This is a genomic window from Flavobacterium succinicans (genome assembly GCF_001662485.1).
GTDB classification, from domain to species: domain Bacteria; phylum Bacteroidota; class Bacteroidia; order Flavobacteriales; family Flavobacteriaceae; genus Flavobacterium; species Flavobacterium succinicans_A.
In genome coordinates this window covers 115344-173014 of record NZ_JMTM01000017.1, presented here as the reverse complement: position 1 = coordinate 173014, position 57671 = coordinate 115344, and the positions used below count along the sequence as shown (strand labels likewise).

Annotated in this window: 61 protein-coding genes and 1 tRNA gene (2 of these 62 cut by a window edge); 18 read left to right on the top strand and 44 right to left on the bottom strand. The window is 33.7% G+C overall.

Annotation, left to right across the window (positions count from 1 at the left end; genetic code table 11):
* The 12 genes from FLB_RS02955 to FLB_RS02900 all read right to left on the bottom strand — a co-directional run.
* A protein-coding gene (locus FLB_RS02955; protein WP_064714470.1) for an NAD-dependent succinate-semialdehyde dehydrogenase crosses the window boundary here: on the bottom strand, positions 1-1120 show its 5' portion. It extends 233 nt beyond the left edge of the window; 1120 of the gene's 1353 nt are visible here — the first part of the coding sequence; it begins with the start codon at positions 1118-1120; the stop codon falls past the left edge of the window.
* A gap of 60 nt (positions 1121-1180) precedes the next feature.
* Positions 1181-1522 (bottom strand): aldehyde dehydrogenase family protein, encoded by a 342-nt coding sequence (locus FLB_RS14320; RefSeq protein ID WP_064714469.1) that lies wholly within the window; start codon positions 1520-1522, stop codon positions 1181-1183.
* Positions 1486-1788: an aldehyde dehydrogenase family protein gene (locus tag FLB_RS14535; protein ID WP_197488927.1), complete on the bottom strand. Its 303-nt coding sequence runs from the start codon at positions 1786-1788 to the stop codon at positions 1486-1488. The genes FLB_RS14320 and FLB_RS14535 overlap by 37 nt, the downstream gene beginning before the upstream one ends.
* Positions 1789-2143: 355 nt before the next feature.
* On the bottom strand, positions 2144-2794 hold the full coding sequence (locus FLB_RS02940) for a GNAT family N-acetyltransferase (protein ID WP_064714467.1): 651 nt from the start codon (positions 2792-2794) through the stop codon (positions 2144-2146).
* 80 nt (positions 2795-2874) lie between these two features.
* On the bottom strand, positions 2875-4293 hold the full coding sequence (locus FLB_RS02935) for an aldehyde dehydrogenase family protein (protein ID WP_064714466.1): 1419 nt from the start codon (positions 4291-4293) through the stop codon (positions 2875-2877).
* 9 nt (positions 4294-4302) lie between these two features.
* The gene (locus tag FLB_RS02930; RefSeq protein ID WP_064714465.1) at positions 4303-4734 is read right to left on the bottom strand and encodes a GNAT family N-acetyltransferase; all 432 of its coding nucleotides are present in this window, start codon (positions 4732-4734) and stop codon (positions 4303-4305) included.
* Positions 4731-6032 carry an aspartate aminotransferase family protein gene (locus FLB_RS02925; protein ID WP_064714464.1) on the bottom strand — a complete coding sequence of 434 codons (1302 nt, stop codon included), beginning with the start codon at positions 6030-6032 and terminating at the stop codon, positions 4731-4733. The genes FLB_RS02930 and FLB_RS02925 overlap by 4 nt, the downstream gene beginning before the upstream one ends.
* The gene (locus FLB_RS02920; protein ID WP_064714862.1) at positions 6025-6510 is read right to left on the bottom strand and encodes an Lrp/AsnC family transcriptional regulator; all 486 of its coding nucleotides are present in this window, start codon (positions 6508-6510) and stop codon (positions 6025-6027) included. The genes FLB_RS02925 and FLB_RS02920 overlap by 8 nt, the downstream gene beginning before the upstream one ends.
* Positions 6511-6607: 97 nt before the next feature.
* Complete coding sequence (locus tag FLB_RS02915) at positions 6608-8242, bottom strand: amidohydrolase (RefSeq protein ID WP_064714463.1); 1635 nt, start codon at positions 8240-8242, stop codon at positions 6608-6610.
* A 346-nt stretch (positions 8243-8588) separates the two neighbouring features.
* Positions 8589-9932 (bottom strand): aspartate aminotransferase family protein, encoded by a 1344-nt coding sequence (locus FLB_RS02910; protein ID WP_064714462.1) that lies wholly within the window; start codon positions 9930-9932, stop codon positions 8589-8591.
* Positions 9933-9980: 48 nt separating this feature from the next.
* Positions 9981-10628 carry a GNAT family N-acetyltransferase gene (locus FLB_RS02905; protein ID WP_064714461.1) on the bottom strand — a complete coding sequence of 216 codons (648 nt, stop codon included), beginning with the start codon at positions 10626-10628 and terminating at the stop codon, positions 9981-9983.
* Positions 10629-10638: 10 nt separating this feature from the next.
* A complete protein-coding gene (locus FLB_RS02900; protein WP_064714460.1) occupies positions 10639-12165 on the bottom strand; it encodes a Na+/H+ antiporter NhaC family protein in 1527 nt (508 codons plus the stop codon).
* A gap of 236 nt (positions 12166-12401) precedes the next feature.
* Here FLB_RS02900 and mmsA point away from each other — a divergent pair, with 236 nt between their 5' ends.
* Together mmsA and FLB_RS02890 are read left to right on the top strand one after the other, a co-directional pair.
* Positions 12402-13859, top strand: a complete 1458-nt coding sequence (mmsA, locus tag FLB_RS02895; RefSeq protein WP_064714459.1) for a CoA-acylating methylmalonate-semialdehyde dehydrogenase — start codon at positions 12402-12404, stop codon at positions 13857-13859.
* Positions 13860-14058: 199 nt separating this feature from the next.
* Positions 14059-15396, top strand: coding sequence for an aminotransferase class III-fold pyridoxal phosphate-dependent enzyme (locus tag FLB_RS02890; protein ID WP_064714458.1), 1338 nt, complete (start codon positions 14059-14061; stop codon positions 15394-15396).
* Positions 15397-15610: 214 nt separating this feature from the next.
* Here FLB_RS02890 and FLB_RS02885 read toward each other — a convergent pair whose 3' ends face one another.
* From FLB_RS02885 to FLB_RS02865, 5 genes are all read right to left on the bottom strand, one after another.
* Positions 15611-17137, bottom strand: a complete 1527-nt coding sequence (locus FLB_RS02885; protein WP_064714457.1) for a PAS domain-containing sensor histidine kinase — start codon at positions 17135-17137, stop codon at positions 15611-15613.
* Between the two features lie 81 nt (positions 17138-17218).
* Positions 17219-18130, bottom strand: coding sequence for a site-specific tyrosine recombinase (locus tag FLB_RS02880; protein WP_064714456.1), 912 nt, complete (start codon positions 18128-18130; stop codon positions 17219-17221).
* A gap of 74 nt (positions 18131-18204) precedes the next feature.
* A complete protein-coding gene (locus tag FLB_RS02875) occupies positions 18205-18699 on the bottom strand; it encodes a hypothetical protein (RefSeq protein WP_064714455.1) in 495 nt (164 codons plus the stop codon).
* A 324-nt stretch (positions 18700-19023) separates the two neighbouring features.
* Positions 19024-19596 (bottom strand): outer membrane beta-barrel protein, encoded by a 573-nt coding sequence (locus tag FLB_RS02870; RefSeq protein ID WP_064714454.1) that lies wholly within the window; start codon positions 19594-19596, stop codon positions 19024-19026.
* A gap of 335 nt (positions 19597-19931) precedes the next feature.
* Positions 19932-20540 (bottom strand): outer membrane beta-barrel protein, encoded by a 609-nt coding sequence (locus tag FLB_RS02865; protein ID WP_064714453.1) that lies wholly within the window; start codon positions 20538-20540, stop codon positions 19932-19934.
* A gap of 315 nt (positions 20541-20855) precedes the next feature.
* On the opposite strand from FLB_RS02865, the gene FLB_RS02860 reads away from it, so the two are divergent.
* From FLB_RS02860 to FLB_RS02850, 3 genes are all read left to right on the top strand, one after another.
* On the top strand, positions 20856-21419 hold the full coding sequence (locus FLB_RS02860; protein WP_064714452.1) for a porin family protein: 564 nt from the start codon (positions 20856-20858) through the stop codon (positions 21417-21419).
* 74 nt (positions 21420-21493) lie between these two features.
* Positions 21494-21907: a type II 3-dehydroquinate dehydratase gene (gene aroQ, locus FLB_RS02855; RefSeq protein ID WP_064714451.1), complete on the top strand. Its 414-nt coding sequence runs from the start codon at positions 21494-21496 to the stop codon at positions 21905-21907.
* 82 nt (positions 21908-21989) lie between these two features.
* Positions 21990-24479, top strand: a complete 2490-nt coding sequence (locus tag FLB_RS02850) for a DUF5686 and carboxypeptidase regulatory-like domain-containing protein (protein ID WP_064714450.1) — start codon at positions 21990-21992, stop codon at positions 24477-24479.
* A 181-nt stretch (positions 24480-24660) separates the two neighbouring features.
* Here the strand turns inward: FLB_RS02850 and FLB_RS02845 are convergent, their stop codons facing one another.
* The 4 genes from FLB_RS02845 to FLB_RS02830 form a co-directional block, all read right to left on the bottom strand.
* Positions 24661-25527 (bottom strand): cation diffusion facilitator family transporter, encoded by an 867-nt coding sequence (locus FLB_RS02845; protein WP_064714449.1) that lies wholly within the window; start codon positions 25525-25527, stop codon positions 24661-24663.
* A gap of 87 nt (positions 25528-25614) precedes the next feature.
* Complete coding sequence (gene murA / locus FLB_RS02840; RefSeq protein WP_064714448.1) at positions 25615-26925, bottom strand: UDP-N-acetylglucosamine 1-carboxyvinyltransferase; 1311 nt, start codon at positions 26923-26925, stop codon at positions 25615-25617.
* 44 nt (positions 26926-26969) lie between these two features.
* Entirely contained in the window at positions 26970-27689 is a 720-nt protein-coding gene (locus tag FLB_RS02835; RefSeq protein ID WP_064714447.1) for a DUF4290 domain-containing protein, read from the bottom strand.
* Between the two features lie 2 nt (positions 27690-27691).
* Positions 27692-27988 (bottom strand): DUF493 family protein, encoded by a 297-nt coding sequence (locus FLB_RS02830; RefSeq protein WP_064714446.1) that lies wholly within the window; start codon positions 27986-27988, stop codon positions 27692-27694.
* 299 nt (positions 27989-28287) lie between these two features.
* Here FLB_RS02830 and FLB_RS02825 point away from each other — a divergent pair, with 299 nt between their 5' ends.
* The 5 genes from FLB_RS02825 to FLB_RS02805 all read left to right on the top strand — a co-directional run bounded on the left by FLB_RS02825 (position 28288) and on the right by FLB_RS02805 (position 32846).
* Positions 28288-28830, top strand: coding sequence for an AAA family ATPase (locus FLB_RS02825; protein WP_064714861.1), 543 nt, complete (start codon positions 28288-28290; stop codon positions 28828-28830).
* 46 nt (positions 28831-28876) lie between these two features.
* Positions 28877-30769, top strand: coding sequence for an ATP-dependent DNA helicase RecQ (locus FLB_RS02820; protein ID WP_064714445.1), 1893 nt, complete (start codon positions 28877-28879; stop codon positions 30767-30769).
* A 1-nt stretch (position 30770) separates the two neighbouring features.
* Complete coding sequence (gene fmt / locus FLB_RS02815; RefSeq protein WP_064714444.1) at positions 30771-31718, top strand: methionyl-tRNA formyltransferase; 948 nt, start codon at positions 30771-30773, stop codon at positions 31716-31718.
* 175 nt (positions 31719-31893) lie between these two features.
* Positions 31894-32166, top strand: a complete 273-nt coding sequence (locus FLB_RS02810) for an HU family DNA-binding protein (protein ID WP_064714443.1) — start codon at positions 31894-31896, stop codon at positions 32164-32166.
* A gap of 119 nt (positions 32167-32285) precedes the next feature.
* Positions 32286-32846 (top strand): YqgE/AlgH family protein, encoded by a 561-nt coding sequence (locus tag FLB_RS02805; RefSeq protein WP_064714442.1) that lies wholly within the window; start codon positions 32286-32288, stop codon positions 32844-32846.
* On the opposite strand, the gene FLB_RS02800 is transcribed toward FLB_RS02805, so the two are convergent.
* A complete protein-coding gene (locus FLB_RS02800) occupies positions 32843-33682 on the bottom strand; it encodes an aminotransferase class IV (RefSeq protein ID WP_064714441.1) in 840 nt (279 codons plus the stop codon). The genes FLB_RS02805 and FLB_RS02800 overlap by 4 nt on opposite strands.
* Before the next feature lie 55 nt (positions 33683-33737).
* Positions 33738-34130 (bottom strand): START-like domain-containing protein, encoded by a 393-nt coding sequence (locus tag FLB_RS02795; RefSeq protein WP_064714440.1) that lies wholly within the window; start codon positions 34128-34130, stop codon positions 33738-33740.
* Positions 34131-34280: 150 nt separating this feature from the next.
* Between FLB_RS02795 and FLB_RS02790 the strand changes: the two genes are divergently transcribed.
* A tRNA-Met gene (locus FLB_RS02790) sits at positions 34281-34354 on the top strand.
* A gap of 65 nt (positions 34355-34419) precedes the next feature.
* Positions 34420-35643: a tyrosine-type recombinase/integrase gene (locus FLB_RS02785; RefSeq protein ID WP_064714439.1), complete on the top strand. Its 1224-nt coding sequence runs from the start codon at positions 34420-34422 to the stop codon at positions 35641-35643.
* Positions 35644-35654: 11 nt separating this feature from the next.
* Here the strand turns inward: FLB_RS02785 and FLB_RS02780 are convergent, their stop codons facing one another.
* The 19 genes from FLB_RS02780 to FLB_RS02690 form a co-directional block, all read right to left on the bottom strand.
* Positions 35655-36314, bottom strand: coding sequence for a DUF6734 family protein (locus FLB_RS02780; RefSeq protein WP_064714438.1), 660 nt, complete (start codon positions 36312-36314; stop codon positions 35655-35657).
* Positions 36315-36323: 9 nt separating this feature from the next.
* Complete coding sequence (locus FLB_RS02775; protein ID WP_064714437.1) at positions 36324-37370, bottom strand: collagen-like protein; 1047 nt, start codon at positions 37368-37370, stop codon at positions 36324-36326.
* 9 nt (positions 37371-37379) lie between these two features.
* The gene (locus FLB_RS14310; RefSeq protein ID WP_064714436.1) at positions 37380-37793 is read right to left on the bottom strand and encodes a hypothetical protein; all 414 of its coding nucleotides are present in this window, start codon (positions 37791-37793) and stop codon (positions 37380-37382) included.
* A 13-nt stretch (positions 37794-37806) separates the two neighbouring features.
* Positions 37807-40368: a zincin-like metallopeptidase domain-containing protein gene (locus tag FLB_RS02765; protein WP_064714435.1), complete on the bottom strand. Its 2562-nt coding sequence runs from the start codon at positions 40366-40368 to the stop codon at positions 37807-37809.
* Between the two features lies 1 nt (position 40369).
* Positions 40370-40852 carry a hypothetical protein gene (locus FLB_RS02760; protein ID WP_064714434.1) on the bottom strand — a complete coding sequence of 161 codons (483 nt, stop codon included), beginning with the start codon at positions 40850-40852 and terminating at the stop codon, positions 40370-40372.
* 19 nt (positions 40853-40871) lie between these two features.
* On the bottom strand, positions 40872-41426 hold the full coding sequence (locus FLB_RS02755; RefSeq protein WP_064714433.1) for a hypothetical protein: 555 nt from the start codon (positions 41424-41426) through the stop codon (positions 40872-40874).
* Between the two features lie 2 nt (positions 41427-41428).
* A complete protein-coding gene (locus FLB_RS02750; RefSeq protein ID WP_064714432.1) occupies positions 41429-41767 on the bottom strand; it encodes a hypothetical protein in 339 nt (112 codons plus the stop codon).
* Positions 41764-42393, bottom strand: coding sequence for a glycoside hydrolase family 108 protein (locus FLB_RS02745; RefSeq protein WP_064714431.1), 630 nt, complete (start codon positions 42391-42393; stop codon positions 41764-41766). The genes FLB_RS02750 and FLB_RS02745 overlap by 4 nt, the downstream gene beginning before the upstream one ends.
* A 102-nt stretch (positions 42394-42495) precedes the next feature.
* Positions 42496-43122, bottom strand: a complete 627-nt coding sequence (locus FLB_RS02740) for a peptidoglycan-binding domain-containing protein (protein ID WP_064714430.1) — start codon at positions 43120-43122, stop codon at positions 42496-42498.
* An 8-nt stretch (positions 43123-43130) separates the two neighbouring features.
* On the bottom strand, positions 43131-43553 hold the full coding sequence (locus tag FLB_RS02735; protein ID WP_064714429.1) for a hypothetical protein: 423 nt from the start codon (positions 43551-43553) through the stop codon (positions 43131-43133).
* Positions 43553-43948 (bottom strand): hypothetical protein, encoded by a 396-nt coding sequence (locus tag FLB_RS02730; protein WP_064714428.1) that lies wholly within the window; start codon positions 43946-43948, stop codon positions 43553-43555. Before FLB_RS02730 ends, FLB_RS02735 begins: the two co-directional genes overlap by 1 nt.
* Before the next feature lie 12 nt (positions 43949-43960).
* Positions 43961-44164: a hypothetical protein gene (locus FLB_RS02725; protein ID WP_064714427.1), complete on the bottom strand. Its 204-nt coding sequence runs from the start codon at positions 44162-44164 to the stop codon at positions 43961-43963.
* Positions 44152-44919, bottom strand: coding sequence for a hypothetical protein (locus FLB_RS02720; protein ID WP_064714426.1), 768 nt, complete (start codon positions 44917-44919; stop codon positions 44152-44154). The genes FLB_RS02725 and FLB_RS02720 overlap by 13 nt, the downstream gene beginning before the upstream one ends.
* Positions 44907-45224 carry a hypothetical protein gene (locus FLB_RS02715; protein WP_064714425.1) on the bottom strand — a complete coding sequence of 106 codons (318 nt, stop codon included), beginning with the start codon at positions 45222-45224 and terminating at the stop codon, positions 44907-44909. Before FLB_RS02715 ends, FLB_RS02720 begins: the two co-directional genes overlap by 13 nt.
* Before the next feature lie 11 nt (positions 45225-45235).
* A complete protein-coding gene (locus FLB_RS02710; RefSeq protein ID WP_064714424.1) occupies positions 45236-45598 on the bottom strand; it encodes a hypothetical protein in 363 nt (120 codons plus the stop codon).
* A 67-nt stretch (positions 45599-45665) separates the two neighbouring features.
* Positions 45666-46238, bottom strand: a complete 573-nt coding sequence (locus tag FLB_RS02705; protein WP_064714423.1) for a hypothetical protein — start codon at positions 46236-46238, stop codon at positions 45666-45668.
* 93 nt (positions 46239-46331) lie between these two features.
* Positions 46332-46904 carry a hypothetical protein gene (locus tag FLB_RS02700; protein ID WP_064714422.1) on the bottom strand — a complete coding sequence of 191 codons (573 nt, stop codon included), beginning with the start codon at positions 46902-46904 and terminating at the stop codon, positions 46332-46334.
* A gap of 26 nt (positions 46905-46930) precedes the next feature.
* The gene (locus FLB_RS02695) at positions 46931-47476 is read right to left on the bottom strand and encodes a hypothetical protein (RefSeq protein WP_064714421.1); all 546 of its coding nucleotides are present in this window, start codon (positions 47474-47476) and stop codon (positions 46931-46933) included.
* A 10-nt stretch (positions 47477-47486) separates the two neighbouring features.
* Entirely contained in the window at positions 47487-48194 is a 708-nt protein-coding gene (locus FLB_RS02690) for a hypothetical protein (RefSeq protein ID WP_157490519.1), read from the bottom strand.
* A 516-nt stretch (positions 48195-48710) separates the two neighbouring features.
* On the opposite strand from FLB_RS02690, the gene FLB_RS02685 reads away from it, so the two are divergent.
* The 6 genes from FLB_RS02685 (at position 48711) to FLB_RS02660 (ending at position 57055) form a co-directional block, all read left to right on the top strand.
* Positions 48711-50162: a TolC family protein gene (locus FLB_RS02685; RefSeq protein WP_064714419.1), complete on the top strand. Its 1452-nt coding sequence runs from the start codon at positions 48711-48713 to the stop codon at positions 50160-50162.
* A 62-nt stretch (positions 50163-50224) separates the two neighbouring features.
* Positions 50225-50962 (top strand): C39 family peptidase, encoded by a 738-nt coding sequence (locus tag FLB_RS02680; protein WP_197488926.1) that lies wholly within the window; start codon positions 50225-50227, stop codon positions 50960-50962.
* The gene (locus FLB_RS02675; protein WP_064714417.1) at positions 50959-52128 is read left to right on the top strand and encodes a hypothetical protein; all 1170 of its coding nucleotides are present in this window, start codon (positions 50959-50961) and stop codon (positions 52126-52128) included. The genes FLB_RS02680 and FLB_RS02675 overlap by 4 nt, the downstream gene beginning before the upstream one ends.
* Positions 52128-53576 (top strand): nucleotidyltransferase domain-containing protein, encoded by a 1449-nt coding sequence (locus tag FLB_RS02670; RefSeq protein ID WP_064714416.1) that lies wholly within the window; start codon positions 52128-52130, stop codon positions 53574-53576. Before FLB_RS02675 ends, FLB_RS02670 begins: the two co-directional genes overlap by 1 nt.
* Positions 53554-55749, top strand: coding sequence for a peptidase domain-containing ABC transporter (locus FLB_RS02665; protein WP_064714415.1), 2196 nt, complete (start codon positions 53554-53556; stop codon positions 55747-55749). Before FLB_RS02670 ends, FLB_RS02665 begins: the two co-directional genes overlap by 23 nt.
* A complete protein-coding gene (locus FLB_RS02660) occupies positions 55742-57055 on the top strand; it encodes an HlyD family efflux transporter periplasmic adaptor subunit (protein ID WP_064714414.1) in 1314 nt (437 codons plus the stop codon). Before FLB_RS02665 ends, FLB_RS02660 begins: the two co-directional genes overlap by 8 nt.
* A 4-nt stretch (positions 57056-57059) precedes the next feature.
* Here FLB_RS02660 and FLB_RS02655 read toward each other — a convergent pair whose 3' ends face one another.
* Positions 57060-57368 carry a hypothetical protein gene (locus FLB_RS02655; RefSeq protein WP_064714413.1) on the bottom strand — a complete coding sequence of 103 codons (309 nt, stop codon included), beginning with the start codon at positions 57366-57368 and terminating at the stop codon, positions 57060-57062.
* An 11-nt stretch (positions 57369-57379) separates the two neighbouring features.
* On the bottom strand, positions 57380-57671 hold the 3' portion of the coding sequence (locus FLB_RS02650) for a hypothetical protein (protein ID WP_064714412.1). Its footprint extends 62 nt past the window's final position; the window shows 292 of its 354 coding nt (coding positions 63-354); its start codon lies off the right edge, out of view; it ends in the stop codon at positions 57380-57382.

Sequence of the window (57671 nt, the reverse complement as noted above, 5' to 3'; positions counted from 1 at the left end):
CAATTGCATCATTTTCGTCTTTAGCCCTAATAATTGTAGCCAATGGTCCAAAAGTTTCTTCCTGAAAAGCAATATTATTTGCATCCACAAAATCAATTAGTGTGGGCTGAAAATTGCAATGCTCTCGTTCTCCTCCCACCACTATTTTGGCACCTTGCTTTAGAGAATGTTCCAATTGGTAACTCAATTTTTCAGCCAAATCAATTCTAGCTAAAGGTCCCATGTGAATGCCACTTTCTAATGGATTTCCTTGTTGTAGCGCACTTACTTTTTGAGCAAACAAAGCAGCAAATTCATCTGCAACTTTTTCAGTAACAATAAACCGTTTGGCGCAAATACAAGCCTGACCAGCATTTAACATTCTTGATTGAGTGGCTACCGTTGTGGCTTTTTCCAAATCGGCGTCATTCAAAACGATAAAAGCGTCTGATCCTCCTAATTCTAATACCGATTTTTTGATATGTTTTCCAGCTAATGCCGCTACTGAAGAACCTGCCATTTCACTACCTGTTAACGTAACTCCAGACACAATATCAGAAGCAATAACCCTTTCAACTTGTGGAATATCAATGTTTATTTGTTGAAATACGCCTTCTGGAAAACCAGCTTCCAAAAATGCTTTTTCGATGGCTTTGGCACAACCAATTACATTTGGAGCATGTTTCAATAAGGTGACATTCCCAGCCATAATTGCTGGAGCAGCATAACGCAATACTTGCCAGAAAGGGTAGTTCCAAGGCATAATCGCAAAAACAGCCCCAGAAGGATCATAAACGGACATGCTCTTGAAAGGCGTGTCATACCGCTCATCTCTCAACATTCTTTCAGCATTCTCGGCATAAAAATCACAATTCCCTGCAGATTTTTCTACCTCAGCGATTCCTTCGGCTAAAATTTTACCCATTTCATTGGTAATTAGCAAGCCCAATTCGTCTTTTTTGCTCCTTAATATATTGGCCAGCTTTTTCATTTTATCGGCTCTTTCTTGAAAAGACGTAGTCCGCCAGTGCTTGAAAGCCGATTCCGATAACTGCAGTTTTTGAGTCAATTGTGCATCAGTTACAACTTCATGCTCCGCAATAACTGCTTGTGTAAACGGATTTATAGATTTGAATATCATTTTATTTTTTTGTTTAAAGTTTAAAAGTTTAAAGTTGTCGAACTGAACACTAAAAACCGGCTACTGCCTATTTTCTAATACCATCCCACTAGATCCGTATCTAGGATATTGACTTGTTTTACATCGAGATAAAAATTGATACCATCCTAGTTCTCTATCTGTTCCTGATTTTTTATAGATGCCCCAAGGCATTTCGTTGAAGGTAGGATGATAAAAATTGACCCAGCCAATTCCAGCTCTAATTTTTGGCATTACCCGATGCACCCTTGTTACATCTTGCGTGAATAAGTCATACCCCAAACCATATTCTGTATCATTGGCTATTGCAATAGCCTCTTCTTCGGTAGAAAACTTTAATAATGCTACTACAGGGCCAAATATTTCTTCACTGGCGATTCGCATATTTGGAGTGACATCAGTAAAAATAGTTGGTTCAATAAAAAAAACCCTTTGCTATCATCTGTATTGCCTCCAAAGACTAATTTTACTTCCTCTTTTCCTATTTCGATGTAGGTTCTAATTTTGTAAAAATGAGCTTGAGAAACAACCGGTCCCATTGTGTTCTCGGCATCACTCCCGTCACCCACTTTTATTTTTTTGGCTCTAATTACAACACCACAATTATACCCTTCGCAATCCAAAATATTCAAAGCAACGCCATTTATCATCTTAAAAAAAATACTTAAAACCCAGAACCCGCATAAGATTTTGTAACGAAACTGCATTATTCTATAAATGCAAAAGCTCGCAGGCTATTTTTGAAGAAGAAATATTTTTGAATATAAAAACTGGAGTAAGTTCTTGCCTTTGAAGAAGAACAAGTATTTAGTTGTAATAGATTTCTAATGCAGAATCTGAGTTAAACAGCATTTCTTTGGATTTTTTACCACAGTTTGAAAATATACCGATTAGTATGATTAATGATACTATTATTTTTTTCATAGGGGTTGGTTTTTTGGTTAGTATATAATTTAAGCGTTTACAATTTGAACTAGACATAAAAAAAAGGCAAGTGATAATCTATTAATGATACTCACTCAATTTTGTTCTTGGATCTAATGGCCAATACATCAAAACTGAACAGTTACCACTCCTTGGATCGTCTAAATAATCAAATAACGGTTCTACCAAAATAAATCCGCATTTGGTTTGCGCTGTAACAGTTGGATCAATGATTTCTCCTTTTATGAGTTTGTCACAATATTCAGCGATGGTCATTTGGTCTTTCACTTTATCAAAACCAATTGGCATTCCAGCAGTCATTTGCCCCAAGCAACCCAATTCTTTTGCTACCTCTTGACGTGCATTATAGATTTGCTTCCCAATTCCTTTTCCTTGATAATCGGGGTGTACTGAAACGTCCAATCCATATAACCAATCTGCTTTTGGATCATGTGTTCCCAACCATAAATTATCCGATATTTCAAGAAAGGTATGATGTCCTTTGTGATAATTTTGCTGTAAAGTTGTAGTGGCAGCAATTACTCTATCACCATCTAAAACAATCATTTGACCTTCGGGAAAAATTTCCATGTGTCGCAAGTATTGTTCTTCTGTCATCAATTCTTCAGCTGACAATGTTGGAAAAACAATTTTTTGAAGTTCAGCTTCTTGTTTTGCGTATTCTGGTGTAGCTGTTTGTAAAATGTATTTACCTAAAATTTCTTTTTTCATAGCCCTCTAGCCCCAAAAGGGTGTTAAGATTAATACTAATTCTATTTTTTGTCTTTATGCACCGCCTAGAGGGCTAAAGACTACATATTCCCGTAACTTATCAATTTCATTTCCAAATATTCTTTCAATCCTTCAGCTCCTGATTCGTGACCAATGCCACTGCTTTTTATTCCAACAAAAGGCAATTCAGTGCCATGTGCCGCCCATTCGTTGATTCCAACCATTCCAAATTCTAGATTTTCGGCATAAAAATTTGCATTTTTAAGATGATTGGTAAAGACATAAGAGGCCAAACCATACTCTGTATCATTTGCCCATTCGATTACTTCTTCTTGGGTTTCAAAAGGAATTACAATCATTAAGGGACCAAACACTTCTGTTTTGATAAATGTTTGCGTTTGTTTTGCTTCGATTAAGGCCGGATGCACAAAAAAACCTTTCGCTGCTTTTTCTCCACCAATATGAATAATTGCTCCCTCACATTTTGCTCTTTCTAGCATCGCCAAAGAATGGTTTTGTTGGGTTTTATTAATCAGTGGCCCAACAAAATCAATTTCGCCACCATTGATTCCGGTTTGTAGTTTCGAAATATCTTCTTTTACAATGGCAACAAACTGATCGAAAATACTAGAATGCACATAAAAACGTTGTGGCGAAACACAAACTTGCCCACAATTTCTTAATTTGGCAACCAAAGCCTGATGCGCAATTACTTCTACATCAACATCTTTATCAATGATAACAGGGGCATTTCCTCCCAATTCCAGCGACAATTTGGTAGCTGTTTTTGAAGCACCGTCCATTAATATTTTTCCAACACGAGTGCTCCCAGTGAAACTTATTTTTTTCAACAAAGGGTTTTCAATCATTTCCGCACCCGAAGTGACAGGTTCGGTATTAATTAAATTAAACACTCCCTTTGGGATTCCTGCTTCATGCAAAGCTTTTGCAATATTAAAACTCGACAATGGAGTAAATTCGGAACCGCGCATTACAACGGTACAACCTGCTGCCAATGCTGCTGCTACAGCTCTTGCCGGATTATACGCAGGAAAATTCCAAGCCGTAATGACTCCAACAACACCCATCGGCTGATAGATTACCATCGAACGTTTGTCTATTCTACTCGAAGGAATAACCCTTCCGTAACTGCGTTTTCCTTCTTCTGCGTACCATTCAAAAAGGTTGGCTGAAACTTGCCATTCTCCCCTTGCCTCGAGCATGGGTTTTCCTGTTTCTAAAGCAGTTTCTTGGGCAAAAGCTTCAACATTTTCCCTCATATAATTGGCCGCTTTTTTTAGAAACTCGGCTCTATAATAAGGCGTTGTATTTTTCCATGTCTTGAAAGCACTATTGGCAGCAGCTATGGCCAAACGACAATCGGATGCATTACCAAAAGGAACCTTATCCAGAATTTCTTCAGTCGATGGACTTTGTAACTCCCATTTTGCGCCGTCTATTGCGTCGCACCAATCTCCATTTATATATTGTTTTCTCATCTCTATTTATTATAATTCTTTTACATTTCGTCCAAAATGCAATGAGGCGACTTCAAATCCAGCATTTAGATACAACCGATAAGCCTCTTTTCTTTGAAAACCTGAATCTAGGGACAAATGTTCATAATTATTTTCCTTAACAAATTGTTTAATAAAATCTAAAAGTTGACTTCCAAAGCCTTGATTTCTATAACTTGAATGAGTTACTAAATCATCAATATAAAGCGTTTTTCCGCTATGCAAAAAATTTAGCGTTCTAACTCCAGCAACTGCAAAAGCCATAGTGCTGTTGCCAATATAATACACCTGATACTCACCTGAACTGAGTTGAATTTTCAATAAATTGTGTAACTCAGCTTCAGTCCTATTCGTTCTTAATTCTAATAATGCTGGAATTAAAATAGCTATGTCAGAAAGCGAAGCCTGTTTAACGCCGCTCATGATATTATTTCTTTTATAGTTTGTTCTAAAATTTCTAATCCTCTTTGCAACACATCATCTTCAATAAACAAAGGGCTCAAAATTCTAATACAATTCCCGTAGGTTCCAGATGTAATGACAATTAATCCATTGGCCAAACATCTATCAACAATTGCTTTTGTGGCCACACCATCTGGAACTCCAGTTTTTGGATTGGTAAATTCTATAGCCAACATGGCTCCTAATCCACGAACATCAGTTATCGTTTCTGGATATAACGATTGTAAATATTTGAATTTATTATGCACGATTTCGCCAACTTTTTTACCTGCGGCATTGATATCGTTTTTTTGCATATAATTGATACTTGCCAAAGAAGCCACACAGCTTAGGGGACCTCCCAAATAGGTTCCTCCAATAAGTCCAGGTTTTATGGCATCCATAATTTCCTGTTTACCGATTACAGCACCAATCGGCATTCCGCCACCCATTGATTTTGCCCAAGTAGACAAATCTGGTGTTACCTCATAATGTTCATAAGCCGCCCATTTTCCGGTGCGCCCAAAACCTGATTGTACCTCATCAAAAATCAAGACAATATTATTTTCGGTACAAAACTTACGTAAATACTGCACGTATTTTTTGGAAGCCACCGTGAACCCACCTTCTCCTTGCACCAATTCTAAAATAATTGCTGCCGTTTGACTGATAGAAACTGTTGATGAAAAAGTTTTATGCAACTTCATAATCATCAAATCATCAAACTCATCTTGAGTCATTCTATTCTTCATGCTCGGTTTGTAGTAAGGGTATTCCAATCGATATACCTCGGGGGCATAAGGTCCTGCTCCTTCTTTGTATTTCACATTGGATGTCAACGTCATTGCCATCATGGTGCGTCCATGAAAAGATCCATCATAACAAATAACTCCTGATTTTCCGGTTACCGCTCGCGCAATTTTGATAGCATTCTCTACTGATTCCGCTCCAGATAATGTAAGCATTGCTTTGGTAGCTTCTCCGTGAGGAAGTAGTTCACATAATTTTTCAGTCAAATCCAAATATTGCTCGTAAACCGAAACATTAAAGGAAGCATGAATAAATTTTTCGGCTTGTTTTTGAATGGCTTCAATAATTTCTGGAACGCCATGTCCTACATTATTCACACCGATTCCTCCTGCAAAATCAATCAATTCTCTACCGTCTGCATCAATAATTATGGCACCTTTGGCCGACTGAATACTCGATGGATTAAAAATACCCAAAGCGTTTGGTACACTTTTCTTTCTTCTTTCGTATAATTTATCTGTATTATTCATTTTGTTTGCTTGATAATTTTGCTAATTCTAAATCAGGTTGTGCAAATTTGTATATTTTCATATACATGTTGGTTTTGGTATCAAAAACACCTTCCAAAACATGAATTTTATCACCAATTAATTCATTCAAATGTTCCATACCTCGGCACATTACATTCGCTTCAATATCGAAATCACCAGAAACAGAGGCTAAAAAACTAATCTCAGGTAATTTAGCTAATTGTTCAAAAATAGAATTCATAAAGGTTTTGGGTTTGACAGAAATCAAAATACTCGCATAGGCATTAAATCCAATTTTGTTGGGATCAATTCTACCAATAATTTTTAATGTCCCATCTTCTACCAAATTGATATAACGGTGTCTTATGGTACTTACTGCAACATTAATTTCCTTTGAAATTTCAGTAAATGACATTCGGCCATCTTTTTGTAATAATGTCAAAATCTGAAAATCCAATTCGTCGTCTAATACACTCATTTTAAAGTAATTTTTGTAAATTTTTAATAATAACCCAAAAGTAATTAATTTATTTACAATAAAAATCAATTTTTTGGTTTTATTTTCAAAAACAAAATTATTTTTTGTGTATCAATTTCCCAGAAACCCATGTCTCTAGTGTTTCAACATCAGAAACATCTTCTAACTCGAAAGGGTTTTTATTTAAAATAATAAAATCAGCAAATTTGCCCACCGTTAAGCTTCCTTTTACATTCTCCAAATTATCTGCAACAGCACTCCCTTGCGTATAGGCATATAATGCTTGTTGCAAAGTAATTTTCTGGTTTTTGCCAATGACTGAACCATCCGCTGCTTTTCGGGTAATCGCTGTTTCAATATTTACCCAAGGATTTATTTGCTTTACCACTGGCCCATCGGTAGATAATGCCAAATTTATTCCGTTATCCAAAACGGTTTTGCATGGATACACCACCTCTAATAATTCATCGGTCAACGTATTTTTGAAATTATTGGCCAACTCATAAATAAATATGGGTTGCATGGCAGCGGTCATATTCATTCGTTTGAAATCATTTATATTATCTTGGGATAAAAAACCAACATGTTCAATTCTGTGTCTTAAAGTAGGATCAATTTCGAACAAATCACTGTACACTTTCAATGTCAAATCTATTGCTTGATGACCGATGGCATGCGTTGCGACAGAGAAACCCTTATCGACCGCTTCTTTGGCCGTATCATAAAACTTATCATAATCCAATCGCAATACACCTTTGTAACCATCCGTATTTTTATAAGGAACATTCAGAGCAGCCGTAGCCGAACTCAAGCCGCCATCCGAAAAGAACTTTACGGTTTTTATTTGTAAAAATTCTGATTCATATCGTTCAGGTAACACTTGAATTTCATCACTTCCATCTGGAATTCGAAGCGGAAACACATTCATTCTCACTTTCAGCAAACCTGCTGCATCCAATTGTATATAGGCTGCAAGTAGTTCTTCGTTGGCCGCAGGATCTGTAGCACTTGTAATTCCAAGACTTAACAAATAATCATGCGCTTCGAGAATCATATTTTTATACTCCTCGAAAGTAAAAGGCGGAATATGATTCATAATTAACCCCAACGCTCTTTCGGTGAAAATTCCCTGTAAACTGCCGTCTTGATTTTTGCGAATTTCACCTCCAAAAGGAACTTCGGTAGCTTCACTCACTCCCGAAATTTCTATTGCTTTGGAATTGGCAATCCCAATATGAGCACAGGTTCTTATTACAAAAACGGGTCTATCTGTAATTACTTCATCCAAATCTTCCTTAGTTGGCAATCTTTTTTCTTCGAGTACCATTTCATTAATACCACGAGCCATAATCCATTCTGAATTTGGATTTTTAGCAGCAAAATCTTTTAGTTTTTGTTTGAATTCTACTATAGATTTTATGCCTCGAACATCCAACATATAGGTACGAAGATGTCCAATTTTCCAAACATGAATATGGGCGTCGTTGAGTCCTGGAATAATTACTTTTCCTTGAAAATCAATTTCTTCTTTAAAGGAACCAAATTGATTTCTAAGTTCGGTTGCTGTACCAATGGCTTCAATTTTTCCCAAATCATTTATTACCATAGCATCTGCCTTAGCCAAAGCATCATCCATAGTAATAATTACGGCGTTATGTATAATCCTCACCCCCGACCCCTCTCCAAAGAAGAGGGGAGCAGAAAAGTCAGTATTTTTATTTAAATTTTTCACGAGTTAAAAAAATTGGTTCTACCCTGAATGGTGTGGGTTTTACTATTTTAAATTGTTTTATTCTAACACAAGCAACTTCTATTTTTGAACCATTTAAGGCATTTAAGGTCATTTAAGTTTGATAAACATACCCATCTTATTTCTTACACAACTCTTACTATCCCTACTACAACGAATTAATAGACCTACATTTAATATAGGTAATGATACATTTTTTGTAATCATATATGAACTTACACACCTTATATGGTTCTTTTTTTTCTTGTGTATTTACCCACACAGTTGAGGGTAGAACCAAAAAAAATTAATTCAATATTGCTAGTTCCCCCTTCGGGGGTTAGGGGGCTTATCTTTCGTTCAACACCTCCTGAATTGCTTCTTCGATTACATCAAGACCTTCATGCAATTGTTCATCTGTAATTACAATTGGAGGTAAGAAACGAATACAGTTGGTATACAATCCTGCTCTAATTAAAATCAAACCATTGGATACGGACTTTTTGATAACCGCCATTGCAAAATCCATATCGGGTTCTTTGGTTGTTCTGTCTTTTACAAATTCTACTACAAGCATAGCTCCAAGTCCACGAACTTCGCCAACCACACTAAATTTTTCCTTCATGGCGTTGATTCTATCGGTAATAATTTTACCCACATGTGTCGCACGATCCAAAAATTCTGGCTTGATAATTTCTTTTACTGTTGCTAATGCTCCAACAACAGCAATTGGACTTCCGCTGTACGTTCCACCAATTCCTCCTAAGTGTGGGGCGTCCATAATTTCGGCTTTTCCAGTAATGGCAGATATTGGCAATCCTGAACCTATTGATTTTGCCATAGTAACAATATCTGGAATTACTCCAGAATGCTCAATAGAAAGGAATTTTCCTGTTCTACCTGCTCCAGCTTGAACTTCATCAGCAATAAAAACAATTCCGTGGTCATCACACACTTTTCTGATTTTTTCTAAGAAACGTTTTGGTACAGGAATAAATCCGCCTTCCCCTTGAACAGGTTCAATGATGATAGCTGCAACAGCAGACGGATCAACATGAGAAATTAAATTTTGATCAAAACGTTCGATACAAAAATCAATATACTCCTCTTCTGTCATGCTATTCGGTCTTCTATACACATTTGGAGAGTGAAAACGATAAATATCTTGAGCATAGCTTCCAAAACCTTTTTTGAATAAACCATATTTACTCGTCAAGCTTAACGTTAACATTGTACGACCGTGATAAGCTCCTTCGAAACAAATTACTGCTGGTCTTTTGGTATAATATCTTGCAATTGCTACAGCGTTTTCTACCGCCTCAGAACCTGAATTTGCCAACAAAGTCTTTTTTGGAAAATCACCTGGCGTTATTTTATTCAACAATTCGGCAAATTCCAAATAAGGTTCAAAAGTTGTAACAAGAGCACCTGGATGAATGTATTTATCGAGTTGATCTTTCACCGCATCAATTACCACTTGCGGTCTGTGACCTAAATTTACCATTCCGATTCCTCCTGCAAAATCAATCAATTGATTCCCATCAACATCCCATACTAAAGCTCCTTCAGCCTTTTCAACTACCACTTCGGTAGATTTGCCTAGACCAGCTGGTAAAGCTGCGGCTCTTCTTGCTAATATTACTTTGCTTTTTGGACCAGGGATTTCTGATACTTTTTTAATTTGAGTTCTCATTGTATTGTATTGTATTTTATTTTTTCTTTTTTTTTTATTCTTTTATTTCTACAGATAAAAATTTTCATCAACTGGTTTATACATCAAAATACTGCCAAAACCCGATTCAGCATCATTAATGTAATTGTATAAAGGCCGAATCCACCGGAAACCTGCACTACGTTGTGGCGTAATGGTAGGATCTATTATTTCGTCGTTCATCACTCTTTTACAATATTCTTCAATAGTCATTTGGTCTTTTACTTTGCCATAACCAATTGTCATTCCAGCAATTATTTGTCCTTTCAAACCTAAGGCTGCACATATTTCATTTCTAGCTTTGTACATCTCTTTTGAAAGACCTAACCCTCTATATTCTGGCAAAACTCCCATATCTATTCCGTACATCCATTCTCCATCAGGAATTTGTACATTCGTAATCCATAAATTATCGGTCTCTTCTAAAAAAGTACTATCGTGTTCTGGAAAATTACATCGAAATGAACTTGCAGAAGCCACAATGATTCCGTCCTTTTCTACTACGATTTGGCCCTCTGGAAAGACCTTAATATGATTTGCAAAATGATTTCTAACTAATATTTCAGATTCATGCAAAGTAGGATAGCATTTTGATTGCACATATTCCATTTGAATAGCATCTTCTGGAGTTGCATTTCGAGTCACAAATTCATTATGTAAAACATTTTTCAAAACCATACTACTTCATTTATAAAACAAATCCTGCGATAAGATACAACACCGCCGAAGTTCCAAATATTATCAATTGATAGGGAAATTGAGAGATACCGTGTTGCATCATGTTTACTTTACAAGATTGTGCTGTTAATACTCTATTATCTGAGAAGAAACATGCAGCAGCTCCCCAAACTGTTCCAGAGGCCAATGCACCTTGAACCAACCAAAAATTAGCGCCTAAAGTATGCGATAACAAAGCTGTTGTTGGAACCAAAATTGCATAAATACCCCAGTTAGATCCAGTTGCCCAACAAATCCAAGCGACTAAAGTAAAGACAATAACAGGCAATGTGGGGCCATTCAACCATACAATTCCTTGCAATTTTTCGACAACAAATTCATTGAAACCTAATGCATTTTGTACATCTTTCAATAAATAAGTAAAACCTAAAACAGTCAATACAAAAGTGATTGTCTCTAAACCCAAAACAAAATGTTTAGATATTTTATTGAATTTAATGACTTTGAAAAGTAAAAAATATAAATAGGTAAAAACAACAGCTGTAACAATACCACGCAAAGCATCTATACTTCCGAAAATGTATTCTGTTGAAAATTCAAAACTTCCCCAATAATCCATATCAAATGGATAAGGAAATACCGTACACCAGATTAAAACAAAAATGGGTAATATAAAATAGATTAATCTACCTTGTTTTGCATTTGGCTTTGTAACTTTAATGGTTTCAGAACCAATTGGTTTAACATTTGCTTCAGCTTCTCTAATTCCTTTAGAATCTGGTATTAATTGAAAAACAATCAAGGCACCAACCATCAATGAAATCCAAGCTGAAAAATTATAAGGAATTGTCCCCATAAATGCTTGAATAGGATTAGTTATAGCTACTCCTGCCCCATCTAAGACGCCGCCATCAATAGCGACAATTTGTGTACCGTAAAAAATTGTCCATGTCGAAATAGGAAAAATAATAGTAAAAGGTACGCAAACCATGGTCAATACCAAAGCTAATTTTTCTCTAGAAACCCCAAATTTATCGGTAATAGGTCTCATCGTATTTCCAACAGACAGTGCGCTTAAATAATCATCAAGAAAAAAGAAAAAACTCAAAAAATAAGTCATTATTAAAGATTGCTTTTTGTTTTTTACGTGATTCTCAGAATACCTACCAACAGCTTTGATTCCTCCCGAAGCACTTAGCAATTGAACAAATGCACCATATAAAATACAGACTAATATCACCCATATTAGTCCCTGATCATGTGCGTCTCTAGCAATTGATGTAAACATGCCATCAAACATATTCAATGGAAAAATCATTCCTTTTCCTTCTGGAAAATAGGTCTCTGATCCTCCATGTTGAGCTAATAATGCAAATCCGATAGCGCACCCTATAATTAAAGGCTCTAATGCTTTACGAGTGATCATAGCTACACCTAGTACTGTAAATGCTGGAACAAGAGCATGCCAATGAATAAAATAAAAAAGAATAGCCAGTAATAACAAGGCTACACCAATAATAACGGATATTGATTTCATAAACTTAATGGATTTAGTTTGGTTTTTGGATTTAGTTAATTCATCAATTTAAAGTGGTTATTCTTTAAATCAACAACCTATATATAGTGGCTTATTTCTAACCAATCATTAGTTGTAAATAATTCAATATGTATACGATTATTTTGTAAATCTAACAATATTTTAATTACTCACAAAAATATTTATTGTTTTTTTACAGAATATTGTATATTTGAAAAAATTTAAAAGTCAAAATTATGTCATTTAACGAAGTAAAAAACTTTATAAACGGGGAGTTTACCCCAGGTAGTTCTACAAAAAAACATGCTGTTATTTCCCCTTTGGACGGTAAGGAATTAACTACTTTCAATGAGTCTACTATGGAGGATTTAAATAAAATTATCATAGCAGCTCAAATTGCACAAAAAGAATGGCAAAAAGTCACTTTAAAAGAAAGAGCTCAAATTTTCTATAAATACAAACAATTATTAGAAAAGAACAGTGAAGAATTAACAGAAATTATATACAGAGAAAACGGAAAAATACATAGTGAAGCCAAAGCAGAAATAGATAAAGCAATCGAGTTAACAGAATTTGCTTGCTCATTACCACAGTTCGTAAATGGTGAAAACATGGAGGTAAGCAAAGGCGTATTTTGTTCTTCAACAAAAGTACCATTAGGAATTGTTGCTTCTATTGTTCCTTTTAATTTTCCAACTATGGTACCTCATTGGACTATTGTAAATGCTATTGTTCTTGGTAATGCTTTCATTTTAAAACCTTCTGAAGCTGTGCCTATAAGTAGTCAATATACGGCCAAATTATTAAAAGAAGCTGGACTTCCCGATGGTTTATTCAATATCATCAATGGAACTCAAGCTACTGTTGAAAACATTTGTGATCACCCAGGAATTCAAGCAGTTACTTTTGTTGGCTCTACAAAAGTAGCCAAGATTGTCTATCAAAGAGCAAGCCATAATTTGAAACAAGTATTAGCGCTTGGTGGAGCAAAAAACCACATCCTTTTGTTACCAGATGCACATCCAGAAATGGCTTCGTCTAATATCGTGGCCTCTATGAGTGGCTGTGCAGGACAAAGATGTATGGCTGCCGCGACTTTACTTGCAGTTGGAAATTGCGATGCTGTCCTTGATAAATTAATTGATGATGCACAAAAAATTCAATGTGGTACAACTTTAGGAGCAGTTATTTCTAAAGAAGCCAAAGACAGAATTGAAGCCTATATCACTGAAGCGGAACAACAAGGTGCCAAAATCATTTTAGACGGACGCAATACTATTGTTCCTGGAAAAGAAAATGGATTTTATGTCGGTCCTACAATAATAGATCATGCCTCAGCCTATATGAAAATTGCAAGAGAAGAAATTTTTGGACCTGTACTAGCTATCGTTCGTGTAGACACCATTGACGAAGCATTAGCAATCGAGAATGCAAATCCTTATGGTAATGCTTGTTCTGTATTTACACAAAGCGGAGGTTTAGCCAATTATGTAACTGAGAATGCTTCAGCTGGAATGTGTGGAGTAAATATTGGAGTCCCTGTTCCAAGAGAGCCTTTTGGTTTTGGAGGATGGAATGAATCTCGATTTGGTTCTGGCGATATCACTGGAAAAAGTGCGATTGGCTTTTTTACAAAAGAGAAAAAAACTACCACCAAATGGAATCCTGAAGCCGGAATTAACTGGATGAGCTAAGATGGATTCACCTAACCCTAAATTTGCCCTAGATTTCAATTAAGTAAGAGTAATAAAAATGCTACTAATGATTCATTTAGAACAGTTACTCCTTTTATTTTTATTCACTGTAACCAAAAATAATCCAAACAATTAGTCGATTTACATCAGATTTTCGACACTAAATTTTAACCACTATTAATACAAACCAATTTTAAAGATGCTTACTAAAGAACAAATCATAAATGACAGTAAACAATATAGTTTATTTTCATGGTCAGCGCAAAGCAACCTCAACCCACTAGCCATAGAAAAAGCAAATGGTGTTTACTTATACGATTACGATGGAAACAAAATAATTGATTTTTCATCAGGCTTAATGTCAGTAAATATAGGTCATGGAGACCAAAGAATTACTGAGGCAGTCGTTGAACAAATGCAAAAAGTAAGTTTTGTAACACCAAGTTGTACAACCGAAGTGAGAGCTAAACTAGCCAAAAAATTAGCAAGTATTTGTCCAGGAAATCTCAACAAAGCATTTTTTACTTTATGCGGGACTTCCTCTGTAGACAATGCCATTAAGCTCGCTCGATTATATACTGGTCGACATAAAATTATTGGAAGGTATCGCGCTTTTCACGGCGGATCAATTGGTGGCATGTCTGTAGGTGGCGACCCACGAAAACTGGCAAATGATACGCAGCAAATGCCAAACACTGTATTACTAGATGACCCCTATTACTTCTTCGGAATGAAAGAGTTAGATGAAGCCACAAAACTACAACTTAGCTTAGAATATGTTGAACGTATCATCCATTTTGAAGGAAAAACCAACATTGCAGCCTTTATTTTTGAAGGAGAAAGTGGATCATCAGGATGCTTACATTATCCAAAAGGATACTTAAAGGGCATCAAATCGTTATGTGAAAAATATGGTATTTTATTCATTGCAGACGAAGTAATGTCAGGTTTTGGAAGAACAGGAAAATGGTTCGGATTTGAAAATCATGATATAATTCCAGACATGGTATGTATGGCAAAAGGACTGACTTCATCTTATCTTCCTTTAGGTTGTCTGATGGTTTCGGACACCATTGCAGAAAAATTCGATGCTACCCCAATGATGATTGGCTTAACGTATAATGCTCATCCTGTAGCATTAGCGGCTGCCTTAGCTGTTATCAATATTTATGAAGAAGATAAACTTATTGAAAATACCATAAAAAAAGGTGCTTATTTAGAACAAAAAATAAACGAACTCAGAGCCAAACATCCTAGCATGGGCAATTTTAGAAACACAGGATTACTGGGGTGCTTGGATATTTTAAAAAATAAAAAAACTGGGGAATTAATTGCGCCCTATAATGCCAGCGGCGAAGATCTGAAAGTAACCAATTTAATTGCAGGAAAATTAAGAGCATTAGGCTTATATACTTTTGTTCGTTGGGGTTATATTTTCATCGCACCACCATTATGTATTACGGAAGAAGAAATAGATGAAGGATTAGCGATAATTTCTGAGGCCTTATCCATTGCAGATACGCATTTAGAAGCATAAACGGAAGCATCATGAAGATAAAACTATACTTATTTATAAGGGTAGTGTTTAATTTCACCAACACAAATTGTGCGCTTTTTTTTGCAAAAAGTACAATTTGTGTTTTCTTTTTTAAGGCCAAAATTAAAGATTTTTTTTACTTCATTCTAAGTAAATAAACTCAAGCAAAATAAATAACAAAATTGGCCTGATATTTTCCACAACCAATTCTATATTAATCAATTACAACTTCTTGTATTGAGTTTTTCTTAAAATAAATCTTAAAGGTCGATCCCACATGCAATGTACTCTCTACTTCAATTTTACCACCCATATTTTCGATTTGATTTTTGGTTAAATACAATCCTACTCCACGTGCATCAGTATTTTTATGAAAAGTTTTATACAAGCCAAAAATAGAATCTTTATATTTATCCAAATCAATACCTAAACCATTATCTTTTATACTTAAAATAATAAAATCGTCATTTTCATCTGAAGTGAAAATAATTTTAGGCACTTTTTTTTGGTCGGAATATTTAATAGCATTAGTAACAATATTCAATAAAATACTTTCTAAATAAGCAGGCAAACAATTTATAGTTATACTACAATGAATATAATTTAGTACAACAATGTCCTTTTGTTTTATAGAATCATGTAAAACATCTAAAACTTTATTGATGTATAGATTTAGATTCAATTGCTCAATCTCTTTGTCTTTTACAGTGTGAATATTGACCAACTCATTCAAATTCTCTATAGTTGAAAATAATTCATCTGACACGATTTGAATATTATTCAAGGTATCGGAATCTGAAAGCAATTCTTCATTATGCAAATCCAATAAAGATTTTATATTTCCGCTATGGGTACGTAAATTATGAGATACAATATGTGCAAAATTGAGTAACTTATTGTTTTGAGTGTTTAAAATTTCAAGCATTTTAGCCAATTCCAACTCTTTCTCCTTTTGATCTGAGATATCAGTATGCGTACCTACGATTCGTAACGGTTTTCCATCGGTATCTCTCTCTATAACTTTACCTCGGTCCAAAATCCATTTATAACGTCCATTACACAAAACCCTGTGACACGTTTCGTAGAAAGGAATTTTATTTTCAAAATGAAGGTTTATATTACCATAATATTCCCCGCGATCATCAGGATGAACACGTTCGTCCCATTCTTCAGGAGTGGCCACTAAATCAGATTCTGTCAGTTCTAAAATTTTCATGGATTCTGAGGAATAATATACTTTTCCCGTAACTAAGTCCCAATCCCACACGCCTCTATCCGATGCTTGTACAGCAAAATGATAACGCTCATCCGCAAGACGCATTCTAATCTCTTGCTCTTTCATATCAGTAATATCAGAGATTAAACCATAAAAAACAATCTCGCCCATGTCATTTTTCTTTGGCGTAGCATCAATCCGAATCCATTTATATCCACTATCAGGTAATAACAATCTAAACTCTATATCCCAAACTTCTACATTGGTTATCGCCTGCTCATAAGACGAGATAAACCCCTTTAAATCTGGTTCATAGATAGTATAATTAGACAATCTATAGGAATCTTCTATAAACTCATTTAATGAAAATTCATTAAAAAAATCAATCGGTTTACTAAGAAAATCGAATGCAATCTGTCGTTCAGCATTGACTCGAATTTGAAAAATAATATTAGGAAGTTGTTTGATTAAACTTTCGTATAGTTTATTTAAATCTTCTGGGCTTCGACTTTTTGCAAATATCATTGGTTATGCTTCTTTCATTGGGATAAAAATACTAAAAGTTTTAACAAAACTTATATTTAGCAATAATATAGTTAAAAAAACTCACCCTCTACGTTCTTCATTTCGTGGGTGGTAAGAGTGCATCACATGCTTCAAGAAGGAGCGATCCAAGTGCACATAAATCTCAGTAGTTGTAATGGATTCGTGTCCTAACATTAATTGTATAGAACGGAGATCAGCTCCATTCTCAAGCAGATGAGTAGCAAATGAATGCCTAAAGGTGTGCGGACTAATTTTTTTATTGAGCTCAATTAAGTCAGCCAGCCTATTAATAATGGTAAAAATCATCGCTCTGGTTAATTGTCTGCCGCGTCTATTTAAAAACAAAGTGTCTTCAAATCCCTTTTGGATAGGCAAATGAATTCGAATAGTTTCCTTATAAATAGTGATATATTTTTGTGCTATTTTGCCAATGGGTACAAAACGATCTTTATTGCCTTTGCCATGAATTTTAATAAAACCTTCTTCAAAAAAAAGATCAGAAATTTTCAATCCAACCAATTCAGAGACACGAAGACCACAACCGTATAAAGTTTCGAGCATGGCACGATTGCGTTCACCTTCGTTCGAACTTAAATCAATAGCTAAAATTAAGTCATCAATTTCATCAACCGATAAAGTATCAGGTAATTTTCTTCCCAATCTAGGAGATTCTATCAACTCCATTGGATTGTCTACTCGGTAGTCTTCAAAAATCAAATATGAAAAAAAACTTTTCAACCCCGAAATTATTCTGGCTTGTGAGCGCGGATTTACTTCTTTGGATACAGCGTAGATAAAAAATTGAACCGTTTCATCGGTGACAGTAATGGGAGATTCTGGAATTCTTTGTTCTGCCAAAAACAAACAAAGCCGTTCAATATCCAAAGTATAATTCGCAATCGTATTGGCTGACAAACCTCTTTCGATTCTTAAATAAGATTGAAACTGCTTGATGTAATTACTCCAACTCATACTACAAAGAAAGGCAATTTTAGGGCATAAAAAACCTCCTTTTTAGGGGAGGTTAATATAGTAAAACAAAAGAATTACAATTTAAACGCAACGCCAAGATTTAAAGATGATAATGTACCATTATTAGAAATTCCTTTGTATCCTAAAAACAATTCTGTTTTACCAAAAGAATAACCAACTTTAGGTTGATACAAGAATCCACCTTCACTACCACTAGGTGCAACACCAATTGCATATCCTAAATCTAATCCTAAGAAAAATTTATCCGATAGCGAATATTGAGCTGTTCCATAAACTGGAATAAATCCTGCATCTTCAATATCAAAATTAGCTATGCCTAAATCTATTGATTTCCCCAAATAGTGAGCATAACCAGCCCCAAAACCAGCTTCAAACTTTTCAGAAACTTTCCATGTGTAAGCTACGTCAACGCCTAAATTTAAAGAATATGAATCTTTAATATCACCTAATGGTAATCCTAAATTAGCTCCAACTTTAAAACCTCCATCTTGTGCATTAGCAAATGCAAAACCAAATACTGCTATAGCAGTTAACATAATTTTTTTCATATTTGTTTAGTTTTATAAATTTGAAGCGAAACTAATGATTCTAAAGAAGATAAAAAAAGTCATAGTAAGTCAAAGCTTAATAAAAAAATATTTAGAAATAAATAAAATAAAACCAACATAACCTATAAAAAACTTATTATTAACTAATTACAAAAAACATTACTCACTAAAAACTGGTATTTTTTATAAAACATAAAAAAAAATAATCTTAACAAGATAAATAGTAATAATTTGCTTTAAATAATTCTAAAAATGATAATGAATCCTAAATAATTACGCATAAAAAAACCTCCAAAATGGAGGTTTTAATATAATAATTACTTACTATTTACTCCATTTTCCTCCACCAAGGTAGAAGCCTAAATGAATACCAACATAAGAATTTTTTGCAGTTACATCAGAATTATTGATTTTGCTTTTAGGTACGATGTTATACTCAACACCCATTCTAAATTTGCCTAACTCAAAACCAGCTCTAACTAATCCACCAAATTTTGATTTTGAATCAAGATCTGCACTTCCAGTCATTCCATCAACATCAAATTCAGCATTTGAAAGAGAATAGATTCCCGCTCCAGCACCTACATAAGGAACAAAACTAGAACCAGTAAAGTAATAATCGTAAGTACCTACATACGATGCACTAGTTCCAATTTTTGCTTCAAGTGACTCGCCATCACCGCTAAATTCTTTAGCCATAGCAGCACCAGCTATACGCAAACCAACATTCATATTATCTGCAATGTTATATTTAGGCTCGATAGCAAATAATACTCCTCCACCACCAGATGGAATTGCATAACCTAAATCTAATCCTACTCTAAATTTTCCTTTTTCTTGCGCATTAGCAAATGTGAAAGCAAATACTGCTAAACCAGTTAAAATAATTTTTTTCATTTTTGTTTGTTTTTAATAATATTTTGACCGAAATTACTTATTCAAAATGAAATAAAAAAAATGTTAAGAAAAACAAAAACTCAATAAACCCAATTAAAAGTTGTTTTTTAAAAACAAACAAACAAAATAGCAAGGTTGTAATTAGATGATTACAAAAAAATTACTCACTAAAAACTGGTATTTTTTATAAAACATAAATAAAAATTATTTTAATAAGATAAATAATACTAATTTATTTTAAAAAAGGCTAAAATTTATAATGAATCTTAAATAATTACACATAAAAAAACCTTCCGTAAACGGAAGGTTTAAAAAATTGAATCTAAAATTCTAAATTAGAATTTATAATTAAGACCTAAAGTAACTACTGTCCACTCACCGCCTATTAATCCAAAAGTATTAGTTTTCGGAGCTCCTTTTCCTCCATTATCATTTGATTTGTAAGAAAGTGCACCTACACCACATTCTAGAGCAAAGTTAGGAGACAGAAAAACGTTAAATCCGGCCCCTAGAGTGGCTTCAAATTGTTTTGCTTTCGTATCATTTAATTTATTTTTCACTCCAGAAAAATCAACGCCTAAATTAGCAAATAAAGAGAATTTAGAAGCTGGTGTGAAATAGTATCTTCCGAAAACACCCCCTGTAAAAACAGAATTATCTAAAGTTTTAGTTTTAACAGAGCCGATTTTAGTTTCTTTTTTTTCAGAACCAAATTCAATTTTTGCTCCAACTGCAATATTATCAGTTACAAAAAAAGCAAGTTTTGGAGCGAATGCAAACTTACTATCTTTAAGATCTCCAGTTTTAGCAGAAGACAATCCAATAGAACCCGTTGCAAATACATCCCCTTTAGAAAACCCAGCGATAGAATTTTCATTTTTTTCTTGAGCATTAGCAAATGTGAAAGCAAATACTGCCAAAGCAGTTACAATAATTTTTTTCATTTTTTTGTTTGTTTTTATTAAGTTATTTGGCAAAACTAATAAAAAAAAAGAGTTAAAAAAAACCAAAAAACCTCTTAAAAAACTTATTACCAAACGTTTACATAAACCTAACTAATTAAAATAAGGTATTAATTACAAAACAATTAAAAGAATCCTATTTTAACAAGTTAAATCAACATTTTGACTTTGGAAAGCATTTAAAAATGTTGTTATTTCGCAGCACAAAACAATCTTGTTATTCGCTTTGTTTTATAAAATACAATATTTAAAAATGAAAAGAGTTTAACATTATAATCAATCACTAAAAAAAAGAAAATGAAAAAAATCATTCTTATTGCCGCTTTTGCTTTATTTGGAACACTAACAACTCAAGCTCAATTATTACATTTAGGAGCTAAAGTAGGGATCAATTATGCAAATCTTACTGGTTCTGACATTACAGTTAACACAGAAAATTACAAATCTGATGCTATTACTGGATATCATATTGGTGTATTAGCCGAAGTAAAATTGACCGAAAAATTTAGTGTTCAACCTGAATTATTGTATTCTACGCAAGGAGCTAGTTACAAAAATGCAATTAAAGAAATCAAAAATGAATTAGGTTATTTATCAATTCCTGTAATGGCAAAAATCTATTTAAACAATACGTTTAGTTTAGAATTAGGCCCACAAGCTTCTTTCCTTTTAAGCGAGAAAGACAATGTAAACCTAAAAGATTCCAAAACTTTTGACTTTGCCGTTGCTGGAGGTTTAGGAGTTAAAATCACCAAAAGTCTCTTTATTCAAGGGCGTTATGGTTTGGGATTAACCGAGGTTTCTACCAGCGCAAAAGCAAAAAATTCTGTGGTACAAGTTTCTGCAGGATTTATGTTTTAATAAATAATAAAAACAACTTCAAAACCGTACTATTATTTAGTGCGGTTTTTTTATTTTTACCAAAAACAACTATCATGCAAATTGCTATAATTAACGGGCCAAATCTTAACCTACTAGGAAAACGCGAGCCTGAAGTGTACGGAAGTGAAACTTTCGAAGATTATTTTGAAAGTTTAAAAGCTAAATTTCCACACATTCAGTTTTCTTATTTTCAAAGCAATATCGAAGGCGAGTTGATCGATAAAATTCAAGAATTTGGATTTACCTATAACGGAATCATTCTTAACGCTGGTGCTTATACCCATACCTCGATTGGCATTGGCGACGCTGTAAAAGCTGTTACTTCACCAGTCATAGAAGTACATATTTCCAATACTTTTTCAAGAGAAAGTTTTAGACATCAATCCTATATTTCAGGAAATGCTAAAGGAGTCATTCTAGGATTCGGGTTAAAAAGTTACGAACTCGCCATTCAGTCTTTAATATAATCTTATGAAATTTAACATAATAAATTAACAAGTTTTTATGATGTAAGTTTTTTCATCTGTTTAATTTTACCAAAAAAAGCAGATGAAAAAATTTTACGTTTTTATTTTATTTTTAACTTCTTCGCCTTTTATTGCACAAATAAAAGGAACTATAACTGACGAAAAAGGAACTCCTTTACCTTTTGTTTCCGTTATTATTCAAAATTCCTATTCAGGAACCACCACCAACGACAAAGGAAAATACGAACTTAATCTGAAAAAAGAAGGCGAGTACACCTTACTATTTCAGTTCCTTGGCTTTAAAACCGTAAAGAAAACGATTCATTACGAAAAAAAACCAATTACAATTGACATTCAGTTATCGGAAGAGAATTACAACCTCAACGAAGTAGTCATCAATCCCAAGAACAATCCCGCTAACGCCATTATCAAAAGTGCGATTGCAGCACGTAAAGAAAACGCTGAAAAAACAGCTCGATTCACCGCCGATTTCTATTCGCGTGGATTGTTCAAAATCAAAAATCTGCCTAAAAAGATTTTAGGAATGAAAATAGAAATGCCAGACGAAATGACCACTGGCTTAGATTCAACTGGAAGCGGTATTTTGTACTTATCTGAAACCGTATCAAAACTCACCTTCGAAAAACCAAACAACTATAAAGAAAGAATTATTGCCTCTAAAATATCAGGAAATGACAAAGGCTTTAGTTACAATACCGCTCGTTCTTCATTTTATGATTTTTATGACAATACGATCGATTTTGATGTAAAAATGATTTCGCCCATAGCCAGCAATGCCTTTCAATATTACAAATACAAACTCGAAAGCACGTTTTTTGACGAAAGCAATCATCAAATCAATAAAATTAAAGTCATTCCAAGACGCGACAAAGAGCCCGTTTTTGAAGGTTACATTTATATTGTAGAAGACAGTTGGGCGATTTATGCCGTTGATTTCGATATCAAAGGCTATCGTATGCGCAATGAATTCACCGAAGTAATGACCTTAAAACAAAACTTCAATTACAATTCCAAAACTAAAATTTGGAGCAAAAATGCCCAAAGTTTAGCTTTTACCGCTGGTGCATTCGGGATCGGATTCTCAGGCACTTTCAACTATGTGTACAGCAATTATGAATTCTTTGACGCTTTTGATAAAAAGACCTTTGGCAATGAAATTGTAAGTTTTGAAAACAATGCCAACAAAAAAGAAGACACTTTCTGGGAAAGCACAAGACCCATTCCACTCACCGAAGAAGAAAGCAAAGATTATATAAAAAAAGACAGCATTCAAACCATCCGTTCGTCCAAAACCTATTTGGATTCTATCGACCAAAAACGAAATAAATTCAAACTATTAGCCCCTATTACTGGCTATAATTATCGAAATACTTTCAAAAAATGGTCGTTCGATTATGCTGGATTACTAGATGTAAGCTCACTAACTTTCAATACGGTTCAAGGTTTCAATCTTGACTCTGGGTTTACGTATCGTAAATGGGATGATGAATCTGGCAAAAGCACAGCCCTTGCAACGACTTTCAATTATGGTTTTTCAGATGAGCGTCTTCGGGTGGTCGGGAATTTTAGCCATCGTTTTAACAATCAAAATTATGCGACAATTTGGGTTGCTGGAGGAACGGCTGTTAAACAATTCAACGAAAGCAATCCTATCTCGCCTTTTATCAATTCGATAAGTACACTCTTCTTCAAAAACAATTTTATAAAATTGTACAACAAAGAGTTTTTCAATATAGCATATTCTCAAAACATCGCCAACGGCATCAACTTTACTGGAAAACTAGAATACAGCCAACGCAAACCTTTATTTAATACTACTAACTATACCTTTATCAAAAATGACGACTTTTATTCTTCGAATAACCCTTTGGATCCTAATGATGATTCAACAGCTGGTTTCACAACTCATCAGTTACTAAAAGCCAATTTGAACTGGCGCATTAACTTTGGCAACCAATACATTTCGCGCCCTGACGGAAAATTTAATCTCCGAAACGACAAGTATCCAACCGTACTTTTAGGCTACGAAAAAGCCTTTGCTGCTAGCAAAAAAAACTACGCGTACGATTTAATTAGTGCACGTATTCTGTATGACCTTCCGTTGGCCAACAAAGGCGATTTGGGTGTAAATCTAAGAGCGGGCAAATTCTTCAATGCCGAAAATATTGCCTTTATGGATTACAAACATTTCAATGGCAATCAAACACGAATTGGCCAAACCGAACGCTATTTAAACGTTTTCAACCTGTTACCTTATTACAGCAATAGCACAAACGATGCGTATTTTGAATTCCATTCAGAGTACAGCGACAATGGTTTTATCATGAACAAAATACCAGGACTCAACCTTTTAAAAAGCAGTTTAATGCTCGGTTTTCACAATTTAGCCGTTCCAAATCGCAAACCTTATCAAGAAGTCAGCATAGGTCTTGACAACTTAGGGATTGGAAAATTCAAACAGTTTAGAGTAGATTATGTGCGTTCTTACCAAAATGGTTTTCAAGGCGATGGCGTAATTTTTGGACTAAAGCTTTTGAATATTTTAGATTAGGAGCGGAAAGAATAGGCTTTCTTGTCGGCAAAGTCCCGTCATCCGCTATATCTTTTTTTAATAACCCAAACAAAACCCTTCTAGAATTCAAAACTCCAGAAGGGTTATTAAAAAAAGGATGCCGCTACTACCGGGGCTAAAAGGAAGCATTCTACCTTTTTGCTTTCGTAGTGACTTAAAATTAATTCGGTTCTACATGAATCAAAACATGTCCCAAAGAAGGGATTTGCGCTCGAAGGGTATCTTTTAAATCATGTGCAATATTATGTCCTTCTCTAACTGTAATGGTACCTTCTACCCTTGCGTGCAAATCTACATGATACTGCATTCCAGCTTTTCTAATAAAACATTTCTCAGTATCTATAACTCCTGGAACCGTTAAGGAAACGACTCTAATTTCCTCCACCAATTCATCATATAGATGTTCATCCATGATCTCGCTCAAAGCCGGTCTAAAAATTTTATAGCTATTGTACAAAATAAAACCAGAAGCAAAAAGAGCCGCCCAATCATCGGCAGATTCATACCCTTTACCGAAATAAAGCGCAATAGAAATACCTAAAAAAGCCGCTACCGAAGTAATGGCGTCGCTCCTATGATGCCAAGCATCGGCTTTCAAAGAAGAACTATTGGTTTCTTTACTCCTTTTCATCACTAACTGAAACGAATATTCCTTCCAAATAATGATGGCTCCCAAAATATAAAGTGTCCAAGATTTGGGTAATTCATGAGGAGTCCCTATGTTTTGAATGCTCTCATAGGCAATAATCGTAGCCGAAGTAATCAAAAAACCAACTACCAAAAACGTAATCAAAGGTTCAGCACGACCGTGTCCATACGGATGATTATCATCCGCAGGTTTATTAGAATATTTGATTCCAAAAAGCACCAAAAAAGACGCAAAAATATCAGTCGTAGATTCAATCGCATCGGCAATTAGCGCATAAGAATTACCAAAAAAACCAGCCAATCCTTTTACAATAGCCAAAGAAGTATTACCAATAATACTAAAATAAGTTGCCTTTATAGCTGTTTGTTCGTTTGTCATTGTTTTGTCAATTAAAAAATCGTTTAAACTAGCTTTGACAAAAAAAACAAAACTAATTTAAACGATTCATTGAAATTATTATTCTTTTTAAGCTCTTACAATATTGGCTCCGATAGCTCTTAAACGCTCATCAATGCGTTCGTATCCTCTATCAATTTGTTCAATATTTTGAATAGTGCTCGTTCCTTTTGCTGACAAAGCAGCAATCAATAACGAAATACCCGCACGAATGTCTGGTGAAGACATTGTAGTTGCTTTTAATTGCGATTTGAAATCATGACCAATAACAACCGCTCTATGGGGATCACACAAAATGATTTTTGCTCCCATATCTATTAATTTATCAACGAAAAACAAACGGCTTTCGAACATTTTTTGGTGAATCAACACATCTCCTTTTGCTTGAGTCGCTACTACCAAAATAATACTCAATAAATCTGGAGTAAAACCAGGCCAAGGCGCATCTGCTATGGTTAAAATAGAACCATCAATATCTGTTTTAACTTCGTAACCATTTACGTGTGCTGGAATAAAAATATCATCTCCTTTTTTCTCTAGTGTAATCCCTAGTTTACGGAATACATTAGGAATAACGCCAAGATTTTCCCAACTTACATTTTTTATCGTAATCTCAGATTTGGTCATTGCTGCTAATCCTATCCAAGAACCAATCTCAATCATATCCGGAAGAATACGGTGTTCGCAACCACCTAATGCCTCTACTCCTTCGATAGTCAACAAATTAGACCCAACACCAGAAATTTTAGCACCCATGGCGTTCAGCATTTTGCATAATTGTTGCAAATAAGGCTCACAAGCAGCGTTGTAAACTGTAGTTGTACCTTTCGCCAAAACAGCAGCCATTACGATATTAGCTGTTCCTGTTACTGAGGCTTCGTCCAATAACATATCTGTACCTGTAAGTCCATCTGGAGCTTCTACTCCATAGAAATGATCTTCTCTATTGTATCTAAACTTAGCGCCTAAATTGATAAATCCTTCAAAATGGGTATCCAATCTTCTTCTTCCAATTTTATCTCCCCCTGGTTTAGGAATATAGCCTTTACCAAAACGAGCTAATAATGGTCCAACAATCATAATCGAACCACGTAAAGAACCGCCTTCTTTTTTAAAAGCTTCAGTTTCTAAATACCCCATATTTACTTCATCGGCTTGAAAAGTAATCGAACTATTTCCGTTTTTTTGAATTTTAACTCCTAAATTACCCAACAAAGTAATTAACTTGTTGATGTCAATAATATCCGGAATATTATTGATAGTTACTTTTTCTGGAGTAAGCAATACGGCACATAAAATTTGTAACGCTTCATTTTTTGCTCCTTGTGGGGTGATTTCTCCTTTTAATTGAATTCCACCTTCGATCTTGAAAATTCCCATTTGTTATACCAATTTATATTAATCAATAATTACCCAAAATATAATTACTGTTGTTTTCTGTTTTGATTTTTATGTATCGGTGTTTTGCCCGATTTGTTTTTATTATTCTGATTTTTTTGTTGATTGGAAGGCGTAATTTTATTCGACATTCTTTTGTTGGTTCGAAGTAAATCCGTAGTTCCCAAAAGCTCTTCTTTGCTTTGCAACAAATTCAATTTCCCGCCAGATAGCTCATACAAGTGCTCAAAAATAACATCGTCTTTTACAGTGTCTTTATTCCAACTCAAATACGATTTCTTCATGTGATTGGCAATTACCTTTACCAAAGCACTTTTCATTTCGCCCTCTTCCCACTTATTGGCCACATCTATCATGTACTTAATATTATTTCCATAATATCTGTACTTAGGATAGTTCTGAGGATATTGCAAAATCTCAGGTTTCAGTTGCAAAACTTCACGCGACGGAATAGGATACGGAGAATCTACCGCCAAACGAAAGTCGGACATAATAAACAACTGATCCCATAACTTATGCTGAAAATCTGGAACATCGCGCAAATGTGGATTCAAACTTCCCATCACTTGAATGATGTATCTAGCGGCTTTATTACGCTCTTCATCGTCTTTAATATCAGTAGCTTGCTCGATCAATTTTTGCAAATGACGACCATACTCAGGAATGATTAAATGTTTTCTTTCAGAATTATATTCTAAATGATACACTACATCATTGGCGTTCTCTTTTTTATATTTTTCGATCATATTTATAGGGAAACAATACCTTCAATTGTAGATAATTCTTGGTATTTTTCGATAATTTCTTGTGAGCTTTTCATGGTTACATCAACAGAAACACTGGTAAATTTACCCGTTTTTGATTTTGTAGTTTTAATTACCGCTCCCATGCAATTAAATGCCTCCTCTACTTTTTTAACATTTCCTTCTACTGAAGGAACGATAAACTTAAACAAGTATTCTGCAGGCCAAGTATTACTATTATCTAATTCTACTTGTAATCTTTCATAAAAAGCAGCGGTCTCTTTTTCTTTGTCTTTATCCATTACTAATTTAAAATAAACGCAAATATACATTTTTGAGGGCAGATTTAAGAATTTACAACTAGGTTTTAGTTTTTTTTTTAGAATATTCCATTATGACAATGCATCACTATCCCAAAAAATATTTAGTGCTACTAGAAAAAATTTATCAAAAATAAAACACTCACTACCAATACATTTACATCTAACCTATTTTCAAAACCTCAATCAAAGCCAACAGACATTTATATCATAAATAATCCTCATAAAAATGTTTTGAAAACCAATAAGTTTAGGTAAATTTGCGCCCTTATTTACAAAACGTGCAAAAAGAAATCATCGTTATTATTGGAGGTCCTGGAACGGGAAAATCAACTATCATCAATCAGCTTACAGCTTTGGGACATTGCTGCTATCCAGAAATTTCCAGACAAGTAACTGCCGAAGCCAAAAAACTAGGAATTGACCAATTATTTCTGGAAGACCCAATATTGTTTAGTCAAAAACTTCTCGAGGGAAGAGTTAAACAATTTAACGACGCACAAAACGAATCACATACTGTGGTTTTTATCGACAGAGGCGTACCTGATGTAGTTGCTTACATGAATTTTATTGGTGATTCGTATCCACCCCATTTTGAAGAAGCTTGCAAAACTTGTGCTTATTCAAAAATATTCATGCTCCCGCCATGGGAAGAAATATACGAAAGTGATGGCGAACGCTACGAAAATTATGAACAAGCCCAACAAATATATTTACACCTGAAAGAAACCTATCAAAACTATGGCTACGAATTAATCGAAGTTCCAAAAGATACGGTTGATAACAGAATTCTTTTTATCTTAGACCGAATTTCCAGCAAATAATCAAGAAATCGGAAACAGATTTCTAGTTCGAACGAAACTGAAATCCATGCAAGAAGCCTTACAAATTCTAAATAAATATTGGAAACACAATAGCTTCCGTTCGCTTCAACAGGACATTATTGAATCGGTTCATAACGGCAAAGATACCATGGCCATTCTTCCAACAGGAGGCGGAAAATCAATATGTTTTCAAGTCCCCGCTTTAATGAAAGAAGGCATATGTCTTGTCATTTCACCTCTTGTCGCTTTGATGAAAGACCAAGTAGCCAACCTCCAGAAGCGAGATATCAAAGCCATTGCCCTCACTGGCGGAATAGCAACGGAAGAAATTATTGATTTACTAGACAATTGTCAATATGGCAATTACAAATTTCTATACCTCTCACCTGAGCGTCTTCAAGGAGACTGGATTTTAGACAGAATCAAAAATCTCCCTATCAACTTAATCGCTATTGACGAAGCGCATTGTGTATCGCAATGGGGTCATGATTTTAGACCTGCATATTTAAAAATTAGCCATCTTAAAGAACATTTTCCAAAAATCCCTTTTTTGGCATTGACAGCTACAGCTACACCAAAAGTCAAAGAAGATATCATAAAAGATCTCAATTTAAAACAACCCGCTGTATTTCAAAAATCATTTGCTAGAGAAAATTTAGCCTATATGGTTTTTGAAGTCGAAGACAAATTATATCGCATACAACAAATATTGATTAAAAACCCAGCCCCCTCTATTATATATGTAAGAAACAGAAAATCATGTTTAGACATGGCTGCTCAACTTAATACTTTAGGATTTAGAGCTACTTATTATCATGGTGGTTTATCATATAAAGAGAAAGAAAAAAACATGCAACGATGGATGAATGAAGAGGTTCAAGTTATTGTAGCTACCAATGCCTTTGGAATGGGAATCGATAAATCAAATGTAAAAACGGTTATTCATATTCAATTACCAGAAAATCTAGAGAATTATTACCAAGAGGCGGGAAGAGCGGGAAGAGACGGAAACAAAGCGTTTGCCATTTTATTGAATAGCCCATCGGATAGCATCCAGGCAGCATCACAATTCATCCATAATTTACCGGATCGTTCCTTTTTGAATTTGGCTTTTGTGAAGCTTTGCAATTATTTCCAAATCGCTTATGGTGAAGGCATAAATGAGCAATTCACCTTTAACTTAAACCATTTTTGTTCAAAATATAGTTTTCCCATTCTAAAAACATATCAAGCGTTGCAATTTCTGGACCAACAAGGTATAATTAATTTATCACAAGAATTTTCAGAAAAAATAACCTTGCAATTTCTAATTCCGTCTAAAGAAGTCATTCGATACATTAGTCTTAATCCAAATGACGAAGAAATCATTCTGGCTATCCTAAGAACCTATCCAGGAATATACGAAATGCAAACTCCTTTCAACCTTTCGTTAATCGCCAAAAAAGCAGGCGTTAAGGATGATGCCGTTCATTTGGTTTTGAAAAAATTAGCTGAAAAAGAAATCATTGAGTATCACGCAAAAAACAATGATGCTACAATTGTTTTCAATGAAGTTAGAGAAGATGAACGAACGATCAATCGGGTAATCAAACATTTGGACCAGCAAAATCAATTAAAAAAAGAACATCTTGCTAGTGTTATCGAATATATCCAAAATAAAAATCATTGCAAAAATCAGCTACTTCTTGATTACTTTGGAGAAAAATCAAACCAAGAATGCGGTATTTGCTCTTTTTGCATATCGAATGCAAAACCAACAAATATTGATCAAGAGTTATCAAACACTATCCTTTTACTTTTACAAAAAGAGGATTCAAACTCAAGAGAACTCGAAAAAAAGACTCAAAAAAGTGCGGATGCTATTATCTTTGCACTACAAACCTTGCTAGAGCAAAACAAGATTAAAATTCTACCCAACAATAAATATACTTTACAATAAAATGGAAAAATTACGAATCGTTTTTATGGGAACTCCCGAGTTTGCCGTAGGAATTCTAGATACAATAGTCAAAAATAATTTCGAAGTTGTTGGGGTAATTACCGCGACAGATAAACCAGCAGGACGCGGACAAAAAATCAAATATTCTGCAGTAAAAGAATATGCACTAGAAAAAGATTTAAAGATCCTGCAACCTAGTAATCTAAAAGACGAAAGCTTTTTGGCGGAGTTAAAAGCATTAAATGCCAATTTACAAATTGTTGTGGCGTTCCGAATGCTTCCAAAAGTAGTTTGGGAGATGCCAGCATTAGGAACCTTTAATCTTCACGCTTCCTTATTACCCAATTATCGAGGAGCTGCACCAATCAATTGGGCCATCATCAATGGAGAAACCAAAACTGGAGTTACTACTTTCTTTATTGATGACAAGATTGATACTGGCGCTATGATTCTTAGCAAAGAAACAATGATTGAAAAAGAAGAAAATGCTGGAATGTTGCACGATCGACTGATGCATATTGGAAGCGAAACAGTTATAGATACCTTAAGGCTTATCGAATCCAAGAAGGCTACTACTACCATTCAGGAAGATAATGAAGAAATTAAAACCGCCTATAAACTTAATAAAGAAAATTGCAAAATAGATTGGAATCAATCTGCAGAAAGCATACACAATTTGATTCGTGGTTTAAGTCCTTATCCCGCCGCTTGGTGCTATTTTAATGACCACAATACTGAATACAATGTAAAGATTTATGAGTCAAAAATAGAAACAGTATCTCATTCCAGCCCTATTGGGAGCGTCATTTGCACTAAAAAAGAATTAAAAGTAGCCGTACAAAATGGTTATATAGAAATTTTAAGTTTACAATTCCCAGGAAAAAAAAGAATGAAGACGGTAGAACTATTAAATGGAATTAATTTTTCCGAAAATTGCATAGTGTCTTAAACTCAGTAAAAACAGGCATTCGCAAAGTTCATTACTTTACAACAAGTCATTTATGAACAAAAAAAATAAGTTATTAACAAATTTAACTAAAAATCACAAAAACACTTGTGTGGAACGTAAATCCTACTAAATTTGTTCTAATAACATTTTAACCAACAATTAATAACTATTTATTATGAACAAATCAGAATTAATCGACGCTATTGCTGCTGATGCAGGAATTACAAAAGCAGCTGCGAAATTAGCATTAGAATCATTTTTAGGAAATGTAAGTGGTACCTTGAAAAAAGGAGGAAAAGTATCTTTAGTAGGTTTTGGATCATGGTCAGTTTCTTCAAGAGCGGCTAGAGATGGTAGAAACCCACAAACTGGAAAAACTATTCAAATTGCAGCAAAAAATGTTGTAAAATTCAAAGCTGGAGCAGATTTAGAAGGTGCAGTAAACTAATCCATTCTAACTATAATACATTAAAACCTTCCCTATGGAAGGTTTTTTTTTGCATTTGAACGATTATTTTTGGCTAACTAAATTAATTTTAGCTAAATTTAATAAAAAATCAAATTTCCATGATAACAGATAAATTAAAAAAAGGACATTTGCTCATAGCAGAACCTTCGCTAATTGGCGATTTATCATTTAATAGGTCTGTAATATTATTAGCAGATCATAATAAAGAAGGATCTATAGGTTTTATCATAAACAAGCCTCTTAAATATACTATCAACGATTTGATTCCGGAAATTGAAGCCCGATTCAAAATATACAATGGTGGTCCTGTAGAACAAGACAACTTGTATTTTATTCATAACATTCCAGACCTTATTCCAAATAGCGTTGAAATATCCAATGGAATTTATTGGGGAGGTGATTTCGAATCGACAAAAGAGTTAATCAATACTGGTTTAATTGGAAAAAACAACATCCGTTTTTTCTTAGGCTATACTGGCTGGGAAGAAAAACAATTAGAAAATGAAATGGAAGACAATTCATGGATAATTACAAAAAACTCTTATGAAAATAAAATAATAGGAAAATCACCAACTCATTTTTGGAAAGAACAATTAATGGAATTAGGTGGCGACTATTTGATCTGGTCTAATGCTCCAGAAAATCCATATTCAAACTAATTCTTCTCTAAATGTTGTAAGAGTATTTCATTCAATACTTTGGCAGTGCCTATTACAAACTCTTTTTTTCTATATTTTGTTACGGGCTGTATTCCCCTAATCACATTAGTTATAAATAATTCATCTGCTTTTTGAAGATCAAAGGGCGAGATAACTTGTTCAACAACTTCTAAATCAGTTTCTTTTTTCGCTAAACTCAAAATTTGTTTTCTCATAATACCATTCAAGCACCCTTCACTAACTGGTGGCGTAATTAACCTATTACCCATTTTCATAAACAAATTACCTTGTAAAGCTTCCACCACATTTTTATCATCATTTAGAAGTATACAATTATCTAAGTCATTCTCATTAGCATAAATACTACCTGTGATATGAATCATTTTATTGGTAGTTTTTAAGGTAGATAGCAATTGTTTTGAGATATAGAAATCTTTATACAAATCTACTTCATAGGGCTTTTCATCAATGCTATAAATAGACTGAATTAATGCTGTAGCTTGGATAAGAAATGAAACTGAATTATTCGTAGGCAAATAAAATCCCCCATCGTTTCTGTAAACTGTAATTCTAACACGAGCGGATTGCTCACATTTATTACTTTTGGCTAAAGTTAGTATTTGTTCTTCAATATATTCTAAGGTAAAAGTCATTGGGATTTCCATACGAACAATTCGCATCGCAGCCATTAATCTAAAATAATGATCTTCAAAGAATAAAATCTTACCATCTATAACTTTCATTGTTTCAAATACACCATCACCATACAAAAAACCTCGATTTTGTTCTAACAAATTTGTATTTGAATCCAGTAGTGTTCCGTTAAAATTAATCATAAAAAAAGCCCTAAAATTAGTTTAGGGCAAAGATATAGTTAAAAATAGACTTTTACTACACGGAACCGATGAGATGTTTTAAATCAGAAATTTGATTTTCCCACAATTGAGAAGCTTCAGCTACTTCATTCTTTTCAGCAAAATCGACAACTAACAAGGAAACATCCTTAGTCAATTCATCTTCAAGAATATGCAATTCAAAAAAATATTCCGTATCCTTATTTTTATCATCTACCCATCTAAACTTAACTTTCTCTCCTGACTTTTTTGAAGCTAATCTTGCTTTTTCTTGTGTGTCATCCCAAATGAAAGTAAAAAATTCTCCTCTTGAATTCACGTCATCAGCAAACCATTCTGCCAACCCTGAAGGTGTAGATATATATTGATATAATAATTGTGGTGAAGAGTTTATAGGGAATTCAATCTCATATCTTACTTTTTGATCCATACTTACTTTTTTTTTTGGAAATATAAGAATATAAAGCCAAAATAAAACGATTTTAAAAAAAAATATTTTTTACACAAATATGCTTGTCAACTCTAATTTTATTTTTATATTTGCACCCGCATTCAGGGGTTATTCAATTAACCAGAATATGGCGAGATAGCTCAGTTGGTTAGAGCGCAGGATTCATAACCCTGAGGTCCCGAGTTCAAATCTCGGTCTCGCTACTAGGTTGAAAAATCAAAAAACACAGATTTTATGCGGTTTTAAAGCAATTTAAAACCGTTTTTTTATGCCTAAAATTATCGACCTCTTATCAAATGAATACGCTAACGCATACGATTTGGAATACAAAAGTCAATATTCAGCACCTAAAATATACGATGCAAACGGTGATTTATCGAAGCGTTGGTATGTGTATTATTCCTACAGAAACCCTGCAACTGACAAGCTAGAAAGACAGACTCCGATCTATGCTGGAGTAAACAAATTCAAAAATCTTAAGGAACGCAAAAACGCTATAAAAATTTTAGCTAAAGCGGTTGAGAATATTTTAGAAAATGGCTTCAATCCATACGATGAAGATTATGTTCCTGTTGATGATGCAAAAAACTATTCAATTGCAGATGCTGTTACCTTCTCTTTAGAACTAAAGAAAAACACATTAAAGGAGAATAGTTTTAGAGATTTCAGAATTCGAATTAAATCATTTGAAAAATGGCTTTTGTCCAATGGTTTCGAAAACCGTTACATTACAGCAGTTAACAAAAAAACAATTGTGACGTTTTTGAATAGCGTTTTATCGACAACTAGTGCCAAAAATCGTAATAATACACGAGCCATTTTATCTATGTTTTTTCAATCATTGGAGGATAACGATATTATTCCTGACAATTTTGTCAAAAAAATCAATGTCTTAAAATCCAATCCTGAGAGAAATAAAACCTATAGTAGTGAACAAGAAGTTGATATTTTCAACTATCTAAAAAGTAATGATGAATTGTTGTTGCTGTTCATCCAGTTCATTTCCTATAATCATTTACGCCCCGTTGAAGTGGTTCGTCTGCAAATTAAAGATGTAAACGTAAAAGATAGAAGGATTTATGTCAGAGCGAAAAACAAAGCGGTAAAAGTGAAAATCATTCCCGAGATATTACTTTCTACTTTACCTGACTTAGAGAAATTCAATCCTGAGAGCTACTTGTTTACTCCCAATGGAATTGGGCAAGACTGGGCAACAAATGAAACGGACAAAAGAGATTATTTCAGTAAACGATTCAAAAAAGTAAAAGATAGTTTAGGCTTAGGCAAAGATTATGGATTGTATAGTTTTCGACACACTTTTATTACTAAGCTTTACCATGAATTTGTAAAAAACTCTACACCATTTGAAGCTAAAAGTAAATTGATGTTAATTACAGGTCACGAAACTATGGTTGCTTTGGATAAATATTTACGTGATATTGATGCGGTACTTCCTGAGGATTATTCACAACATATTAATAATGCTCAATAAATAGTTTTCTTCTATTTTTTGAGCATTTTATTATACGTTTCAAGATCCCACTTTTGGTTTTTTAAGTGAACATAATTAGGGTTGTCAATTAGTTTGGGTTCTAAGTTGAATTCTTTCAAGGTTTCAGCCAACATTAATTGTTCGAAATAAATGGGCATGAAACGAAGGATTCCTTTTTTAGCAAACTTTTCATAATTATCAGCAATAAATTGATGCGCTTTTTTACAAAATTCAGTATTGAAGCTCAAATCTTTACAACCGTAAACTCCCATGTTATAGGCATGAGTATGGTGTTTTTCGGCTTGTCTGTAGCTTTCTTTAAAAAAAGCACCACTGTCAATACTTTCCACCAAAACCGAATCAAACTCGGGTTGGTGTCCTAAAATCACATCTAAATCAAGGAATAAAAAAGGGGTGTTTTGTGCTTCATAGGCAAAAATTTTAGGCATTGCCCAAAGTTCTTTATCAAAGGCCTTAGGTTCTTGAATAACAATATTTATCCCTTGAATATCTTTGATTTGCTTTGCGAATTCATCGTTGGTATAAAAATAGACCTCTGAATAAAACCGCAAAGCATCATTGATAGATTTTCGAAGAAACCATTGTTGAAAATCAGGTTTTACCCATTCTCTACTTAAGATCATGGGATGATAAGTATAAATTACTCTCATAGAAAAATGCTACCAAACGGGTTGAATTTGCACTTCTGAATATTTCAAATGACTGACCAAAAAATTAATCTTCACATTGGAATAGGCTTGTGTTACAATAATATTAGCATTTCGCCAATACTCAACATTAGTAAATCGGAACGGTATGTTATTCCCTGCTCCATCGCGAATACTTAGCACATCAATTATCTCACCTTTAGCTGTATCGGGTAAAGTAATATAATTGATACCATTTACCAAATTTACATACTTATAAGCAAATTCTATTACACGTTCAGAAGTAGACAATTGCATCAACGCTTTGTATACCCCATCAGTATCAACAATTCCTAAAACTCCAGAAGCCGCTCCTTGTTCTTTAAAAAGGGTAACAAACTTTTGTCTCTCGCCATTCCCTGTAACATAATCCATTAATGAATACCCATCATTGTTTGGACTATACCCCGAATTAGGCTCAAATCGATTAGGAATTCGTAGAGAAGTCAATGTTCCTGGTACTCCTTGCTCTCCCTTTTCTCCTTGGATGCCTTGAATACCCTGATCGCCTTTGTCACCTTTATCCCCTTTTACGCCTTGAAGTCCTTGTTCTCCTTTGTCTCCTTTTATACCTTGAATGCCCTGTTCTCCTTGGACGCCCTGAAAACCACGTTCTCCTTGAACACCTTGAATTCCTTGTTCACCTTTTTCTCCTTGAATTCCCTGAATACCTTGTTCCCCTTGGATTCCTTGCTCTCCCTGAATACCTTGTTCTCCAGTTCCACCATCACAACAATTGTCGATGAAAAAGAATTTTTCAGCCAATTCAATCAAAAAGGTATTGAAGCTTTGAGCCATAATCATTGGTTCACACAATTCAGTAGCTACCTGCAAATAATCCATTACAAAAGGATTGTTACCAAAAGAAGCTTCGGATTGGATTTTAAACATAGAAGCCGAAGAAGGAACGCCAACCACATTTTGTGCCGGACTAAAAGAGGTAATTAGGAAATTGTCTTGTGTGCGAAACAACAAGACATTTCCGTTTTTATCTTTTACAAATTTTACAATTTTGCTCATATTCACAAATTAAGCCGCTCTTCTAACTTTTCTTTTTCGAACTACTCTCCTTTTTGGTGTTTTTGCTTTTGCAGCTCTTTTTACCACACGCTTTTTTACTGGCTTTTTTGGTTGTGCCACTTTGACGACTTTACCGCCTTTGATGTATTTGTAGCCTTTTTTTAGTGTACCATCTACTTTCAAGCCTGTGGCTTTTACTACTCTAGTACACACGGTTTTTAAACCTCTCACACTTGGTTTTTTTAATCCTTTACTTCTCATGTTTTTACTGTTTAAATCATCCATTTCTAACTTGTTTTGCAAATCGTGAATTTGTTTTCTGATACTTACAATTTCACTTTTTGTTGAATTCCAACTTTGTGTTTTCAAAAATCGGATTGTGGCTAAAATTTTTTTTCTTTCTGATACAGTTAATCTTTTCATACTTGCAGTTGTATTAATTCACACTAAATGATAATCTTCTTTTACTAGTGGTTACAGTTGGTGTTTCCGTTCCACTTCGCATTAATCGCTTATTAAAAATATTGAACTTCAAACTATCCAAAGGTTTGTCATGATAGCGGTTTTTGTCGGCATAGACATAATTCTCTCGGTAATCAGACTTTTTTTCAGTAAACAAAACAATATCTGCATCAAACTGACTTTTGCTTCCGCCACGCATTTTACCATCAGTGGTTTGTTGGAAAATCACAAGGAATAATTTACCATCGTATTTTTTTCGCAAGTCTTTATCTACCTCAAATCCTTTGTGCATTTCCTGCATTTTGGTAAAACTATCAATGACAATCACATCGTTTTTGGCAATAAGCTGTTCTAATTCCTGCACCGATTTTACTTCGGGAGCTTCGATATGATTCAAAGCTTTGGCATTTAAATATTGCTCGGCTTTATCAAAATATAAATTACTCTCGGGATGCTCTTCTATACTGGCGTGACCCACTTTATAATTTTGCGCCATGGCATTCATAAACTGAAAAGCCATTCTGGTCTTCATCGAACCTTGTCCACCTGTTAACGAAATCACGACACTTTCTTTATTCTTGCGCTCAATTTGACCTAAAAACTGCGCCATTTCTGTGTTGTCAATCTTGAAATAATTGACGTTTTTAGACTTGTTTGCCATTTTATAAGCCAAAGTATTTCGGTTGGTTTTGTTCCCTTTTACAGCTCCAAACAAAGCATATTGACCTCCTTCAATTTTTGGTTCTTCCACCGTTTCCGTTTTGTCAACTATTTGTTTTGGTTGGACAACTTTCTTTGACGTTTTGGGCTTCAACGACATATCAATGATTTTCTTCGGCTTTCGATTATTGCCTTTGACAAGTTCCTTCAAAGCCATTACAAATTGCTTAGTTTCTAAATACACCCAGATTTGGTCTTCCTTTTTACCTGCTTGCATTTCTGCTACTTCAAAAATTTTGGTTTTGGTGTTGTAGTTGATGAGCAATCCATCCACATTGATTTTTCCAAAACTTCTAGGCTCAAAAACCACTTCGTTACTTTCTTTGTACTCTGTGACTTTAAGCTCAATTTTATGCATCATTAAAAAACCGTTTCCAATATCTCTCAAAGAAGCGATTGCATTGGTGTCAATTTTTGGTGTTGGTTTTTTGGTTGGCTTTTTAACTGGCGTTTTTACTTTTGATTGCGTTGGTTTTTTGACTGGAGTAGCTTTTGCTTTTTGAGGCGTAGTTGTTTTTGAAACACGCTTGGCTGTCGGCTTATTCTCTTTTCCTTCTGACTTCAAAAGCTCTTTTACAAATAAGAAATCACCGTTGGCATCGGGTTGCAAAATATAATCTGCTGCTTTTTGGGCTTGGCTACTGGCTTTCATCAAGAAACGATTGTCGTTTTCTAAATTAGGCAACAACACATCATTCCATCCTTTTAAATAACCTGCGTGGTTTTTATTGGTGTAAAACATAATTCCTGCTTGTGCCGATAAAAACACGGCTCCAAACTCTGCAATCAATTCTTCAAAAGCATATTCAGCCGACCCAAAATCATTGGCCAATTCTCGTTTCAATCGGCTAACATGACCTGTACTGTGACTTAATTCGTGAAAATAGGTTCTGTAAAAATCCTCCGAAGTTTTGAACTTTGACAATTCAGGCATACTCAACAAATCCTTAGCAGGCACATAAAAAGCTTTATTTCCTGTAAAAAGAATTTCAGGTTGTGGCTTTGGATAGTTTTTTACAATAGCCTCGGCTACGTCAATCTTTTGGTTATCCCCTGTTTCTATTTCATTGTTCACTACTTTGCCTAACAACGGAAAATTTTCTAAATCAAAATCGATTCCTTCTATATCTTGTCCGTTGAAGACATTGTAGTATTTCAAGAAATAGACTGTCTTTTTATCGCCTTTTTCTAATTTGTTATCTTCAATTACCGAATTCAATCTTTCAATTTCAGCATCGGAATATTCTTTGTCGTAGGTGGAATAATAAATCACACGATAGCCATGACTTCCTTTTTTGATTTTTCCGCCTTTCTCTTGAATTTGCTTGAACGTCAAAAAATAAGGATTGTCCAGCATCCCAAAAAGCGGAGACAACATCACCACATTTACCCCTCGATAAGCTTTTTTGGAAATGAAATTATACGGAACCAAATAGCCTTCTTCTTTCCATGCTCGTTTGTAATCACCTTTGTTGGCATCTTTGATTAAATCAATCATACGCTTGGTCACCATGTCATAGATTTCATCGGGAGAAACGGGTTTTCCCAATCCAATATCTTCGGATTCAGGAATAAAATCCAAACCATTCAACAAGCCTGTATGTCCTTGAACATCCACACCATTTAACCCAAAAGCGGATTCGGTATGTTGCAATTCAATTAAAAAAGTATCGGATATATAGGCTTGCAACACTTTTCTAATTCGATTGGAAATAGTGGAATTTTGCTCTTTTTCGGCTTTGACTAATAGACTTTCAAGTGTTTCTCTAGTAATCACTTTCCCGTTTAAGTTGTTGAATTCTTCTGCTAAAGTCATATTATGAAAGTGTATAATCGATTCCTAAAATGCTTACTACGGCTTCTGTTCTAATCTCGTTTATTTTGAAACCATCATTTCGTAAAATGGTGATTGCTGTTGTAATAGCGGTTTGTAAATCTAGTTTTACAGGGATTTCTTTGAGTATGATATTGGAATTGGCTGGAATATTGATCGAGTTAATATTCACTTCGGAACTCCCAAAAAGCATATTTCTTTTGTCATAAAACAAAATGCGTTTTAAGGTCACGGCAACAATATTGGCATCAAAATTCACTTGGGTTGGATTAACCATTTTCAAATCCAAAAGAAACGTCACAAAGGGAACACCATCATTCCATTTGACATCAAACTTTTTGAAAGCCACTGGATACACTTTCACGAATTGAAACTGCTCAATGATTTTCTTGATTTTATTGCCCAATAAAAAATAGCCAACTACTGCTACTATGCCCACACCGATGATAATTTTTCGTACACTCATTTTGTGATTATTAAAACAATTACACCCACACTTTAGCTACTCGCCACACCAAAACCCCAAGAGTTACTCCTCCCAAAACCGCCAAAATCTTAACCCAAATGGGAATGTATTTCACAGGTACTTGAACTTTTTCTTTTTCAATGGCTATGGCGTTTGTGGTTTTGTTACTCGCTGACTTTTCGCTTTGGGTTTGCGCCATTTTCTGCCAACCCACGATCATTTTTTTTATGGTATCGTAATAAATACCCATTGCATTATCTCCTGATTTCTTTTTGCTATTGAGCTGTATCAAAAGTTGGTCAATGGTCATTTGCGTGATACTATCACATTCGGGTTTTACCGTTTTCACTTTGGAAACCTGAATAAATAAACTATCCAAAACGGCTTGGTTTACAACCGTTACTTTCAAACTATCCGCTTTGTAGGTTACTACTCGTTCGATGGTATGTGTTTTTTCTAAAGGTTTTGAAGCGCACCCATTCATTAAAAGGGTAAGCATGAAAACCAAGGCTAAAACCAATAGCGTTTGCAAAAAGGTTTTTAATGGATTCTCTGATTGATAATTTGGATTCATGGTTATCTAAATTTTGTTTTTATGACACTTTTTAGCACATCAAAAAAGCTACTAATTAAGTCTTCAACCTCACTATGAATTAAGGTGGAAAAGGAACCTCCCCAAGCACAAATGACATAGGTTAGAATTTTATTCAAATTCAAATACTGGTCGCATACGGCATAGACCGAGAAAGCCACAAAAAAACTCATAATGCCTTCGGCAAGAAACCAACTCAATCTTGGCTTTTTTCCTTTGGATATGGCATTATAAACTTTGGTAAAAACGCCAGCCAAAACCACAATGAGAAAAAGAAAATAATCCTGATATTCTTTGATACTATTTAAGAAGGTACTTTTCATTTTTGGAAGGCTTTTTTATTAGTAAATACGAGCCAATCCCAAGCGTAGCTATAACTAGGCTTGGCAAAAGCAATTGTGTGATTATTCGGTTTGGGCTTTTTTTTTTCGAAAACAAAACGAGACAAACGATTGAGCCATCCTCTTAAATTCACACCGCCCAAGCTTCGGTAATACTTCTCTCGGGATTTTTTTAATTCGAAATGCAAAAACTCTGGATTCGATGCGTTGATGAGCGCAATGGTATCTCTTGAAATCTTGCTGTCTACTTTTATTTTGGCTCCAAATCGGTCTTTCAATACTTGTTTGACAAACATTCGTTTTCCCGAATTGAAATAATGATCTACAATAAGATTCGCTACCGATTGATTTTCAATTTCATCGGCATTGCAAGCATCCCAATAGTATTTTTTGGCAATCAAAACCGCTGTAGATAAAGGCAAATTTTTCATGTCACTTACCGTTGGTGGGCGTTTGATATATGCTTCGTAAACGGGTGCTGATATTCCGTACTTGGTTCCCACCATTTGCCCTAAGGAATTGGTATTGCCTTTACGGTCGGAAATTTTGTTTTGGTAGCCACCTTCTGCTTTTAGTAATTCGGGTAGAAATAAATTGAAATTTGCCATTACAATACTACTTTTTGTGGTTCACTGTTTTTATTTCCCATGAGCAACAACAATCCGATAACGGCTACTGCTCCTAGTACAACTTTGGTTTCTGAGTTCATCTTAATACGGTTTTACGGCATTGCCATTCACAAAATAATACACCCCATTACGGTTGATTAAATATTGACCGCCCACTTTTGAAGCAACAAACACTCCGATATGTTCTCCATAATCAAAGCTTCCTCCGATAAAAGGCTTGGTTCCTGTATTGAAATAGGTTCCTTCGGCTGTTTTTTGCGCATTGAAAACGCTCACATCATTTTGAATCGCCATTACTTTTTGTCCTTTTTTGGGCAAAACAAAAGCAGTAGGTTGTGCTTTACTGGCTACTTTCTTTTTAGCATACCCATTGAGACTGATTTTGGTCACTCCCTTTTTGGCCAATAGTGCTGCTTTGGTCATGTTGCCAAAATCGCCATCAATTTTAACGCCCAACAAACGTTGCAATTCTCGCACTTCAAGCCCTTTACTTCCTTTAAACAATAGTTTGTTTTTGTCTAAAACGGCTCCTACTGTGGGTTGTTGAATCGCTACTTTTGGGGTTGCTGGTGCTACGGGTTCTGGAGTATAAACCATCAAATCCTCTTCGGCTTCTTTTTTCTTTTTCTTCCAATACAGAAAACCTAAAATTCCCGCTCCAACTACTGCTGTTCCTAGTAGTACTTTATTTTCTTTGCTCACTTTCATATTCTACATTATAAATACATTGGAAATTTTTTTCGCAACAAATGATAATCAGCATCATTCAGTTCTTCTCTTAACCACGTTTTCAAAGGCAATGGGGTTCCGCCAATGGTATTGTAACCTAACAAGCGGTTGTAATTTCTAAGTCCAAAGGCTTTACTGATTAAACCAAATTGGGCTTGTGAAACTCCTGTTAGTTCCTCAATGATGGTTTGCTCGTCTGTGCCGGTGTAAATGTTCATGGCATTGTACAAGGCTGTGGCTTTTTGGCTGGCTGAAAAAACTGGAATCATATTCACATCACCTTCATCAATATATTTCGTTCCTCCACCTAAAACCGATTGTCCGTTTTTGTTCTTCTTGGTTAGAAAAAAAATCCCTGTTCCAATAACCAAAACCGATACGCCTAGTAGTATTTTCGTTTTATTTGTCATTAGAAAAATCCTTTTATTAAAAATCGCAACTTGGCAATGTCGGTTTCATTGAACTGATCTTGCAACCATTCCACTAAATTCATCTTGACCAAAGTGGCACTTCTTCGCTCTCCAAACTCATTGTAAACCATAATAAAACCGTTGTGATTCAAACCTGTTAAGTTGTTCTCTACGGTTTTGTAATTGGCCCCAAAACCCAGCAATGCGGTGTAAATAGCTTCGGCTCTTGCTTTGGCTTGGGTTACATTGATATTGCTTGGTTTGTATCTTTTGTCGGCTCGTAACTGTTGGAATCCTTTGAAAATTTTATAGTAGGCAAAGGCAAATATTCCGCCCAAGAGTGCCACTTTCAAAACGGTCATTCCTGTTGGGCTCAACCTCATTGTACTTTCCATCTTCCTTTTGTTTTATGCCGTTAAAAAACCTTTTATCATCTCAAAATTGGTTTTCAATTGGGTGATGGCTGATTTATTTTTGGATAGTTCCGCCAACTTGGTCAATACTTCTGCATCGAGTTTGGCGAGTTCTTTGATTGCCGATGTCTTTGGTTTTAACTCAAAAGGGGTTTTGGCAACCACTTCGATTTGAATGCTTTGTTTTACGCTTCCCATAAGTGATGTTTTTTTAATAATTCTGCTAATTCATTCGAGAATTCAGCATTAGAATTCAATCCGTTGTTGATGTTATCTAGGACGTTTACCACTGAATCGTCTATGTTTTGCAAAGCCGTTGCAAATTGTTTTTTAGCTGGTGAAGTGAAACTTTCCACCGCATTTCCCAAACCGACAGGCGGTGTACCTTTGACAAAACTCATTAAAGCGGGCAATTGCTGAATGGCTCCTAACAACATTTCTTGATTGCCTTTGCTTTTGTTGATGTCATATTTGGATGCCAAGCGTTCTTCTTTCAGCTCTTCATTTTGCTTTTTGAACTCTTTATTTTCGGCTTTCAAGACTTCATTTTCGGTCAACAATCGTTGGGCATCGCCTTTGGCTACAAATAAATTAATCATGTCCAGTGTTCCTAAACCATACGAATTCTGAAAAAAATCAGTTGGCTGTTGTGGTACATTTGGTGCTTGAGGTGCTGGCATTGGCTCGGAAGTATCTTTTGAAAAATTGACTTCAAAGCTTTGACCATCAATTTTGAACGTACTTCCGTTTTTGCGCTTCAAACTCAAACTTAATCGCTTGTGACCATTGGCAAAAAGGGTTTCAAAAAACTGTTCTGCCGTTCCTTCATCAGCTGTGATTTCAGCATGGGTTTTATTGCGAAACACAAACGAATTGGTATCCAAATCGAAAACCGAAACTGCCGAATACTGGTCGGTGTTTAATTTTTCTATGAGATGATCTAATTCCTGCATCGTATTAATTTTTTATAGACAATATCTAGTTCTTTTTTGTTCCAACTGAATTTTGAAAATTCACTCGAACCATTGGTATCCGTTGGTGCAAAACGAATGGATAATTCCACTCTTGAAGTCGAACCATCCGAAACTACAATCGTGGCTCTTTCTTTGCTGGCCAACTCCAAATCATTGATAAAAACGGGCACAAAACCACTATTGATTACTTGCAAAGTCGTTACATCCTCAATGGTGATGTCCTGATCTTTTTTGAGTTTCAAAAAAACTACTCCTGTGTTAATAATTAGAATGTCTTGTGTCATTTTTAGAGGTCTTAACAGCTAGAAGGATTTATTTTGTACATCAAAATCAAATGAAAATAGGTGTCTTTATCTACTGATTTTGCGGTCTTTGCTTTGAAGGTGAATGTTTTGGATTCCGTATCAAAAAGCAAGGGTTTGTAACTATCTTCAAATCCTGCACCTTCTCTGCGTTTCCAATGATTGATGTGAGTAGGTTTTGAAAACGCTACGCCACTATCATCATAAATACCAAACTCGGCAAAATTATCAGGGTCGTTGTGGTTGGTATGCAATTCGGCTCCCAGTATAAAACCCACATCTAAAGCCGTGGTAAGCATTGCTTCATTTCCTTCGGTTGGAATCAATAAATTGATTACTTTTTCTCTTACTGCCATAGTGAATAGTGTTGAAAAAAAGCCGTAAACATTACGGATACGGCTTTATAAATTGAACCTTTACGGATTAAACTTGCGCTTGGTGCGCTCTTACTTCTATTCGAATGTTGTACTCTTGGTCAGCTGGAACCGAAACTCCTTTTGGGTATTCGATTTCCATTTCAAACTCCATATTCGAACGAATTAATGGAGAGGTCGATAAACTTCTAAAAGAAGACATAAATCCATCTTGACACAAATCGGTAATCGGCATATCTACCAATTGATTTCTATCTTGGTTAATTCTGAATTCCGCACCTAAAAAAGCTTTAGGCAAACTGTTTTGTCCTGCGATGCTCGCTGGACTTATCCAAGTTTCATTCTTCAAATCGTCTGACTTTGTGGCTCCCACCAAAACACGCATACTATCCAAAATGTAGTCTCTACCTGCGTTTAATTTGTTTCCATCAATGTTGGTAATTCCAACTTCTCTTCTAGTATTGACATCTACTAGATTTACAATACCTGCATTACCTTTGATCTTCACATTTAAGTAAAGCGTTTTGTCGGTCAATTTTAATTGCCCCACTCTTGGAATTCCACCATTTCTTTTAGCCTTGATTGTCGCTACCGCTGACGCTAATTCTACTCTTCTAGTCATTTGATTGTTTTTTGATTGATGATTGATTGTTTTTCCTCACCCCGACCCCTCTCCAAAGGAAAGGGGAGTCAAGATTGAGTTTGTTTGTTTTTGCTATTGGTATAATTCCGAATACAAATCTTCTTCATCGGAACCGTTAAGACCGCTTTCGTCTTCCATTCCGTAAATGTTGGCTTCTGGTCCTTGCAATCCGTGGTCGTACAATTCATCTTCCAATGCGCCATTGAGACCGTTATTCATTTCAAAAACATTTCCTGCTTCGTCTATGAAAGTGCCGTTCAAGCCGTTTTCATCGTACTGGTAAATTTGACCATCGCCTCCCATGAAAGTACCTTGCAAACCTTCGTCACAAGGACAAGCCAAGCCTACAGCTCCTTTGATAAATCGGGTGGCTTTGCTATCGCCTGTAAGTCTAGTGCTCAAACTTTTATCGGCTATTTTTTTGATTCCTGTCAAGGCTTGCACCACAGCTGAACCCATCAAAGCACCTTTCAAAAGATTATCTTTTGTTGATGTTCCTCTGACTTTTGTGGCTCCAAAAGCCGAAGCTCCTGCCAAAACGATATTGATAATCGGACTTTCGGATTGGGGTAATAAAGTGCTAACGCCATTTGATACCGCACCTCCAACAACTCCACCGCCAATGATTGCTACTTCTTTATTCATCTTACTTTTATTGATTTAATTACGATTTACTTTTTGGTGGCCATGTAAATCCCTCCTCCCAAAACCAAGGCTCCCACAACATACAGCATAGTATTGTCTTTTGGTTTTTGTTCAACGGGTTTAATGGGCATTAACTCGCCAACGGGTTCTTTCTCATTCGTACTGCTTTCACTTACCTCACTTTGGTACGAACTCGTATCGGCACTTTGCCTTTGTTCATTCCCCATTTCAGGGGTAGCAAATGAAGCAGGCGTGATCTCGCTTACCGTGGTCAATTGTGGTCTCGGACGGTTCTTAATCGTATCTACCACTTGTTTGCCAATCGGTGTTTTAGACAATTGCACCGCCTTAGTTACGGCTTTGGATTTGGCTACTTTTCGAACCAATCTACCCGTTTTAGAATCCATTAGTTTGGAAGCTACGCCACCGCCAACAGGAATAAAACTCGCTGCTATAGGTGCAGCAAACTTCGCTACCTTGATTGTGTTTTTTAAGCTCACGTCTCGAAGCCTAATTTTTCTCAGGAATTTGGATTTTCCTAATCCTACTCCGCCATCATTTATAATTATCATACTGCATAGTTTAATTTGATTTTCCAAATACAAACGCTCCTCCAATTACCGCCACAATAGCCGATACCAACACCACATTTGAAGAGGGCTTTGCAAAGAAATTCGATTTCTTTGCAACGGTTTTGCGATTGCCTTTGGGAGCATTCAATCCAAAATGAGGTAAATTAACTTCGGTGTCGTGTGCCATGGTATGTATGGGTTCTCGGTTATTATTCGTCGTTCCGTCAATGATAAAATAGCCTTCGCTTATGTTGCCTGTTTCCTGATTCAAAGGCACGATGACATACACGTGGGTAAATAAATCAGGGCGAAAACTCGGTTGTTTTATTTGTCTTATGTAATGCCTAATCCCTAAATTCACTAGCAAACAACTGGCGAAAATCGAATAGGTTTTGCAATCAACTCCCTCGGCTCGTTGCTTGAACGCACAGGCTGGACTTCTTAAATTTTGCTCCATGCCATCCGCCTTGTACTGAATGTGATGGTACAAAAACCAGTAAATCTTGTCGCAGGTTTCTTTTAACGATTCCATTTGCAAAAGCGTTGCAACTTGCTTGGTTTGGTCGTTGTATTTAACTACCATTTCCTTTATCATTCGAACGGTATCAAAAGTATTGCCGTTGCCTAACTTTGTTTTATCACAAGCAACTTTAGGAAACAACGGCTCGTACTCTTGACCGCCTAATAGTTTTCGTTGTAACAAGCTATCAATGTCCATTTTCGTTTCGTTCTTGCATAGCGTATCAGGCTTTCTTTTGTTTCTTGAACTCAAAGATCAAAAGCTTTTTTTTAAGAATTTGACGGTTGGAGAGGATGGAACGGCTTTGCAAAGGATGGGGTAAAGTTGCAAAGGGTTTGTGAAGGAGATTGCAAATAAAATTGAAACAAAAGAAAACAAAAAAAATCCATAATTCTATAGCTTTTGATTAAATTAATTAACATTTATTGAACTAATTAACATTAATTTTACCAAAAAAGCCAAAAAATATTTATCTTTTTTAACTTCAACAAAAAATCTGAAAATATTAATTTTATAATTTTTTATTTCCCTAATATTGCATTATAAATCAATTAGTTCTATGAGTATACATCAAAGACCAACTTATTTAGATAATAAAAAAAACTTTTATTTCTAAGAAACGAGAATAAATCTTTTGGAAAAAAAAATCTAAAATAGTATTTTTTTTTTAGGAACTAAAAAACACGATAATTTAAAATAACATACACTAATTTAATGATTCAACCAATTAGTTTAAAGAACTTAAAAAAAACATATTTGTCAAAAAAAATGCTATTTTTTGTACTTATTTCAGTGTTTTTGAAAGCAAATGCACAAACTCAAACATTAAAAATAGAAGATGTCAATGAATATGTACTAAATAAATCTAATAAAGTAAAAATAATTAACAATAATTTCATGAGCGCAAAAATTGGATCAACCTTTTATGAAAAGTCTTTGTTGCCTGTTGTGTCATCCTCAATATCTCTTCCCTATCAAAGGTCAATTTCATTATTAGTTCAGCCTGATGGGAGTCAAAAATTTATTGAAAGAAATTTTATAAATTCAGTATTAAATTTAAATGTATCACAGGTAGTACCTTTCACAGGAGGCTCACTAAGCTTGTCTAGTTCATTAAATACTGCTAGAGATTTTAATAATAATACAATAAGTTTTTCTAGTAATTGGCTAAACATTTCATATCAGCAAGCTATAAATGGATACAATAGTTATAAATGGGATAAAAAATTGAATAGTCTGAATGGAAAAAAAGATTCTATACTTTATTTAAAAGAAAAACTTAAATTAAAGTATGATATTTCCAAGATTTATGTAGACACGCAATTATTCCAACTAAAATCAGATTTGATAAAGCAAAATATAGAAAAAACAAAAGCAGTATTGTTTGAACTAGAAGAAAAATTAAAATTTGGTAGGACAATAAAAATTGAAGTTGAGCAAACTAAAATTTTATTAGAACAACTAGTAGGGAAATTAGAAATAAATGATACAAATTACAAACATGGTATTGAATTATTAAAAAAAACAATGAATGATTCAAGCAATACATCATTTATTTTATCTCCTGTTAAGCAAGAGGATTTCATCATTGAAATGGAAAAAACTATTAAATCAATTAAAGCAAATGGATTTGATATAGAAAAAGAAACAAGAATATTGGAACTAAATTCCAAAATGGACAAAATAAAAAAAGAAGGAGCTGTAAATCTTAACATTCAAATGGGATTAGGATTAAATTCATCTTCAAATGAATTTTTAACACTTTATGATAAACCTACACAAAGTCAATTTGTTACTATTGGTGCAAGAATACCCTTGTTAGATTGGGGGCAAAATAAAAACAAATACGCTATCGCTAAATTAGATAATGCAAACTTGCAGTTATTATTGGCAGAAGAAGAACAAAAAATAGAGGAAGAAGTAGAAGATTTAATTCATTACAAACAATCTTTAGATTTACAACAGAAATCTTTAAAAAAACAAAGGAAGCTTTTTATAAGTGTCTCAGAAATGACTAATGAATTACTACTACTTGGCAGGAAAACAATTAGTGAATATAAATCACTTATTTCTGAAATATATAATCTTGAGGTAGAATATCAAAAAACAATAAATGACTTGTACTTATTAAAACTCAAAATAAATGAATTCAATTTAATTTTATAATAATTCTAATTTTTTAAACTATGTTAAAATCAAAGCAAAAAAAAAGAAAGCAAATCGAAGATTTGCAAACAGTTTTAGAAGTAATTAATCCTATTGAAAGTAAAAAAATATTAGGAGGTGACTGGTATACTGATAGATGGGCTGATGGACGATCAGATGGAAATGGTGGTATGATTTTAACATTTCACAATGGTAATGATGGTAGTTGGGCTAGTGGAGCTGGAACATTTGGAGGTACATATGACCCTTTTTATGATGGCTCGTATACTAGTGACTGGTATAATTATGGTAATGATAATACTGGAGGTGGTGGTGATAACGGCAGTAATCCAATTATTCTTCAGAATTTACCAGCTTCCGTTCCGAAACAATTTTTTCCAGGTGCATGCGTTCCAACAAGTGCTTCATTTGTTGCAAGTTTTTTTGGTTCATCACAAACTCCAGAATTTATGATGCATGAATACGGTTTAAAAAATAACATGACTCCATTACAAGAAGCATTAGCATTAAATAATGGTCTGGGGCATGATCAACAAGTAGCTTTCTTGTTACAACAATTTTATATGACAGGTGTGCAATCGATATCGCAAATGACAAATGCTATCGATAATAAGCATATAGTTATGGCTGCAACTATTGATAATAATGGTAATGGGCATGAGGTAACTATTGTTGGATATGACAATGCCACAAGTGAATTTACAATTGCCAATACTGCTACTGGAGCTTATGAGCAAATAAATTATGCAGACATAAGTTTAAGTATCCAATCATGGGAAATAACAGGAGTTAAACCATGATTTTAAGAATAATATTCATAGTTGCCTGCTTGCAGGCAACTATTTTATCGGCACAAACAGAAGATCAAAAAAAGTTAATATTTGAAAGAATAAATCAAGATACTAAGCGTAATGTAGTATTACGGAAAACGGAACATTTTACCAATAAAGAAGAATTTTTTAATAACGCTCAAATTATTCCGGTATATAAAATAAACCTAGATGAGAATAACAAACCGAAACTTACTCTAAATAAAAACTATTTTTTAGTATTTTATATTGGTCGCTTATATGTATTTATTGACAATGAAAATTCTAGATTGTTTGAAAACAGCCCAATTATTCAAACTATAAATAAGTATAATTCTGAAAAAAAACCTTTTAAAGTTGTTTATTTTACTGAAAATTTCTCGCTAGACAGAAAATTTCTAAATCCATTAATTACTGATAATGAATGCAATTATATTATAGAAAAAGATATTAACTATTCATTTTCAACATATGTTGAAAATAAATATGGTTCAATAAACAAACTCAAAGAGATAATTAACACAGACTCCTTGAGAGAGAATTTAAAAACAATAGATTATATTAATTATGTTAAAAATGATTATAAATCATTTGAATATAATTGTCCAAAAGATACTACACTTATATTAAAAAAGTTAATAAGTCAGATTAGAGTTTCGACAAAAAACTTCTCAGATGGTCAAGAAGCAAAACTATTATATAGAATCAATGAAAAATTAAAACCATTTGAAAACATTAGAAATCAATTAAAAAAGACTTTTAAAGAAAATAGATCGAGTGATTCAATCATAAAGGCTAATATTGATGAACTCAATTTAAAAGAAGATAAATACAAAAAAGATAGGTCAAATACTATTGGATTGTATGAATATAAAGTTTATGGTAGTAGTATAACAAATGAATTATTGGAAGTATTAACAGACGGGCAATTTATTGATTTTAAAAAATATATTGACATCATGAATCCAATAGTTGAGACCCTTAACCCTGTTTATAATAATAAGTATAGATATAATTACGGAAAAGAGATTTTAGAAAAAGAGAACACTATTAATAAAAATGATAATAAAGCATTCAAAGAATTTAAAAGCAAAATTCTTAATGACTGTGGTTGTCCTTTTGATGAAACAATAAAAAGAGAAATTATAATTAGATAATGGCTTACAAAATAATCAACAACTTCCTAAACAAACACTTTCAAGAAATCGAAAGTGTTGTTTTGTTTGGGAGTTACATCGACAATCCAAACAAGGCCAATGATATAGATTTACTTTTGATAAGCAAAAACTTCCTTTACTCAATCAAAGAATCATTTATTTTTGAAGATAAAAAAATAAATGTAATCAAACTTAATATTACAGAAGTCTTTGCTATTCTAGCAAAACACTACCAACAAGGAGATTTTTATAAATTAGTATTTACAAGAGGTGTCATAATTAAAGATAAATTAAAAGATGTTCAATTCGTAAAAAACTACATAAATAATTCGTATCCAAAAAAAGATGCAATAATTATTGCAAATGGTTTAAACGAATGTCAATATAAAATAGCCGAATCCATTGAAGTATTATGTAATCCACTAACACTAACAGCTTATTTTACAATATATTCGACAGTTATTTTCAATATAATTGATTGGGTTTTATTAACTAATAATATCCATAATGTTAAAGCCGATAATAAATATAAGAGCTTGTTTTTTAAAAAACAATTTCCAAACGAAAATTCAAAAATTGAAAATTTAATTTTGGTAGCACAAGAAAATAATCAGAAAATTTTTTTGAAAGAACTTGAATATTTAACAAAAGAACTAAACATTCCAATCAAAGAAAAATACTCAAATGATCTAATTTTCGATGATTATTCGCAATCAAGCTTGATTTTATACATAGAAAAACTGTTTGATTTTAATGAAATTCAACAATTAATAGATAAAATAAAATTTGAAAACAATGAACTTCAATTTTACATCTATCAAGTAGATGAAGATAATCAAGAAGAGGCAGGTTGCTATATTGTTATTGATAATTCCAATTTAGAGATTGACAACAATAAACTAAAATGGATTACATTTTTTCAAAATTTATTTTCAAATCAGCAATACACTTTTCCATATAACAATATTTTTTGCTATCCAGAGATCAAGTTTATTGGGAAAGAAAATCTAAAATTAGTAACTCAATTACTAACAAATAATTGCAATACAATACATAATAATAAATTCACAAAAGAAACTTACTTTTTGAGATGTATAACTGAATATATTTTAAAGTACGATATTAAAATTGACGATATCTACAACTATTATCTAGGAAAATTAAATGCCAAAACACGTTCATCAAATTATTTGACAAAAAATCAAAAAACAACAGAAATTAAATTCACATCAGCAAATCAAATTAATGAAAAAAGGCTATTACAACTATTTAGAAAAACAGAAAAATTAAACTTTAATATTTATTTTCCAATATTTAATGATGTTCCTATTTGGTTTCATTTTCAAGTAATTGATTTAATAATTAGCATAATTTTAAAAAACGACTTTCAAAAACTATTTTATATCCATTGTTTAAAACAAATAAATGTTCAAGTTTCCAAATTATAGACAATTAGACGGCAAAGATTGTGGTCCCACTTGCATACAAATCATAGCAAAATATTATGGCAAATTTATTTCTTTACAAGAAATCCGAGAACTTTCAGCAATTTCTAAAGAAGGCTTGTCTTTATACGAATTAGGATTGACTGCGGAAAGATTGGGTTTAAAATCACTTCCTATTAAAGCAACACTTGCTAATCTTCTTACCAAAATTCCTTTACCTTGTATTGCTCATTGGGGGAATAAACATTACATTGTAATATACAAAACAGATAAAAAATATATCTATGTTTCTGATCCACTTTTAGGATTAGTAAAATACACAAGAGAAGAATTCTTAAAAAGATGGGTCGGAATAGGTAATGAGGAATCCGAAAAAGGCATTTTACTACTATTAGAGCCTACGGACAAATTCAACGATATAAAGCCTACAACAAATCCATCAAAATTGTATGCGTTTAACTATTTTATGAGTCATTTAAAACCTTATAAAAAACAAACAACGCAGTTACTTTTAACAATGTTTGTGCTTACACTTATTCAAGCTGCTCTACCATTTATAACTCAGTCAATAGTAGATACTGGTATAACATCCAAAGATTATAATTTTATAACATTACTACTTGTAGCAAACGTTGTTTTAGTTATAAGTGTAAGTTTAGGTAATTGGATTAGACAATCCATTAATATTCACATTTCATCAAGAATAAAAATTTCAATTTTATCAAATTATATCATTAAACTTTTAAAACTACCTCTTGCCTATTTTGAAAATAAATTGGTTGGTGATATACTTCAAAGAGCATTGGATTATGATAGAATGGAAAACTTTATCATGAATTCTGCTTTTAGCATAATTCTTGCCTTTTTCAATTTATTGGTTTTTGGTGTTATTCTATTTGTATATCAACCCATTTTACTACTTGTCTTTATACTAGGAGCAGTGTTGTATATTACATGGACTTTGTTTTTTTGGAATATTAGAAAAAAAATGGATTTTGAATTTTTTGCACTAATGTCCAAAAATAATAGTCATTGGATTGAATTATTGACACATATTGAAGAAATAAAAAATAACAATTACGAACAGGGCAAAAGATGGTCTTGGGAAAAAGTACAAGTTAAACTTTATCACATCAATCTCAGAATATTAAAAATAAATCAAATTGATGCAGTAGGGAGCAATCTGATAAACACATTATCCGACATTGCCTTAACATTTCTAACAGTTTATTTTGTTATTGAAGGTGAAATAACTTTAGGAATGATGATCGCAGTACAATATATTCTAGGTCAGCTAAAAAGTCCTCTTTCTGCTATCATCCAATTCATTTCTTCCTACCAATCAGCGTTCATTAGTTTTACTAGAATAAACGAATCAACTAGTATCCCTGAAGAACAATTGGAAGAAAATATTTACCATAGAGCTTTACCCGAAACAAAATCTTTAACATTGAAAAAGGTTTATTTTGCATATAACAATACTGCAAAAAGCACTTTAAACAATATTAATCTTACTATCCCACAAGGAAAAATCACTGCAATTGTTGGAGCTAGTGGTAGTGGCAAAAGTACATTGTTGAAGATTTTATCAAGACTTTACAAACCAACTTCTGGAGATTATTTTATTGGCAATACAAATATGTCTTCAGTCGATCTAACTTTATGGAGAGAGAAATTAGGAGTTGTAAATCAAAATTCAGATGTTTTTAAAGAAACTATAAAAGAAAATATAATCTTAGGTAGTGAATACGAAATTGATAAATTTTATGAAGTTATAAAAAGAGTAAATTTATTAGATGAAATAGAGAGTATGCCAGCGGGTTTCAACACATTAATGGGAGAAAATGGAAGGGGACTAAGTGAAGGTCAAAAACAGCGTATCATGATTGCAAGAGCATTATACAAAAATCCTGATTATCTATTTTTAGACGAAGCCACCAATTCTTTAGATTCTATTAATGAAAGTATACTAGTTAAAAATTTAAATGAAATTTTTGAGGGTAAAACAGTAGTTATAGTTGCACATCGTTTAGCGACTATCAAAAATGCTGATAACATAATTGTTTTAGATAAAGGAGAAATTGTAGAAATTGGTAATGAAAAAGAACTATTATCAAGAAAAGGGTTTTACTATAGATTAATAAAAAATCAAATTATTTTAGAATCAAATGAATAATAAAATTAAGCATTCAGAAGACTTTACAGATACTATAAATCAATTTCCAAAATTTAATTCAGTATTATTTTATGCGCTTTTTGCAATAATTGGCATAACTATATTTCTACTTTCAATCATAAAATCACCTGAAATAATTATTGGTGAAGCTAAAGTAACCGCAGAAAAACCACCTATCGAAATCATTGCTCAAAATTCAGGGAGAATAATAATTAAAAAGTTTTCTTATCACAAGTTCTTAAAAAAAGATGATTTTTTAGCAGTTATTGAAAACTCTGCAAATGATAACGAAATATCCGAATTGAAATCAGTGTTAAAGAAATATCAAAACAACATTTTTGACTTAAAAATAGAAAATATAAAATTTGCAATGGATTATAAATTAGGAGAGATTGAAGAATCCTACTTAAATCTTCTAAATGTATTATATACATTAGATAAAGCAAAATCTGTAAATGAATACGACAAAAAGAAGAATGTATTAAACCAGCAATCTTCCAAATATTTTGAGATGCTTAACCAAAGAGAAAGTATAAAAAAAATAAAACATCAAGATATTTTACTTTTGAAGAATAAAGTAAAAGAAGATTCAGTCCTTTTTTCAAAAGGATTAATTGTAAAAGCTGAATATGAACAAAGCAATCACAATTATTTAAGAGAAAAAGAAAATCTAAAAAATTATGAAGCTAGAGATATTGAAAATAAATCAAGTATAAATGATAATCAACAGAATATAAGTCTTTTAAATTTTCAAGAAACAGCTAACATTTCAGATTTAGAAATGAAACTAATAAATACTTTCCAACAATTAACACATGTAATTAATCTTTGGGAATCAAAATATGTTTTAAAAGTTCCTCAAGATGGTATAGTAGATATGATGCAATTTGTTTCGTCTTACCAAACTATTAAACAAGGAGAACCTGTTTTTAGTGTTCTTCCAAATGATAATAAAGTTTTAGCTCACTTAATTGTACCTCCAATTGGTGCTGGTAAAATTAAAATAGGACAATCTGTAATCATTAAATTAGCCACCTACCCATATCAAGAATTTGGAAAACTTATTGGAAAAGTAAAATCAATATCTTTAATTCCAACTCAAAATTATTATCTTATAATGGTAGATTTACCGCAAGGTCTTATTAGTGACACGAATCAAACACTATCATTTTCAAAAAACATGATTGGTTCAGCAGAGATAATCACATCAAAAAGAAGTTTGCTTTATAAACTATTTGATAAAATCATAACTGCATTCGATAAAAAACCAACTGAAAATAAAGAAAAAGAAAATCAAAAAAAGTAATATTTTACGAGACATGGTTGATTTTCTTTAAAAATTGTTTGTTTTTCAGTTCAGCTTCTCGGTATTCGTTGAGTTTAATTTTCAACTCTTCGGATAACAAATAGCCGTCAGGAGTTCCGTTTCGGTCAATGAAAATCAACGCTTCTTCGGTCTTGATGTTTTTGGCATTCAATCGCATACCAGGGGAAATATCTTTTCGGGTTTCGTTGATAATGGAATTGATTTCACTTCGGATACACTTCTCAGGCATTTGGCTCAAATACAACTCTTGCAACTCTTTCTTGTTTCGGATATAGTAAAGTGTTTTTAGCATGTTTCTTGGTTTTAATTCAAATTGGTTAGTTGTTGATCGATATTATTTCGGGTTTTCAAAAGGACATTTTTTTGATAGGCATTTAAAAAAGCTATTTCCCAATTACAAACCAATAAAAGTGCCGTTGCTTCAAAAACTGTCATGCGAACGGAAATACAATTCTTGAAACTCAATTCGATTTTGTTACGAAGCTTTAAGGATAATTGTCTCAAAATATCCATCAAAATACAACTGACATAAAAATCAAAATTGCCTTTTCCTTTGCTAATTTGCTTTTCGGTTCGTTTCTGAATAAAAGCATTG

What these genes read in the sequence shown, in the direction of transcription:
- FLB_RS02805 (WP_064714442.1), top strand. Translation starts at nt 32,286, where the DNA reads ATGATAACAGATAAATTAAAAAAAGGACATTTGCTCATAGCAGAACCT.
- FLB_RS02695 (WP_064714421.1), bottom strand. Translation starts at nt 47,476, where the DNA reads ATGATAATTATAAATGATGGCGGAGTAGGATTAGGAAAATCCAAATTC.
- FLB_RS02765 (WP_064714435.1), bottom strand. Translation starts at nt 40,368, where the DNA reads ATGACTTTAGCAGAAGAATTCAACAACTTAAACGGGAAAGTGATTACT.
- FLB_RS02685 (WP_064714419.1), top strand. Translation starts at nt 48,711, where the DNA reads ATGATTCAACCAATTAGTTTAAAGAACTTAAAAAAAACATATTTGTCA.
- FLB_RS02910 (WP_064714462.1), bottom strand. Translation starts at nt 9,932, where the DNA reads ATGAGAACTCAAATTAAAAAAGTATCAGAAATCCCTGGTCCAAAAAGC.
- murA (WP_064714448.1), bottom strand. Translation starts at nt 26,925, where the DNA reads ATGGGAATTTTCAAGATCGAAGGTGGAATTCAATTAAAAGGAGAAATC.
- FLB_RS14310 (WP_064714436.1), bottom strand. Translation starts at nt 37,793, where the DNA reads ATGAAAAGATTAACTGTATCAGAAAGAAAAAAAATTTTAGCCACAATC.
- FLB_RS02655 (WP_064714413.1), bottom strand. Translation starts at nt 57,368, where the DNA reads ATGCTAAAAACACTTTACTATATCCGAAACAAGAAAGAGTTGCAAGAG.
- FLB_RS02940 (WP_064714467.1), bottom strand. Translation starts at nt 2,794, where the DNA reads ATGAAAAAAGAAATTTTAGGTAAATACATTTTACAAACAGCTACACCA.
- FLB_RS02670 (WP_064714416.1), top strand. Translation starts at nt 52,128, where the DNA reads ATGGCTTACAAAATAATCAACAACTTCCTAAACAAACACTTTCAAGAA.
- FLB_RS02925 (WP_064714464.1), bottom strand. Translation starts at nt 6,032, where the DNA reads ATGAATAATACAGATAAATTATACGAAAGAAGAAAGAAAAGTGTACCA.
- FLB_RS14535 (WP_197488927.1), bottom strand. Translation starts at nt 1,788, where the DNA reads ATGATAAATGGCGTTGCTTTGAATATTTTGGATTGCGAAGGGTATAAT.
- FLB_RS02810 (WP_064714443.1), top strand. Translation starts at nt 31,894, where the DNA reads ATGAACAAATCAGAATTAATCGACGCTATTGCTGCTGATGCAGGAATT.
- FLB_RS02890 (WP_064714458.1), top strand. Translation starts at nt 14,059, where the DNA reads ATGCTTACTAAAGAACAAATCATAAATGACAGTAAACAATATAGTTTA.
- FLB_RS02705 (WP_064714423.1), bottom strand. Translation starts at nt 46,238, where the DNA reads ATGACTAGAAGAGTAGAATTAGCGTCAGCGGTAGCGACAATCAAGGCT.
- FLB_RS02665 (WP_064714415.1), top strand. Translation starts at nt 53,554, where the DNA reads ATGTTCAAGTTTCCAAATTATAGACAATTAGACGGCAAAGATTGTGGT.
- FLB_RS14320 (WP_064714469.1), bottom strand. Translation starts at nt 1,522, where the DNA reads ATGCGAATCGCCAGTGAAGAAATATTTGGCCCTGTAGTAGCATTATTA.
- FLB_RS02885 (WP_064714457.1), bottom strand. Translation starts at nt 17,137, where the DNA reads ATGATATTTGCAAAAAGTCGAAGCCCAGAAGATTTAAATAAACTATAC.
- FLB_RS02720 (WP_064714426.1), bottom strand. Translation starts at nt 44,919, where the DNA reads ATGCAGGAATTAGATCATCTCATAGAAAAATTAAACACCGACCAGTAT.
- FLB_RS02775 (WP_064714437.1), bottom strand. Translation starts at nt 37,370, where the DNA reads ATGAGCAAAATTGTAAAATTTGTAAAAGATAAAAACGGAAATGTCTTG.
- FLB_RS02850 (WP_064714450.1), top strand. Translation starts at nt 21,990, where the DNA reads ATGAAAAAATTTTACGTTTTTATTTTATTTTTAACTTCTTCGCCTTTT.
- FLB_RS02660 (WP_064714414.1), top strand. Translation starts at nt 55,742, where the DNA reads ATGAATAATAAAATTAAGCATTCAGAAGACTTTACAGATACTATAAAT.
- FLB_RS02735 (WP_064714429.1), bottom strand. Translation starts at nt 43,553, where the DNA reads ATGACAAATAAAACGAAAATACTACTAGGCGTATCGGTTTTGGTTATT.
- FLB_RS02845 (WP_064714449.1), bottom strand. Translation starts at nt 25,527, where the DNA reads ATGACAAACGAACAAACAGCTATAAAGGCAACTTATTTTAGTATTATT.
- FLB_RS02905 (WP_064714461.1), bottom strand. Translation starts at nt 10,628, where the DNA reads ATGGTTTTGAAAAATGTTTTACATAATGAATTTGTGACTCGAAATGCA.
- FLB_RS02865 (WP_064714453.1), bottom strand. Translation starts at nt 20,540, where the DNA reads ATGAAAAAAATTATTGTAACTGCTTTGGCAGTATTTGCTTTCACATTT.
- FLB_RS02715 (WP_064714425.1), bottom strand. Translation starts at nt 45,224, where the DNA reads ATGACACAAGACATTCTAATTATTAACACAGGAGTAGTTTTTTTGAAA.
- FLB_RS02785 (WP_064714439.1), top strand. Translation starts at nt 34,420, where the DNA reads ATGCCTAAAATTATCGACCTCTTATCAAATGAATACGCTAACGCATAC.
- FLB_RS02795 (WP_064714440.1), bottom strand. Translation starts at nt 34,130, where the DNA reads ATGGATCAAAAAGTAAGATATGAGATTGAATTCCCTATAAACTCTTCA.
- FLB_RS02875 (WP_064714455.1), bottom strand. Translation starts at nt 18,699, where the DNA reads ATGAAAAAAATTATGTTAACTGCTATAGCAGTATTTGGTTTTGCATTT.
- aroQ (WP_064714451.1), top strand. Translation starts at nt 21,494, where the DNA reads ATGCAAATTGCTATAATTAACGGGCCAAATCTTAACCTACTAGGAAAA.
- FLB_RS02730 (WP_064714428.1), bottom strand. Translation starts at nt 43,948, where the DNA reads ATGGAAAGTACAATGAGGTTGAGCCCAACAGGAATGACCGTTTTGAAA.
- FLB_RS02750 (WP_064714432.1), bottom strand. Translation starts at nt 41,767, where the DNA reads ATGAAAAGTACCTTCTTAAATAGTATCAAAGAATATCAGGATTATTTT.
- FLB_RS02880 (WP_064714456.1), bottom strand. Translation starts at nt 18,130, where the DNA reads ATGAGTTGGAGTAATTACATCAAGCAGTTTCAATCTTATTTAAGAATC.
- FLB_RS02745 (WP_064714431.1), bottom strand. Translation starts at nt 42,393, where the DNA reads ATGGCAAATTTCAATTTATTTCTACCCGAATTACTAAAAGCAGAAGGT.
- FLB_RS02830 (WP_064714446.1), bottom strand. Translation starts at nt 27,988, where the DNA reads ATGGATAAAGACAAAGAAAAAGAGACCGCTGCTTTTTATGAAAGATTA.
- FLB_RS02835 (WP_064714447.1), bottom strand. Translation starts at nt 27,689, where the DNA reads ATGATCGAAAAATATAAAAAAGAGAACGCCAATGATGTAGTGTATCAT.
- FLB_RS02860 (WP_064714452.1), top strand. Translation starts at nt 20,856, where the DNA reads ATGAAAAAAATCATTCTTATTGCCGCTTTTGCTTTATTTGGAACACTA.
- FLB_RS02690 (WP_157490519.1), bottom strand. Translation starts at nt 48,194, where the DNA reads ATGGACATTGATAGCTTGTTACAACGAAAACTATTAGGCGGTCAAGAG.
- FLB_RS02900 (WP_064714460.1), bottom strand. Translation starts at nt 12,165, where the DNA reads ATGAAATCAATATCCGTTATTATTGGTGTAGCCTTGTTATTACTGGCT.
- FLB_RS02760 (WP_064714434.1), bottom strand. Translation starts at nt 40,852, where the DNA reads ATGAGTGTACGAAAAATTATCATCGGTGTGGGCATAGTAGCAGTAGTT.
- FLB_RS02800 (WP_064714441.1), bottom strand. Translation starts at nt 33,682, where the DNA reads ATGATTAATTTTAACGGAACACTACTGGATTCAAATACAAATTTGTTA.
- FLB_RS02700 (WP_064714422.1), bottom strand. Translation starts at nt 46,904, where the DNA reads ATGAATAAAGAAGTAGCAATCATTGGCGGTGGAGTTGTTGGAGGTGCG.
- mmsA (WP_064714459.1), top strand. Translation starts at nt 12,402, where the DNA reads ATGTCATTTAACGAAGTAAAAAACTTTATAAACGGGGAGTTTACCCCA.
- FLB_RS02755 (WP_064714433.1), bottom strand. Translation starts at nt 41,426, where the DNA reads ATGAATCCAAATTATCAATCAGAGAATCCATTAAAAACCTTTTTGCAA.
- FLB_RS02930 (WP_064714465.1), bottom strand. Translation starts at nt 4,734, where the DNA reads ATGAGCGGCGTTAAACAGGCTTCGCTTTCTGACATAGCTATTTTAATT.
- FLB_RS02725 (WP_064714427.1), bottom strand. Translation starts at nt 44,164, where the DNA reads ATGGGAAGCGTAAAACAAAGCATTCAAATCGAAGTGGTTGCCAAAACC.
- FLB_RS02710 (WP_064714424.1), bottom strand. Translation starts at nt 45,598, where the DNA reads ATGGCAGTAAGAGAAAAAGTAATCAATTTATTGATTCCAACCGAAGGA.
- FLB_RS02935 (WP_064714466.1), bottom strand. Translation starts at nt 4,293, where the DNA reads ATGAGAAAACAATATATAAATGGAGATTGGTGCGACGCAATAGACGGC.
- FLB_RS02780 (WP_064714438.1), bottom strand. Translation starts at nt 36,314, where the DNA reads ATGAGAGTAATTTATACTTATCATCCCATGATCTTAAGTAGAGAATGG.
- fmt (WP_064714444.1), top strand. Translation starts at nt 30,771, where the DNA reads ATGGAAAAATTACGAATCGTTTTTATGGGAACTCCCGAGTTTGCCGTA.
- FLB_RS02870 (WP_064714454.1), bottom strand. Translation starts at nt 19,596, where the DNA reads ATGAAAAAAATTATTTTAACTGGTTTAGCAGTATTTGCTTTCACATTT.
- FLB_RS02675 (WP_064714417.1), top strand. Translation starts at nt 50,959, where the DNA reads ATGATTTTAAGAATAATATTCATAGTTGCCTGCTTGCAGGCAACTATT.
- FLB_RS02920 (WP_064714862.1), bottom strand. Translation starts at nt 6,510, where the DNA reads ATGAGTGTATTAGACGACGAATTGGATTTTCAGATTTTGACATTATTA.
- FLB_RS02820 (WP_064714445.1), top strand. Translation starts at nt 28,877, where the DNA reads ATGCAAGAAGCCTTACAAATTCTAAATAAATATTGGAAACACAATAGC.
- FLB_RS02740 (WP_064714430.1), bottom strand. Translation starts at nt 43,122, where the DNA reads ATGAAAGTGAGCAAAGAAAATAAAGTACTACTAGGAACAGCAGTAGTT.